Origin of the sequence: Orrella sp. 11846 (genome assembly GCF_048820935.1) — a bacterium.
Lineage (GTDB): Bacteria > Pseudomonadota > Gammaproteobacteria > Burkholderiales > Burkholderiaceae_B > Algicoccus.
Map to the genome: position 1 here is coordinate 1 of NZ_JBMERD010000019.1, position 46,802 is coordinate 46,802.

44 protein-coding genes and 2 pseudogenes are annotated in these 46,802 nt (G+C 47.0%); 28 read left to right on the forward strand and 18 right to left on the reverse strand.

Translation table 11 applies throughout. The features are described from left to right. Positions 1-577 precede the first annotated feature (577 nt). The 3 genes from ACOI06_RS12905 (at position 578) to ACOI06_RS12915 (ending at position 3,559) form a co-directional block, all read left to right on the forward strand. The gene (locus ACOI06_RS12905) at positions 578-1,303 is read left to right on the forward strand and encodes a hypothetical protein (protein ID WP_420663006.1); all 726 of its coding nucleotides are present in this window, start codon (positions 578-580) and stop codon (positions 1,301-1,303) included. Further along, entirely contained in the window at positions 1,300-2,388 is a 1,089-nt protein-coding gene (locus ACOI06_RS12910) for a hypothetical protein (protein WP_420663007.1), read from the forward strand. Before ACOI06_RS12905 ends, ACOI06_RS12910 begins: the two co-directional genes overlap by 4 nt. 91 nt (positions 2,389-2,479) lie before the next feature. Continuing rightward, positions 2,480-3,559 carry a hypothetical protein gene (locus ACOI06_RS12915; RefSeq protein ID WP_420663008.1) on the forward strand — a complete coding sequence of 360 codons (1,080 nt, stop codon included), beginning with the start codon at positions 2,480-2,482 and terminating at the stop codon, positions 3,557-3,559. A 6-nt stretch (positions 3,560-3,565) separates the two neighbouring features. Here ACOI06_RS12915 and ACOI06_RS12920 read toward each other — a convergent pair whose 3' ends face one another. Continuing rightward, positions 3,566-4,171 (reverse strand): hypothetical protein, encoded by a 606-nt coding sequence (locus ACOI06_RS12920; RefSeq protein WP_420663009.1) that lies wholly within the window; start codon positions 4,169-4,171, stop codon positions 3,566-3,568. Between the two features lie 418 nt (positions 4,172-4,589). Between ACOI06_RS12920 and ACOI06_RS12925 the strand changes: the two genes are divergently transcribed. The 3 genes from ACOI06_RS12925 (at position 4,590) to ACOI06_RS12935 (ending at position 5,523) form a co-directional block, all read left to right on the forward strand. Continuing rightward, positions 4,590-4,826 (forward strand): ParD-like family protein, encoded by a 237-nt coding sequence (locus ACOI06_RS12925; protein ID WP_420663010.1) that lies wholly within the window; start codon positions 4,590-4,592, stop codon positions 4,824-4,826. Beyond that, positions 4,823-5,101, forward strand: a complete 279-nt coding sequence (locus tag ACOI06_RS12930) for a type II toxin-antitoxin system RelE/ParE family toxin (RefSeq protein WP_420663011.1) — start codon at positions 4,823-4,825, stop codon at positions 5,099-5,101. Before ACOI06_RS12925 ends, ACOI06_RS12930 begins: the two co-directional genes overlap by 4 nt. A 125-nt stretch (positions 5,102-5,226) precedes the next feature. Next, on the forward strand, positions 5,227-5,523 hold the full coding sequence (locus ACOI06_RS12935) for a hypothetical protein (RefSeq protein WP_420663012.1): 297 nt from the start codon (positions 5,227-5,229) through the stop codon (positions 5,521-5,523). Positions 5,524-5,733: 210 nt separating this feature from the next. Here ACOI06_RS12935 and ACOI06_RS12940 read toward each other — a convergent pair. Then, positions 5,734-6,705, reverse strand: a pseudogene (locus tag ACOI06_RS12940) (IS5 family transposase). An 804-nt stretch (positions 6,706-7,509) separates the two neighbouring features. After that, positions 7,510-7,692: a hypothetical protein gene (locus ACOI06_RS12945; protein WP_420663013.1), complete on the reverse strand. Its 183-nt coding sequence runs from the start codon at positions 7,690-7,692 to the stop codon at positions 7,510-7,512. Between ACOI06_RS12945 and ACOI06_RS12950 the strand changes: the two genes are divergently transcribed. Beyond that, positions 7,691-9,499: an AAA family ATPase gene (locus ACOI06_RS12950; RefSeq protein WP_420663014.1), complete on the forward strand. Its 1,809-nt coding sequence runs from the start codon at positions 7,691-7,693 to the stop codon at positions 9,497-9,499. The two genes, ACOI06_RS12945 and ACOI06_RS12950, sit on opposite strands and share 2 nt — an antisense overlap. A gap of 111 nt (positions 9,500-9,610) precedes the next feature. Next, positions 9,611-10,165 carry a hypothetical protein gene (locus tag ACOI06_RS12955; protein ID WP_420663015.1) on the forward strand — a complete coding sequence of 185 codons (555 nt, stop codon included), beginning with the start codon at positions 9,611-9,613 and terminating at the stop codon, positions 10,163-10,165. 56 nt (positions 10,166-10,221) lie between these two features. Here the strand turns inward: ACOI06_RS12955 and ACOI06_RS12960 are convergent, their stop codons facing one another. Both ACOI06_RS12960 and ACOI06_RS12965 read right to left on the reverse strand, forming a co-directional pair. Next, complete coding sequence (locus ACOI06_RS12960) at positions 10,222-11,469, reverse strand: type II toxin-antitoxin system HipA family toxin (RefSeq protein WP_420663016.1); 1,248 nt, start codon at positions 11,467-11,469, stop codon at positions 10,222-10,224. 44 nt (positions 11,470-11,513) lie between these two features. Next, complete coding sequence (locus tag ACOI06_RS12965; protein WP_420663017.1) at positions 11,514-11,702, reverse strand: hypothetical protein; 189 nt, start codon at positions 11,700-11,702, stop codon at positions 11,514-11,516. Between the two features lie 90 nt (positions 11,703-11,792). Between ACOI06_RS12965 and ACOI06_RS12970 the strand changes: the two genes are divergently transcribed. Next, positions 11,793-11,888 (forward strand): TA system antitoxin ParD family protein, encoded by a 96-nt coding sequence (locus tag ACOI06_RS12970; RefSeq protein WP_420663049.1) that lies wholly within the window; start codon positions 11,793-11,795, stop codon positions 11,886-11,888. A gap of 427 nt (positions 11,889-12,315) precedes the next feature. Here ACOI06_RS12970 and ACOI06_RS12975 read toward each other — a convergent pair whose 3' ends face one another. Beyond that, the gene (locus tag ACOI06_RS12975; RefSeq protein ID WP_420663018.1) at positions 12,316-12,447 is read right to left on the reverse strand and encodes a hypothetical protein; all 132 of its coding nucleotides are present in this window, start codon (positions 12,445-12,447) and stop codon (positions 12,316-12,318) included. Positions 12,448-12,562: 115 nt separating this feature from the next. On the opposite strand from ACOI06_RS12975, the pseudogene ACOI06_RS12980 reads away from it, so the two are divergent. Further along, positions 12,563-13,099, forward strand: a pseudogene (locus tag ACOI06_RS12980) (cytochrome b/b6 domain-containing protein); the annotation flags it as partial. Between the two features lie 266 nt (positions 13,100-13,365). On the opposite strand, the gene ACOI06_RS12985 reads toward ACOI06_RS12980, so the two are convergent. Then, a complete protein-coding gene (locus ACOI06_RS12985) occupies positions 13,366-13,815 on the reverse strand; it encodes a c-type cytochrome (protein WP_420663019.1) in 450 nt (149 codons plus the stop codon). Between the two features lie 150 nt (positions 13,816-13,965). Beyond that, positions 13,966-15,342: an adenylosuccinate lyase gene (purB, locus tag ACOI06_RS12990; RefSeq protein WP_420663020.1), complete on the reverse strand. Its 1,377-nt coding sequence runs from the start codon at positions 15,340-15,342 to the stop codon at positions 13,966-13,968. Positions 15,343-15,576: 234 nt separating this feature from the next. Between purB and ACOI06_RS12995 the strand changes: the two genes are divergently transcribed. Then, on the forward strand, positions 15,577-16,200 hold the full coding sequence (locus ACOI06_RS12995) for a glutathione S-transferase family protein (protein WP_420663021.1): 624 nt from the start codon (positions 15,577-15,579) through the stop codon (positions 16,198-16,200). 109 nt (positions 16,201-16,309) lie between these two features. On the opposite strand, the gene ACOI06_RS13000 is transcribed toward ACOI06_RS12995, so the two are convergent. The 9 genes from ACOI06_RS13000 to ehuB form a co-directional block, all read right to left on the reverse strand. Continuing rightward, entirely contained in the window at positions 16,310-17,311 is a 1,002-nt protein-coding gene (locus ACOI06_RS13000) for a Bug family tripartite tricarboxylate transporter substrate binding protein (protein ID WP_420663022.1), read from the reverse strand. Positions 17,312-17,498: 187 nt separating this feature from the next. Continuing rightward, positions 17,499-18,632 carry a tRNA 2-thiouridine(34) synthase MnmA gene (mnmA, locus tag ACOI06_RS13005; RefSeq protein WP_420663023.1) on the reverse strand — a complete coding sequence of 378 codons (1,134 nt, stop codon included), beginning with the start codon at positions 18,630-18,632 and terminating at the stop codon, positions 17,499-17,501. Between the two features lie 29 nt (positions 18,633-18,661). Then, a complete protein-coding gene (locus ACOI06_RS13010) occupies positions 18,662-20,101 on the reverse strand; it encodes an FAD-binding oxidoreductase (protein ID WP_420663024.1) in 1,440 nt (479 codons plus the stop codon). A gap of 7 nt (positions 20,102-20,108) precedes the next feature. Then, entirely contained in the window at positions 20,109-21,206 is a 1,098-nt protein-coding gene (gene aroG, locus ACOI06_RS13015; RefSeq protein ID WP_420663025.1) for a 3-deoxy-7-phosphoheptulonate synthase AroG, read from the reverse strand. Between the two features lie 291 nt (positions 21,207-21,497). Then, complete coding sequence (tldD, locus tag ACOI06_RS13020; RefSeq protein WP_420663026.1) at positions 21,498-22,949, reverse strand: metalloprotease TldD; 1,452 nt, start codon at positions 22,947-22,949, stop codon at positions 21,498-21,500. A gap of 128 nt (positions 22,950-23,077) precedes the next feature. Next, entirely contained in the window at positions 23,078-23,872 is a 795-nt protein-coding gene (gene ehuA, locus ACOI06_RS13025) for an ectoine/hydroxyectoine ABC transporter ATP-binding protein EhuA (RefSeq protein ID WP_420663027.1), read from the reverse strand. Between the two features lie 39 nt (positions 23,873-23,911). Further along, entirely contained in the window at positions 23,912-24,604 is a 693-nt protein-coding gene (ehuD, locus tag ACOI06_RS13030) for an ectoine/hydroxyectoine ABC transporter permease subunit EhuD (RefSeq protein WP_420663028.1), read from the reverse strand. 2 nt (positions 24,605-24,606) lie between these two features. Next, positions 24,607-25,278, reverse strand: coding sequence for an ectoine/hydroxyectoine ABC transporter permease subunit EhuC (gene ehuC / locus ACOI06_RS13035; protein WP_420663029.1), 672 nt, complete (start codon positions 25,276-25,278; stop codon positions 24,607-24,609). Positions 25,279-25,287: 9 nt separating this feature from the next. Next, positions 25,288-26,142, reverse strand: coding sequence for an ectoine/hydroxyectoine ABC transporter substrate-binding protein EhuB (gene ehuB / locus ACOI06_RS13040; protein ID WP_420663030.1), 855 nt, complete (start codon positions 26,140-26,142; stop codon positions 25,288-25,290). Between the two features lie 1,019 nt (positions 26,143-27,161). Between ehuB and ACOI06_RS13045 the strand changes: the two genes are divergently transcribed. From ACOI06_RS13045 to ACOI06_RS13055, 3 genes are all read left to right on the forward strand, one after another. Then, the gene (locus ACOI06_RS13045) at positions 27,162-27,533 is read left to right on the forward strand and encodes an H-NS family nucleoid-associated regulatory protein (protein WP_420663031.1); all 372 of its coding nucleotides are present in this window, start codon (positions 27,162-27,164) and stop codon (positions 27,531-27,533) included. A 211-nt stretch (positions 27,534-27,744) separates the two neighbouring features. Next, on the forward strand, positions 27,745-30,429 hold the full coding sequence (pepN, locus tag ACOI06_RS13050; protein ID WP_420663032.1) for an aminopeptidase N: 2,685 nt from the start codon (positions 27,745-27,747) through the stop codon (positions 30,427-30,429). A gap of 69 nt (positions 30,430-30,498) precedes the next feature. After that, positions 30,499-31,524 carry a class 1 fructose-bisphosphatase gene (locus ACOI06_RS13055; protein ID WP_420663033.1) on the forward strand — a complete coding sequence of 342 codons (1,026 nt, stop codon included), beginning with the start codon at positions 30,499-30,501 and terminating at the stop codon, positions 31,522-31,524. A gap of 95 nt (positions 31,525-31,619) precedes the next feature. Here the strand turns inward: ACOI06_RS13055 and ACOI06_RS13060 are convergent, their stop codons facing one another. Continuing rightward, a complete protein-coding gene (locus ACOI06_RS13060; protein ID WP_420663034.1) occupies positions 31,620-32,606 on the reverse strand; it encodes a quinone oxidoreductase family protein in 987 nt (328 codons plus the stop codon). A gap of 173 nt (positions 32,607-32,779) precedes the next feature. Between ACOI06_RS13060 and ACOI06_RS13065 the strand changes: the two genes are divergently transcribed. The 14 genes from ACOI06_RS13065 (at position 32,780) to ACOI06_RS13130 (ending at position 46,127) form a co-directional block, all read left to right on the forward strand. Then, a complete protein-coding gene (locus tag ACOI06_RS13065; protein WP_420663035.1) occupies positions 32,780-33,517 on the forward strand; it encodes a YebC/PmpR family DNA-binding transcriptional regulator in 738 nt (245 codons plus the stop codon). Positions 33,518-33,522: 5 nt separating this feature from the next. Beyond that, positions 33,523-34,803: a phosphoribosylamine--glycine ligase gene (gene purD / locus ACOI06_RS13070; RefSeq protein WP_420663036.1), complete on the forward strand. Its 1,281-nt coding sequence runs from the start codon at positions 33,523-33,525 to the stop codon at positions 34,801-34,803. Beyond that, complete coding sequence (hemF, locus tag ACOI06_RS13075; RefSeq protein ID WP_420663037.1) at positions 34,800-35,729, forward strand: oxygen-dependent coproporphyrinogen oxidase; 930 nt, start codon at positions 34,800-34,802, stop codon at positions 35,727-35,729. Before purD ends, hemF begins: the two co-directional genes overlap by 4 nt. Next, positions 35,720-36,313 carry a nicotinate-nucleotide adenylyltransferase gene (gene nadD / locus ACOI06_RS13080; RefSeq protein WP_420663038.1) on the forward strand — a complete coding sequence of 198 codons (594 nt, stop codon included), beginning with the start codon at positions 35,720-35,722 and terminating at the stop codon, positions 36,311-36,313. Before hemF ends, nadD begins: the two co-directional genes overlap by 10 nt. A gap of 14 nt (positions 36,314-36,327) precedes the next feature. Continuing rightward, positions 36,328-36,717, forward strand: a complete 390-nt coding sequence (gene rsfS / locus ACOI06_RS13085) for a ribosome silencing factor (RefSeq protein WP_420663039.1) — start codon at positions 36,328-36,330, stop codon at positions 36,715-36,717. Positions 36,718-36,727: 10 nt separating this feature from the next. Then, the gene (gene rlmH / locus ACOI06_RS13090) at positions 36,728-37,201 is read left to right on the forward strand and encodes a 23S rRNA (pseudouridine(1915)-N(3))-methyltransferase RlmH (protein WP_420663040.1); all 474 of its coding nucleotides are present in this window, start codon (positions 36,728-36,730) and stop codon (positions 37,199-37,201) included. 3 nt (positions 37,202-37,204) lie between these two features. Beyond that, entirely contained in the window at positions 37,205-37,843 is a 639-nt protein-coding gene (locus tag ACOI06_RS13095; protein ID WP_420663041.1) for a Maf family protein, read from the forward strand. After that, complete coding sequence (locus ACOI06_RS13100; RefSeq protein WP_420663042.1) at positions 37,840-38,664, forward strand: FRG domain-containing protein; 825 nt, start codon at positions 37,840-37,842, stop codon at positions 38,662-38,664. Before ACOI06_RS13095 ends, ACOI06_RS13100 begins: the two co-directional genes overlap by 4 nt. Positions 38,665-38,771: 107 nt before the next feature. Continuing rightward, on the forward strand, positions 38,772-39,758 hold the full coding sequence (locus ACOI06_RS13105) for a TAXI family TRAP transporter solute-binding subunit (RefSeq protein WP_420663043.1): 987 nt from the start codon (positions 38,772-38,774) through the stop codon (positions 39,756-39,758). 48 nt (positions 39,759-39,806) lie between these two features. Further along, positions 39,807-41,717, forward strand: coding sequence for a TRAP transporter permease (locus ACOI06_RS13110; protein ID WP_420663044.1), 1,911 nt, complete (start codon positions 39,807-39,809; stop codon positions 41,715-41,717). A gap of 41 nt (positions 41,718-41,758) precedes the next feature. Beyond that, on the forward strand, positions 41,759-42,589 hold the full coding sequence (gene nadC, locus ACOI06_RS13115) for a carboxylating nicotinate-nucleotide diphosphorylase (RefSeq protein WP_420663045.1): 831 nt from the start codon (positions 41,759-41,761) through the stop codon (positions 42,587-42,589). An 11-nt stretch (positions 42,590-42,600) separates the two neighbouring features. Further along, positions 42,601-43,887: a hypothetical protein gene (locus ACOI06_RS13120; RefSeq protein WP_420663046.1), complete on the forward strand. Its 1,287-nt coding sequence runs from the start codon at positions 42,601-42,603 to the stop codon at positions 43,885-43,887. A gap of 196 nt (positions 43,888-44,083) precedes the next feature. Continuing rightward, positions 44,084-44,971 carry an amino acid ABC transporter substrate-binding protein gene (locus tag ACOI06_RS13125; RefSeq protein WP_420663047.1) on the forward strand — a complete coding sequence of 296 codons (888 nt, stop codon included), beginning with the start codon at positions 44,084-44,086 and terminating at the stop codon, positions 44,969-44,971. 13 nt (positions 44,972-44,984) lie between these two features. Continuing rightward, positions 44,985-46,127 (forward strand): diguanylate cyclase domain-containing protein, encoded by a 1,143-nt coding sequence (locus ACOI06_RS13130; protein ID WP_420663048.1) that lies wholly within the window; start codon positions 44,985-44,987, stop codon positions 46,125-46,127. The last annotated feature ends 675 nt before the right edge of the window (positions 46,128-46,802 follow it).

Below are 46,802 nucleotides of genomic sequence, written 5' to 3' on the forward strand. Positions count from 1 at the left end.
GCACGGGAATTGTTGTTCATGATAGCAATGGCATATTTCTGGAAATTGAAGACCCGCCTTTGACAATAAGAACCTAACGCCAAGGTCAATCTTCCGTATTGGTTGTACATGCACAGCAGGTTGGCTTCACAGACTCTTCGTACCGAGTTATCACTATATATTTCGATTTCTTGAATTTTATATAAGAAACCCTTTGTGTCACAGAGTATTTAACGGCACAATGCTGGATTGATATCTCACGACCCTTAATAGACCGAAATCATGTGCGCGCATTTGCTATATGCTATCGGTGGTTACAAGGAATGCTGAGAGAGTTTTGTGATCAACCACAATCATTTCCTATTACGCAGCTGTAGCTCTGGAAAGTTGCTCACTACAAAAGTCAGCTTACTTAAAGTGGCACTAAGAATATGCAGGACATTCTGATCAAAGAATTTGTCCGAAACCAGTGAAACACACAAGGTAGTGGAAGTGTTCTCTTGGCGAATCGTAAATTTTCGAGCTTATTCTAAAATTTTTGAATGAACATTTGATTTTTCGCTAGTTATGTTTTTTGGGCGAACTGAGGAGTGTATTCGTGCGTACAAAAACCTTCAAAGGTTACTCGTTTTTACTGACTGCAATTCTTGCTTTTTTTTCTGTAGCTGCAATGTCACAGGTACTTTCAAAAGGCGAGCTCAAAGGAAGTTTTAATGAACAATACAACCGTGATGTGAAGGTGAGTGGATCTGTCATAGTGGGTGTTTCTTACGACGCCCATTTCGATGGTAAATCTTTAGCATCCTTAATTGTATTCCCCAAGCCAGAACATGAAACAGTTTGTCTATCCGTCGAGTCGAATGATGGGTCTTACACTTCACGCAATGAATTCAAACTCCCTCAAAGTCTGGATTCAGGCTCTCCGGTCTTACTGCCATATGGATACTCACAACATTTAGAGGAGCTTGCGAGGGAGTATACGGACCCAAACCTTGCATTAAAGGCAACCCCCCACTCCTGTGATGAAGCCAGCAATACTGAAGTCGTGTTGCCCTTACATACAGACCATGAACTGAATACAAATATTTTACGTGTGTACGTCAATACCTTAAACGCAACGGATGTTTTTATTAGTACAGGTAACGTGCATGGAAGTTGCCAACCTATCGAAAAACAACGTACTAATTTTGATCATGTTTGCAGCATTGCACTCCCGAGCAATCCTGCGTCTGACAAGACCTCTGTAATTGTGGAGCGTGAGCGTTTTGGACGTGAACTTCCAGTGACTGAGGTTGTTGTTGTGAGGGGAGCAAGCTTTCCATGAACGCACCCCACAAAAACAGAACGACTCGGCGAACGGTTCTGTTATTAGTTGGCCTTCTTTTCTTGGGATGCCTTTTATTTGCATTATGGTTGGTGTTTCGCCCTGTTGCCTGGCAACTCACACTTTTGGCAAAAACAGAAGTAACACACCTGGACTTAAGAGTTTCCCAAAAATGGCTACTGGATGACGCTGTCATATGTATGAGGATGCGCCAGGCGGCCGGAGTTGGTGCCACTGACACAGAAACCAACCTATGGGTTCAGAATGATAAGGCTTGCGAAGGTCGTCATTGGGCAAGGTTAAACACCGGCGTGCCGGAAGACGGACAAGCCACTGCAATTCATTTGTTTGCCACGTCAAACTCGCCACTGACAGTACATCTAGAAACCACCAGAGCAGGTGAGCTGCTTATGACGGTTCGTCATTCTGCTTCCGATCAGATCTTGGGAGAAGTATTCGACAAGGAAACTGGTAAGGTTTTGGCAGTGTTGAATAAAGATGTGAACATTACCTGGCCTGCAATATCAGTTGAGGAATTGAGTTCTCGTGATGAATTGGGTGTGATTGTATTGCCATTTTCTGGGTCTCTTATGGTGGGACAAGATATCTCGTGGGGCACACAACATATGCTGCTTTCTGGAGAAATCGCTGTGTATTCAGCGTCTGAAGACCACCTAACTGGTAGAACAGTCGCTGAGCACTCGGTTCTCATGCTGGGTGATCGCGTCAATTTTGAAGCACCAGACACACATTCTGTAATACCAAAAGGGTTTCTACGGATTGATCGACTGGATAGTCGTTTTCAAGAAAGCTATCTCATGGAAGTTGTTGCACATGCACCTGCTGAACAAGTAGTCATCCAACGTTTTGGTGGTGGTGATTACAAATTTGAGGCTGGTTGGTGGGTACGTTTAAAGCACCAGAGCAGTTTAGTCATAGTTTTACTGATACTGACAGGGTTACTTTCCATTATGAGTTCTTTGGTCAGCGTCATACCAGCTTGCAGACAGTTTTTTTCATGGTGTAGGTTACGATTCAAAAAAACGAATTGTGGCTCAGACACATACACCGAGAAGATTCGTTGATGCGACGCAGCAGTTTATGCGGTCTTGAAAACCGCTTCTACTTTTATTGTTAAACGTAATTTTTGAGTTTTATGCTTTAGGCAGAATGTTCATGCGCTCTATCGTTTTTGTTCTGATGCTAATGATCGGCTATATTTCCAATGGTTTCGCTGCACAAGTGGTTGTTTTATCAAATGACACTCCACCTAGGGAGATTGGCCAAGGTTTTTTGACAGCATACGGGAATCAATGTTTGCTGATTATGCCAACGCACGTTGCTCAAGAAGGTGGCGTCAATTTCAGACGTGAAGGACGTGTGTCCATTTTTGGTTCAGTAAGCAATGGCCATGATCTTGGTGACGATGTTAGCTTGTTCAGCGTGCGTGGTGTAAACATCGGCCAGTGCGGTTCATCAATGTCAATTTTGCCGCGAGCGGTCGATAACAAACTGCGGAATGCTCGTGCTGTCCAAACTCGCTTTATCAACGGTGACGGCACTATTGGTCAAATGGCTGTGGTGGTTGTAGACAATGATCAGGCGGAATATCTACGGATTAAACCACTGATTGAAGGCGAACAAATTTTTAAAGGCCTAAGTGGCAGTTTGCTGACTGTTGAAGGTGATGCAATCGGTATGTTGTTGTCAGTGCACGCACGATCAGGTGTTGGAACCGTCATCCGACAAGATACTTTATTGAAAAAAGCAGAGCAATTTTTGCGGCAAATAGGCAATGTTGTAAAAGAAAATGAGGACGTAGATCAGCAACAGTCTTCCTTGAAACTTATCGCATGGGATTCCCTGCCGATTAAATCGACTACATCTGACAGCGAATCGAAAGATCTTAGTACGTCAACAATGCGTTTTGCATATGCAGGAAAACCGGTCAGTCTGGATTACGAATTGCTCACAAAGGGCAACGCTCTGTCAGGTATTCGAATTGATGCACGTGGTATTCCTGAAGAAGAACGACCCAAAATACTGGAACTGATGGCATCATCAAATGCAACCTCACCATCGTGGAACTCCGTAAAAACACAGAGACTAGAGTTTGTAGATGGCGTTGCAACAATGATGATCGCCCCACGACGTGCGAAGCTTTTGCGTCTTAAATTGAGTCACGCCACGACATCAGGAGCCACCTCTACTCCTGATGTTTATTTAGGGGTCAATGATATTCAGACTCTGCCTTAAAATCTTTTAAAAAAGTTGCACGCTGACCAAGGCGTTTATATCATTACTAGTGTTTAAGAACGTTCCCTGCAAAAGATTATCATCAAGAAGATGGAGATCTATTTTATTTTGTCCATAGCTGCCATAAAGCTGCACTTGAAGATTTCTTATCTGTCCATCGAATTTAAAACCACTAGTCTTAAAGGTTCCTGCACCATTATCCTTATCGTAAAGATACAAAACGAATGAGCCCCCTTCTTTCTCAATAAAAGCTCGAGTCCTCTCCTGTGCCTTACTAGGCGCTTTAGGGTTAACCGAAATTTGAAAGTGCAGTTGCTCCATGCCCATAATCTGCGCTTGCAAAGCCCGCGAACGCAAAATATTATCTGTGCTGTTAATACCGGTTTGTATTGCCATCATGCGCAGAGGTGGGTTTGGGAGCTTGAGCATCTCCTCAAACAAGGCAAGTCTAACGCTTTGATCTGGGTCTTCAAGTGCGACCTTATATTCATTAAATTCACGCGCTTCACTACGTGCACGCTCAATGGTCTCGGCGGCACTTTGTGCCCATGTTTGACTAGTGGCAATCATCAGGCCAAAGATTGCTGTACTCAGCAAATATTTTTTTTGCATTGCTTTTTCCTGTTTTAGAAGATTGAGTTGTGCACACCTCAAGGTTGACACATATGTCTGCTCGGTAAGGTTCCAAAACAACTTTACAATGTAACGAAACGCGTAATGGTATTCATCATTGAAGTCGATTAAGAACCGGATCCAAGATTAACGCATATTTAGGGTAGGATGACAGGTCTGCTGATCTACGAGCATTGTTTGAGAAAATGAAACGTCGTGTTTCGATGTGATTATGAAACAACAAATTTCAAATTAATTCATATCCCAGATCGGCGTTTACACATTATCAAATAGCCATTCTTTCTGATTGGTGCACGCAAGCATCCAAGACTCGCACACCGTCGTAGGCTCACTACAGGCAACTACCACTTTTGTGGTAAATTTAGAATTAAATAGACATGTTTGTATGGAGGTGTGCATGAATACGACAACGTCAATTCGAATCGCTCAAGATTTATATGACCAAGCACGAAGTGAAGCAATTGTGGAACACCGCACGATCGCGGGACAGGTTGAGTATTGGGCGAAAGTTGGTCGAGCTGCACTCGATAATCCAGACCTACCTGTCAGTTTCATTGCGGAGTCTCTGGCATCTCTATCAGAATCTAAAGATGAAACAACGGAATTCGTACCTCGTACGATCCATCGATCATGAGGTATGGCGTAAAGCAGACACGACGTTTTGCACGCGTCCACAAAAAACTTCATAACAATACGGCCATAAACGTAGACATTGCGGTTGAAGCTGTCGCACTCAATCCAATGATTGGAGAACGCAAGAAAGGTGATCTAGCACAGCTTTACGTTTATAAGCTCCGCAGCCAGGGACAACTATACCTATTGGGATACACAATCGATGAAGGCATACGTTTGGTCTACCTCGAAGCGCTGGGTGTTCACGAAAACTTTTACCGCGACCTCAATGATTGAGCATTATTATTTGATCCAACTTGCCAATGGGTGCACCAAACAAATTTTCACAAAATTCAGATTTAAGTGGCAAAATTAGTGGCACTTTTGAAATTGAAGAGAATTGGCGAATTTAAATTGAAAACATGAAAAGCCCAAAGTCGGTTGCGCTTGAGTTTATTGAGGCGCACAAGTCTCAGATTGATGTCATTTCAAGCGGTGTGGTACCTATTGCCGCCCAGCTTAAAGCGCTCGGCGTAGATCCTGTTGATGAGTCTATCCGAAGAATCATTGATCGATACGAAGAGGAAATGCAAGGCGAGTTTGCTTTGCTAGTCTCCGAGAATGACAAGTTCATGCACACAGCAGATCCTTATGGCCAGACGTACATGATGACCATCCGCCCTTTTCTAAAAGCTATGCAATCCAAGGGATTCTGTTGACATCAGAGTAGAAACGTCATTATTTGACAATGTTAAACGCTGGTCAGATGCTTAAGGAACCTCTGATCAATTGAGATTTGGAGGTGCGAACGGTCGATTTTATCTATTTCTCATGATTTCTTGATTTTTACGATGAAATTGACCAGATTTTTGCCAATGTTAGGGTCTTCATCACCCCAATTTGGGGTGATGCGCCCATTTTGGGCGCAATTATCCTGTCAACCTCATTAATTTGTTTCGTACCATCCACAAATTGTTTAGCGCAAACAGTGTGAGTACCTGAGCGGTATTTTTGGCCAGACCTTTGTACCTGACTTTGGTAAATCCAAATTGACGCTTGATCACCCGAAATGGATGCTCAACTTTGGCGCGAACCGACGCCTTCAAAGTTTCGATGCGAGCGACAGTGTTTTGAATTCGTTTGCCCTTGATCGATTTTTGTTGACTGGGTTTCATTGCAATGTGCCAGGTCACATCCACATCTTGAAGCTCTTCACGTTTTTCTACGCCGGTGTAGCCTGCATCACCAAACACAACCGTTTCCTCACCGTGTAATAGCGCACGGGTTTGAGTGATATCGTGTTCATTGGCAGATGTTGTTGTGACCGTGTGTACCAAGCCAGACTCTGCATCAACACCAATATGAGCTTTCATGCCAAAGTGCCAGTTGTTCCCCTTTTTAGTTTGACGCATCTCAGGGTCTCGCTTTCCAGACTTATTTTTGGTCGAGCTCGGTGCAGCAATGATCGTGGCATCCACGATCGTCCCTTCCTTAAGCAACAAACCGTTCTCATCCAGCACTGCATTGATTTCCGCCAAAATACGAACTGCAAGATTGTGACGCTCAAGTAATCTTCGGAAGTTCAAGATTGTGGTTTCATCAGGCATGCGACTTTCTGACAGCGATAGGCCAGAAAATTGACGCATCGAGTGACTGTCATACAGGGCCTCTTCCATGGCAGGATCACTCAACGCAAACCATTGCTGCATGAAATGGACTCGCAGCATGGTTTGCAGAAGATATGGTGGTCTGCCATTCGTTCCTTTTGGATATACAGGCTCAATCAGAGCAAGCAATCAACCCCAGGGAATTACTCGATCCATCTCACTGAGAAACTTTTCACGGCGTGTTTGCTTGCGCTTGACCCCGTACTCCAGATCAGAAAAGGTCATTTGTGTCATGGCAGAAAGTCATAAAAACTGAGTATGAGAGTCAGACAATTGAAAGTGATTTGGGTTCCAAGAATTCTGGGACTTTTTCAGAGTTTCCTTAAATTGCTTTGCACCACAGCTCAAGAAACCTCTGGACACAAACAATCCATGCGAAAACAACCAACTCATTAATAAAAAGAATTAACAAATCAACTATTAAAAAATCAATTCACCCACAGATTGAATTGAATAACGAATGAAACTAGCAACCAAAACTCAAATCAATTTTTTTACATTTGCAGAAAAATTAATTTAAATGTCTCAAAATAACATCAATATGGAAATTTCATCTTGATATTAAAAATGTTATTTGCTATCCTGAACGAACATTCATAAAAAACCAACAAAGGCAGGACATGAAACATCTCCCCCAACAGCGTCTGAGCACAATATCAACGACCATAGCGTCGCGTGATACTGTGCGCCTGTGCGGGAGCTTGCCAGCCTAATCTGTGATAACTGTTGGTCTGCCATGAACCCCGCCAATAAACCGAGCGGGGTTTTTTTATGACTCCGTGCATTGAAAGATTCTAGGAGTCTAATATGTATTACCCCCTCCTCCAATTTACTCACTGATTTCAAAGATCAGTGCGGTTAATTAAATACCGCTTTATTAATTTCATTCTAATGATTTTTAATCGGAGACCATTATGTCCGAGGGATCTGCTCGTCTGAATGTTTTAGGCACACTATTTTTTGATTCATATACACAGGCATTTTCAGGTGCATTTAAACGTGTGAAACATCACCACCTGATAAAGATCCAGATCGCTTTTAAGTCGATACGTTTTCCGAATGAAATACGCCATGCCACTGGATTTTGTTTACGTAAAACATGGCTGTGATGGCTGAAATGAATAAGGCCCACGCGCGCACTACCTGTCGTGTGGAGCCATCAAAGACAAACGCAGGTTCAGCAAGTACCAACTGAACTGCGTCGATAGGAATTGATGACATGTTAAATCATGATGATCTGATGAAAAAGCTGCAAGCTGATGAGCTTGTGAAAGATTCTGTGCCTGCTTGGCAGCGCAATTTTTTTAATGACCCAAGTGATGAAGAACTCAAAAAATTACCGTTAGAAACCTTTTTTGGTGACTTTTTTCTAGCATTGATTTATTCGAGTGAGAGCGTGCTGCCTGAGAGCTGGGCACAAACGAAAGAATGTCTAAAACAAGTGAGCGATCCTGCTCAACCGTTAGATGTGCGCGCAAAGGCAGCTCTTTCAATCGGTGAGTTCGTTCAATCAACGGTCTTTAACAGCAACGTTCGGGGACGAAGCTCACCTCAAATTTGGTTCAAATACGCCCAAGTACTTGGCAACCCATCAGGTGCGATGGCTTTGGCGGATTATGTACTTAAACAGAATGATGTGTTGATTGAGATGAATTTGGAATCCAATCCGATCCCACAGCTTGAAAGTACCCGTGAAGCTCAGAATGATCGATTTTTTCTGCCACAAGAACTTCCGGAGATCTGGCTTAGTGTGATTCGAATGACCTCAACAGCAAAACCAACTGAGTTTAAATACTGGGGAACACTTGATTTCAACAACGTCCTTAAAGCAATCGCCAATTATTTGAGTTTAATCGTCACGCGCCCTTCTAAAGAACCGAATGCAGATATCAATGCATTTGAAGCGAAGCAGTGGTTAAAGCGACAACAAGACCTAAGCTGGATTGAACCCATCTGGAATCAGGTACTAGAGGCTATGGCGAGCTGCAAACCCATGCAATCAGAGGCTCGGCTATATCGAGAGCAGCAGTGCATTGTGATTGCTCGTTTAAAGCACATGGCCACTTATCAAGGACCGTCAAGTACCGACATGAATGCTAGTCGTTTGGAAGCAAAGGAAATTCTGAATGCTTCATCTGCTCAAGCGGATACCTTGATTGTGCTGAAAGGACCGTTGATGAAGAGCAACGACCGAGATGAGAATCGCATTCTTGATCAGTATCAGAAGTTGCGCAAACCTCTACCATTCAAGACTTTGCCAAATTTAGATCAGATCGTAGCGATCAGGACTCAGTTGCAAGCCCAATTTCCATGGGCGACTGAAGCGATCGATACGATTATGAATGAATTTCTAGCCAGAAAGCGCTTTGGTGTGCAACGACTGGGCATGGCTCCGATCTTGTTGGCAGGGCCACCGGGAACGGGTAAGACACGGTTCTCTCAAAAACTGGCTGAATTGTTGGGTACTCCAGGATTGTTACTCAACCTCGCGGGGATGTCTGATGTCAAAACCCTTAAAGGCGTGACACGTGGGTGGTCAAGTGCACGGCCATCGAGAATTGTGGAGTTTATGTTGCAGACACAAACGCCAAACCCAATGGTGTTGTTGGATGAGGTCGACAAAACCAATCAGTACGGCACCAATGGCGGCAATCCTCAGGATGCATTACTTGATCTCTTGGAGCCAGGTAATGCGAAGCAGTATCAGGACATTTACTTGATGGCACCCTGTGACTTGTCACACTGTCTGTATATCCTGACTTGCAACTCGCTTGATCCTATTTCCGAGCCACTTAAAACTCGGTTACGACCGGTGAGTTTTCCGCCACCTAGGCCAGAAGATGCACCCGTCATTATCGAAGGCATTGTGCAAGATCTGGAAATTGCCTGGAACTTGCCACAAGGTGCTATCAGCTTGAGCTATGCCCAAAAACAGAAGCTGGCTGGACTGTCACCTAGAGAGATGCGTTTTGCGATTCTGGACATGTTGGGTAGCGACACAGAATCCATGGCGCAGCGCTTGCATTAATCGGTCTAGACCAACACACAAGGTTCGGATTTTTGGCTGTGATTCCAAAGATCCGAGCCCAACAGATTGAACAAACACTCATTGATTGAATTGATTAAAAAGGGAAAAAATATGAAATCAGTTTTTCTAGTCTCTGACACTCACTTTTCTCACGCAGGTGTCTGCCGTTTCCTGCGTGATGACAATACCAAACTGCGGCCTTGGGATGATCCTGATGAAATGGACGAATACATGATTCAGGCATGGAATGACACAGTGAAGCCTAAAGACAAGGTTTATCACTTAGGCGATGTAGTCGTGAACCGTCGCGGACTGCAAATTATGCCGCGATTAAATGGTGAAAAAATCCTCATCAAAGGTAATCACGATAATTTCCCTCTCAGGGACTACGTCGATCACTTTAAAGACATTCTGGCTTACCACTCCTTACATGGGCTACTGCTGTCCCACATTCCTGTCCATCCAGAAAGTTTGTACAGGTACGGATGTAACGTCCACGGTCACTTACACGAAAGACGGGTAATGAAGGATCTACCCGATGGTCGCCGAGTGATTGATCCACGCTATTACTCGGTTTGTGTGGAACACACAGAATACAAGCCCATCTTGCTTGAAGAAGTGCGCAAAAACATTCGTGAGCAACAAGATGAACAGCTAAACGCCTAAAGACATCGCTCCCTGCTGGTGCAGGGAGCGAATTATTTTGAGAAAATAAATTATTTTTAAGGTATTTCCAGGCGCTCAAAACAACGACGCATGGTTTCTATACCTGTCTGATCAACACCGACAGCTTTTAAAGACTCTCTCCAATTCTCGCGCACCAACGTCGCCACCTCTTTCGCCGAAGACAAACCTTCCAGATCACTCAGACCAAAAGATTCGAGTGCACTGAGCGCATTATCAAACGTCGAAATAGGCCCTTCCTGCCCGACATCCATCGCCTGATAAACACGTTGGGTTGTAGGCACAATAGGCGTCAAATCAAAGTTAGGGCTTAGCCGCAACTGCGTGGATCCCATCACCTCATCTGTATCGATAAACCCATGATTGAGATGATGATCATCGGTATTGCTAATTGCGATATTAAAAACCATACGTTTAAAAAGCTCACGTTGATCTGCTCGATACTTTTCTGACCAAAGCTTCATTTGACGAGCCAGAAGTGGGTAGGAGCCACTGTAGGTACTGACCGTCTCTTCAAGGGCACTTCGACACGAGGCATAGCGCATTTTGTGGATCGAGCGTTGATCGCCATTGTCGATCACTTCTGCATCAAAACGTTCAACCAGCAAAACAGGTTCGCCTTGCACTTCGATCAGCCTAGATGCAGCCGTTTGCAAACCACATAGTTTTGAAAGTGTGAGCATGGCGTGCTCAAGCACAGGCAAAGGTGGTTGCTGTGGTGGATCCTTTTGAGAAACAAATTTAGCAATCCATAATTTGTCATCATGCTCAATAACTACTTTGGGTTTTGCACCACCAACAGATGAGCTGGCTGCCAGCAATGCATACTTCTGGGGATCAATGGGTAAACCTTGCTCAAACCGTTTTATCGCGGTCTGAATGACCTCGAGATCTGACAGTTGGATGGTTTTTGGTGATACGGATAAGGTGTCTTGGCTGTTACTCAAAGAAAGCGCGCCTGTGCGATGTCCTTGCGCCAGTCTCAAGTAATCATATGTCTCCAAACCTGGTTGACTGGCATCCAGCAGCTGTTGTCCCCAAGCGTTCGGGCCAGCATCCAGTAAGAAACCGAAGATCCCGCCATTGGCCGATGTTTCATAAGCTTGGTCACTCAAGCCAATTGAGGGTGACAATGCCAGTGCATCATGTCTTTCCAGATAGGATGGATCGTATGTAAACCGCCCCTTTCCGACAGTTTCTGTATTCTTTACATGCTCAAAGAAACCCGCTAGAACCGGCGTGGCTTCATAACGCAGATGGATCCAAATGGCCAAGCCTTGTTTCATATGAGTCCCATATTTAATAAACTTTAGTTACACTCGGCCAGTAGTCAGTTAGCGTATCGTGAGCTTTCTTGATTTTCACGACGCAGTAACGCACCCAGTTCACCATGCTTGCAAGCATCAGCTTTCTGAAAAATCGATAGTTTGTATTCAGCCGTAAAGACCCGGCGAGTCCGCTTTTCAAGTGCCGGATCGGGTTTGACCATCGGGTCAACAACGGTGATTGGCTTTGGCATTTTTGATCTCCTGAGCGCCCTGATATATACCTTATCTCAAAATCATGTGGCTCAGGTCTATGTTGACACACAGGGTAGACGCCAATTCAAATTACTCAGAATTTGTACAACCAAGCGCATAGTGAAGCAATTATGGAGCACCGCACTATCGCAGGACAGATTGAGTATTGTGCAAAGGTTGGTTGAACCGCACTCGATAATTTGGACCTTCCCGTCAGTTTCATTGCGGAATCTCTAGTATCTCTGTCGGAATCCGAAGATGAAGCAACAAAATTTGTGCCCCGTACGATTCACCAATCATGAATTATGGTGTTCAGGACATGTTTCACAATATTCAGATTTAAGTGGCAAAATTAGTGGCACTTTTAGTGGCAAATCTGTGAACTTTTGGTTAAATTCATGGACCTTTGTGAACTTTAAGTGTTTGAAAACAAAGGAAACCGTGTATAATAATTTAACTAGCTGGCAATCATAATCCGCAGGTCCGGGGTTCGAGTCCCTGATGCGCCACCAAAGAATTCAAGCACTTACGCCACTCTTAACCGAGTGGCGTTTTGCTTTCTGATGTGTCTTGTGCCCAAAACGTGACCGCATTGACGAATTGTGCCAAATGCTACGCTTCCATGTGAGTGTACTTCTTCGCCATTTCCGATGTTTCCGCATTCTTAACATGCTCAAAGAAAGCTGCCAGAATCAGCGTGGCATCATAATGCAACCCGATCCAAGTGGCCAAGCCTTGCCTCATGCATATCCAATACTTATTAAACTTTAATTACACTCGATTTGAACTCATCTCGGTGTACTCTACATCCTTGTAACGTTACAGATTATCCCTATCACAATCGTTAATTTTTGAAACCATGAACTCCTCATCATCGCATTGCGCATTACGTGTCTGGGATTTACCCACCCGTTTATTCCATTGGTTATTCGCTGCCTGTGTCATCGGTGCACTCGTCACGATCAAGCTCGGCGATGGTCTCTGGATGGAATGGCATATGCGCTTTGGCATTTTTACGCTGGCATTGCTAGTATTCCGTCTGATTTGGGGGTTTACTGGCTCTTATTACGCCCGATTCGGCACTTTTATCAAAGGCCCATCAGCACTTCTCGCCTACCTACGTCATCGAACAGCACCTGTCGCAGGACACAACCCACTGGGTGGACTATCCGTAATTGCAATGCTCGTGGTCATTGCGATTCAAGCCGTATCTGGCCTCTTTGTTTCAGATGACATTCTATATGAAGGACCTTTCTATGCAGAGGTTAGTCAACAAACAGCGCAATTTATGCGCAGTGTGCACGCAACCAATGAAAACTTTGTCATCGCATTGATCGCCCTGCATCTCTTAGCCATTCTGATTTATACACTCACAGGCAAAGGTCTCGTGCGCGCCATGATCACAGGCAACGCCAACGCCTCTCGCTATGCCAGCGACTCACCCATGGCACGCGATGATCTGGGTCTGCGTTTATGGGGACTGATCTTGGCGTTTTGCTGTGGTGCGGGTGCCTGGTGGCTGATTGATCTGGCAGAATCAGCTGGCATGTCTTTTTAAACGCAATCCATTCATATCCGACAAACAACAACGGCACCTTCTAGGGTGCCGTTGTTGTTTGTGATGTTTGCGATCAGAACTCTCTTCTGATCAGTCTTGCACGATTACTTTTTCATGAAGCTATCGTGACAGGACTTACAGCTTGCACCAACCTTACCAAAGGCTACGCGCAGATTGTCAAAATCACCCGCTTTGGCGGCTTGCGTCAAAGGTTCCAGCGCTGACAAAAACTTCTGCTGTTCTTGCGCAAATACTTCTGCATTTGTCCAGACATCAGGCTTTGCATTGCCGCCTTCTGTACCTTTCTCAAAACCTGCCCATGGCAGTTTGGCCACGACATCAAAGATCTCAACATCTTTGAGCACAGCCTCTTTGTCATAAGGAACCTGCCCTTTGACAACAGGTGCAAGCACCCCAAAACGGGCCTTCATGACCTGCATCGCACCTTCACGATACTGGACAGCCTCTTCAGGCTTGGCAAAGCTCGGGGCAGTTTGTGCACTGACTGTGCCAGCTACCATCAACGCTGCAATCGAAACCGCTGTTTTCAACATAAAACCTCCGGGGAGATAATTCAAACACACGTTCAAAACTGTTTGTGACGCATGAATTACGCCACAAACAGAACTAACTATATATTAGTGCATACGTGAATCATTTCGAGATTGTGAGGCCGTTCTTTTCACAATCGATCACACGCTTGATTACAACTTTTTGGCCAACTTCACTGACAACCCAAGGTAGGATCGCGGTGTCATGGCTAAAAGACGATCACGTTCGGCTTCAGGCAATCCCAGCCCTTGGACGAATTCCTTGAGCATCTGTTCAGTAATCGCACGACCACGGGTCAAAGCCTTCAGTTGCTCATAAGGCTGTGCATGGCCATAACGTCGCATTACAGTTTGAATAGGCTCAGCCAGAATCTCCCAGCATGCATCCAAATCCGCATCAATAACTTCTGCACTCACTTCCAACTTATCAAGTCCACGTGCACAAGCATCATAAGACACCATGCAGTAACCCAATGCCACACCCAAGTTACGCAGGACAGTCGAATCGGATAGATCACGCTGCCAACGTGAAATTGGAAGCTTCTCAGATAAATGACGTAAGACCGCATTAGCCAAACCTAAGTTACCTTCGGAGTTTTCAAAGTCAATCGGATTGACTTTGTGCGGCATGGTGGAAGAACCCACCTCACCTTCTTTAAGCTTTTGTTTAAAGTAGCCTAAAGAGATATAGGCCCACATGTCCTTGTTTAAATCCAGCAACACCGTGTTGGCACGCGCAATCGCGTCAAACAATCGAGCCATCCAGTCATGGGGCTCAATTTGAATCGTATGGGTGTTTTGTTTTAAACCCAGCTGATTTAAGACACCAGCGCTAAACGCTTCCCAATCCAGCTCAGGATAAGCACTCAAATGCGCACTGTAGTTCCCTGTCGCACCGTTGAGTTTGGCCAGAGGGGTAACGGCTTGAATATCCTTGATGCAATCTGCCAAGCGATACGCAAAGTTTGCAAACTCTTTACCCAGGGTGGTTGGTGAAGCCGGTTGACCGTGCGTTCTGGACAGCATGGGCTGCTCGGCATGCGCCAGCGCGAGTTGACGCAAGCGCTCGAGCAAGCCTTCTAAGACAGGCACCAGCACGTTCGCACGGGCTCGACCAAGCATCAGTGCATGTGAAGTGTTGTTAATATCTTCGGATGTACAGGCAAAGTGGATAAATTCCGCAGCCTTAGACAACTCAGGATCATCTTCAACTTGCTCTTTCAACCAATATTCCACGGCTTTAACGTCATGGTTGGTTGTACGTTCAATCGCTTTAATCCGTGCCGCATCCGCTTCACTGAAGTTGGTCACCAAAGCTTGCAAACGAGCTTGCGCTTCGGGTGAAAAAGCAGCCACTTCAGACAAACCAGCCTGAGACAAAGCCAGTAACCACGCAACTTCTACCTCGACGCGATGGGCCATAAAGGCGGCTTCCGATAAATAAGCCCGTAGATCCTGACAACGGCCTGCATAACGACCGTCCAAAGGAGACAAGGCATTCAACACACTAAGTTCAGATGAAAGTTGCATGAATATTTGTAAAAATACGACAGTTTTAACAAACTAGAGTTTAGCATTATGACAATGAAGGCGTACCATGTTGTCAAAGGACTAAACTGCACCCATTGTGATTGTCGCCTTGATTGCGTATTTTCACAATAATCTGTTAACAGTGACTATCCTATTTGTCCGACCCTTTGCTTGGTTTAAAGGCTGGTCGCTTAAGGCATTTCTCCACACTCAGAGTTTGTATCGCATCGCATCATGAAACTTATTGGTTCTCTTACTAGCCCCTACGTCCGAAAAGTCCGTATTGTGTTTGCCGAGAAAAAACTCGACTACACGCTGATACTTGAAGATGTCTGGGCAGCTGACACAACGATTCAGACCCACAATCCGATCGGAAAGGTCCCCTGTTTACTGATGGAAGAAAGTGCCCTATTAGATGGTGCACTGTTTGACTCACGTGTGATTGTTGAATATCTGGACACACTGTCTCCCGTTGGTCGTTTGATTCCGCAAACTGGCCGTGATCGGGCGATCACTAAGTGTTGGGAAGCCTTGGCAGATGGATTGCTCGATGCCGCAGTGACTATCGTCAAAGAGAAACAACGTCCAGCAGAAAAAATCAGTGCCGAATGGATTGCACGTCAGGAAGGTAAGATTCATGCCATTCTGAGTGACATGAGTGAAGCCTTGGATGAGCAATCCTTTTGTACAGGTGTGAACTTCACACTCGCCGATGTGGCCGTGGGTTGCGCATTAGGCTATCTGGATCTGCGTTTTGCGGAAATTGACTGGCGTAGTCCCTACCCCAACCTGGATCGTCTCTTTCAAAAGCTCATGCAGCGCCCATCATTTGAGCAAACCTTGCCAAAGACATCATAAGAACAATCAAAAAACCATAAGCTTTACATGTTGTTGCAAGCCTCTGTCGGTGATCATATCCTTTAAAAGCACGAGCAGATATCGAATATGACCACCGATCTTAGATCGCTTACTTCAAACTGATATTGGCATCAGAAATAACTTGCTTCCAGACGGCCGTATCTTTGTCTGCTAATTTCTGAAGTTCAGCAGGCGTCGAGACGGTGACATCGATGCCTTGTTTACGTAGGTTTTCTACAAGCTCCTCGTTCTGATCCGCTTTAGACAAAGCCTGACTCATTTTTTCTACAACGTCATCTGGTGTGTCTTTCGGAGCGTAAAACGAATACCAAGTCGTATAAGAAAAGTCAGGTAGGGTCTGCGAGACCAATGGCATTTCTTTCAGAAAACCTGCTGAGCTTGGACCAGTGACGCCTAGTACTTTCAGTTGACCTTGGTCCACCAATGGTTTGAGCGTTCCAACGCTATTGACCATCGCGTGCACTTCGCCGGAAATCATGTCTTGCAATGCAGCAGCCGCGCCTTTGTAATGGATGGTTTCCGCATCAATACCCGCTGCTTTTTTAAACGCCTCCACTCCCAAATGGCCTAAACCACCAACGCCCGGTGTTGCAAAGTTCAACTCCCCTGGATGCGCTTTGGCATACGCAATAAATTCTTCAACCGTATTGACGGGCAGTTTTCCACTTACAAATAATCCATGTGGACTCGAAGTCACTTGTGCAACCGGTCGCAATTTATCATTGACGTCAAGCGGCGGATTCATCAAAAGCGGTTGTACCGTAATGTTCCCCGATGCCGCAAAGTACAGCGTATGGCCATCCGGTGCGGCATTTGCGACTGAATTCAGGGCAACGATGCCACCGCCACCGCCTTTGTTTTCTACAACCGCGTTACCACCCAACTGCTCAGCCATATACTGGCCAAACGCACGGCCTGCTAAATCAGCAGGTCCGCCTGCACCAAAAGGCACCACAATCTTAATCGGTTGCGTCGGAAAGTTTTCTGCGACCGCAGCTCCACTTAATCCAAAAAACACCAAACCCGCACCCATCAATGCCGTTGCTGTCATTGATTTGAATTGTTTTTTCGTACATGTAGGGTGACTCATTCTCGACTCCTTCGTTTGTGACCTAGGAAATTAAATATCAAAATCTTATTTCGATCTTTAAAACTGCAGATTCAGGCTACCATACGGCCGCACTGACCCCATAAATCACAGTTCTCTTAAAAAGGATGAACGGCGAGTCTTAATAACAAATAAAAACAACCTGCTTAACAAACGCAAGTGATCGTCATCAGTGATCAAACGATTCGATAATCCCACCACCCAAACACACATCCCCGTGATACAGCACGCACGACTGACCTGGCGTGACTGCCCACTGAGGACTGTCAAACGCAACCGTCATCTGATTATCTTGCGGTCCAACAATCAACTGCGCGGGTGCATCGGTCTGACGATAACGAGTTTTAGCACCTAGACCCTGTAAGACATCAGGAAATTGTCCCGCAACCCAGCTTAAATCAGTCGCCTGTAAACTTTTAGCCAACAACCACGGATGATCGTGATCGGGCACCACGTACAGCGTATTCGTTGCCATTTCTTTTTTAGCGACATACCACGTCGGGCCACTGCCATCAGGACGCTGATACTGCTTCACACCCCCAATACCCAAGCCCTTACGCTGTCCGATCGTATAAAAGGCCAAGCCATGATGCTCGCCAACTTTTTCACCTCGGTCAGTCAAGATGGGACCCGGATCACTGTGCAAATACTGATTAAGGAAGGCTCGAAACGGACGTTCACCAATAAAACAAATTCCAGTCGAGTCTTTTTTAGCAGCATTGGGTAGACCAATTTCAGTCGCCAAGGCTCTCACTTCGTGCTTTGTGATTTCGCCCAATGGAAACCGCGTACGCGCCAGTTGCTGTTGATTCAATCGGTGCAGAAAATAGCTTTGATCTTTGGTCAGATCCACCGCCTTCAGGAGTTCAAACCGTTGATCATCCGTAGGGGCCCTGCGCACCCTGGCATAGTGCCCAGTGGCAATCAACTCCGCACCCAAAGACATGGCATGATCCAGAAACGCTTTGAATTTAATTTCTGCGTTACAAAGCACATCCGGATTGGGTGTACGCCCTGCGGAATACTCCGTCAGAAACGCGCTAAAAACGCGTTCTTTATATTCCGCTGAAAAGTTGACCGCCTCAATATCGATTCCAATCAAATCAGCCACACTGGCAGCGTCCAACCAATCCTGACGACTTGAGCAATACTCACTATCGTCGTCATCTTCCCAGTTCTTCATGAATAGGCCAATCACATGGTAGCCCTGTTGCTTAAGCAGCCAGGCACTCACCGATGAATCCACGCCACCGGACAGACCAATCACAATGGTCTGTCCTTTTCCGATTTGTTCTATGTTCATGAAACGATTTTACTGTAAGCCGGTATCGCTTAAATGATTGAAGATCCGTGATCGGGTAAGATTTTCCCGGGGTTCATGATGTTGCCTGGATCAAGTGCCTGCTTGAGTGAACGCATCATCGCAACAGCCTCTTGCCCATGCTCACGCATTAAGAACTGACGTTTGTGAAGGCCCACACCATGTTCACCGGTACACGTGCCATCCGCATCCAAGGCGATACCGACAATTTTTGAATTCACTTCTTCAGACAAGGCCCATTCAGCCGGATCATCAGGATCCAGCATCATCAACACATGAAAATTACCATCCCCCACATGCCCCACAATTGTGGTTGGAAACGGCACTGTTTCTAACAATGCGTTGGTTTTAGCCACACATTCCGCTAACCGTGAGATAGGCACACACACGTCAGTTGTGCTCGCGCGACAGCCTGGACGCAATTGGAGTCCCGCAAAGTATGCATGATGTCGAGCAGTCCAGAGACGCGAACGATCTTCAGGCCGATGCGCCCATTCAAAACCCATGCCTTCGTGTGAGCGCGTAATGTCTTGAACAGTCTGTGCCTGTTCTTGAACACCTGCCTCACTCCCATGGAACTCAAACAATAAGAGTGGCGTCTCACGCAAACCTAGCTTGCTATAGAGGTTTGTCGCGCGTACCGCTTGGGTGTCCATCAACTCAACCCGAGCGATGGGTATTCCCATCTGAATAATTTCGATCACACTGGCAACCGCCTGATCGACTGTGGGGAAATGACAAACCGCTGCACTAACGGCTTCCGGTTGCGGATAGAGTCGGACGGTCACTTCGGTGATCACACCTAAAGTACCTTCACTACCGACAAACAAACCAGTTAAGTCGTAGCCTGCAGATGATTTACGGGCACGACTCGATGTGCGCAAAACCTCACCTTGTGAAGTCACCACCTCGAGCGACAACACGTTGTCACGCATCGTTCCATAGCGCACTGCATTCGTGCCAGAAGCCCGCGTACTGGCCATGCCACCAATTGACGCATTGGCCCCTGGATCAATCGGAAAGAACAAACCTGTTTCACGCAAATGTGCATTTAACGCTTCTCGAGTCACACCAGGCTGCACAGTGGCAGTGAGATCTTCGGTATGAACCGCCAAGATCTGATCCATACGACTCACATCGAGTGCAATCCCGCCTTGCACAGCCAGCACGTGACCTTCTAGTGAAGAGCCTACACCGTAAGGAATCACGGGCACCCCAAAATCTGAACAGGTTTTGACGGTCAACACCACATCGTCACGAGATTGCGCCATGACGACTGCTTGCGGTGGCATATCCGGATAGGCAGACTCATCGCGTCCATGATGCGCACGAACCGCCATCGACTCGGTAAACCGATCACCTAGTCCCTGCCGAAGTCGGTCAACAAGCATCGGGGGCAGTGGCTGTCGAATCATTTGTTGAATCGTTGTGGTTCGTTTCGTATCATTCATTGCGATCTCATTTTCCTGAAGTTGCGACGACCCGTCGACGCTCACGCACTGCCTGAGCCAAGTCCTCCAGCACTTTCTCTGAAGTTTCCCAGTCAATGCAACCATCAGTCACGCTTTGTCCGTAAGTCAATGGCTGACCGGGCACCAGATCCTGACGACCACCCACCAGATGGCTTTCAATCATCAGTCCCACAATGCGTGTATCACCGGCTTCCATTTGGGCAGCGACTTCACGACAAACCATCGGTTGATTCTCTGGTTTCTTGCTGCTATTCGCGTGGCTAGTATCAATCATAATACGTTGCGCCAGTCCCGCACTCGCCAACTCCTCACCCGCTTGCTGAACGCTGGCGGCATCGTAGTTCGGTGCTTTACCGCCACGCAGAATAATATGGCAATCTTCGTTACCGTTAGTAGAAACAATGGCTGAATGGCCACCTTTAGTGACCGACAAGAAATGGTGAGGCTGTGAAGCCGCTTTAATGGCATCCACAGCAATCCGCATACTGCCGCCTGTGCCGTTTTTGAATCCCATTGGACACGACATGCCAGACGCCAATTCACGGTGCACTTGGCTTTCTGTCGTCCGAGCACCAATTGCGCCCCAAGAAACCAGATCCGCAATGTACTGGGGTGTGATCATGTCCAGAAACTCACATCCTGCTGGCATACCCTTTTCATTGATGCTGAGCAACAACTCACGGGCAATGCGCAAACCTTTATTAATCTGGAAACTGCCATCCAGATCAGGGTCATTGATCAAACCTTTCCAGCCAACCGTGGTTCGAGGCTTTTCAAAGTACACACGCATCACGATCTCAAGATCCCCTTTCAAACGATCGCGGACCACTTTGAGGCGATCTGCGTACTCTAGCGCCGCTTTTGTATCGTGAATAGAGCAAGGCCCAATCACGACGATCAGGCGGTCATCCATGCCGTGCAAAATTCGGTGAATTGACTCTCGAGTGTCATGAACTAAAGCGCTAACCTCATTTGAAATCTGAAACTCACGCATGGCATGCGAGGGGGGTGAGAGTTCTTTGATCTCTCGGATTCGCGTGTCATCCGTGTTTCTTAAGGCGGTTTGTGCAGTCTGCGTATTCATTGTTTTGATCTCTTGCTTATAAAAGTTAATGATTTGTTGCCATGTCAGGCCAGCAGTGTGTAAAAAAAAACCGCCAGCTTGGGCTGGCGGTTTCTGGATTATCCTGATGATTCATTCGGCACTGCGCATCCGTCCTTCCGCCATTTTGGGTGGAAAGCCATAAAAATAAAAAAAGAATGCGTTTGCGAATGAGTTCATGAGAAACAATCTACCACAAAAAAACAGTGTTGTTGCAAGCTTTTTCTAAAAAACTGTGTTTTGTTTGCAACAAACAGAATTTCAAATACTTCTTCAGGCGGTTCCACCAACGGTCAAACCATCAATACGGATCGTTGGCATACCCACCCCTACAGGCACGCTTTGCCCTTCTTTGCCACATGTACCGACACCGCTATCTAGACTCATGTCATGTCCAATCATGCTGACATTGCGCAATGCTTGAGGACCGTGACCGATCAACGTAGCTCCTTTAACCGGATAGGTCACCTTGCCATCTTCAATCATGTAGGCTTCTGAAGCAGAAAAAACAAACTTTCCGCTGGTTATGTCCACTTGACCACCGCCAAAGTTAACCGCATACAAACCCCGTTTCACGGATGAGAGGATTTCAGCCTTATCGTGCTGACCTGCGAGCATATAAGTATTAGTCATGCGTGGCAGGGGCAAATGTGCATACGACTGGCGTCGACCATTGCCAGTAACTACAGTTTTCATAAGACGCGCATTTAAGCTGTCTTGCATATACCCTTGCAAAATGCCATCTTCAATCAGAACGTTGCACTGTGTTGCATTACCCTCATCATCAACATTTAACGAGCCGCGACGTCCTTCCAAGGTGCCGTCATCAACCACTGTCACACCGGGTGATGCCACACGTTGCCCAATTAAACCTGAGAAAGCACTCGATCCTTTACGGTTAAAGTCACCTTCTAATCCATGACCAACCGCTTCATGCAGCAAAATACCTGGCCAGCCTGAGCCCAGCACGACCGTCATCTCACCCGCAGGTGCGGGTCTAGCCTCAAGATTGGTGGTCGCTTCATGCACGGCACGAGCCACATAGTTCTCGAGGATTTCATCACTGAAATAGGACAAGTCATGACGACCGCCACCACCAGCGTGACCCATTTCACGACGATCACCTTCTTGCGCAATCACGGTCAAAGACAAACGCACTAAAGGCCGCACATCGGCTGCACGACGTCCATCGCTATTGACGACGAGCACAACGTCATACTCCATGCCTAATCCAGCCATGACCTGAACCACCCGACTATCTCGTGCGCGGGCCATCTTCTCCAAGCGTTCTAACAGTTGAACTTTCTGCTCAGGTTTCAGTGTACTAACTGGATCAAAAGCGCCATAGAGTGCTTTAGGCATCACATCTTGCACGGCAATCTGGATTTGCCGTGATTGTCCGGCTCGGCCAATTTCACGAACTGCACGGGCACTTTCTAACAAAGAGGCATTCGACAAAGCATCTGAATAGGCAAATGCAGTTTTCTCACCGGAGATCGCCCGAACACCAACCCCTTGATCAATCGAGAAATTACCCGTTTTGACAATGCCCTCTTCCAAGCTCCAACCTTCATTGCGGGTGTACTGGAAATACAAATCGGCATAATCGACGTGATGGTGCAAGATTTCATCCATCGCGCGTTCTAAATGGTGGAAATTCAGTTCTGCGGGCTGCAGCAGTAACGATTCAGCACACTGTAAGGGATCATTCAATGCAAGACTCATAGGACGATTTTGTTCCTTTATATGTCGTCAAATCGGCACCGACCATTGGCACCAGAAAAGCAATTCAGTCTCACATTGTCCCACATCCTAACCGTCAAACCACCAGTTTCCTACTCGTGCATTACGGATCAACTCACAGAACTTAAAAATTGTTGTGTACGTTCCATCTGCGGATTTCCAAAGATGGCCTCAGGTGTCCCCTGCTCCACGATGACCCCTTTATCAAAGAAACAGATGCGATCAGAAAACTGGCGTGCGAACTCCATTTCATGCGTGACCATGAGCATGGTTAACGAGTGCTCTTGCGATAAGCGCGTAATGATATTGAGCACTTCGCCTACCAACTCAGGATCTAGGGCCGATGTGGGCTCATCAAACAACATAATCTTCGGATGCATGGCCAGTGCACGGGCAATGGCCACCCGCTGCTGTTGACCCCCAGAGAGCTGTCCAGGGAATTTATCCGCATGATCGATCATGCCCACCAAATCAAGATAGGTTTGTGCGCGTTTCAGGGCTTTTGCTTTGCTAAGCCCCAACACATGAATCGGAGCCTCGGTCACATTACGCATGACCGTCATATGTGGAAACAAATTAAATTGCTGAAAAACCATCCCCATTTTTTTACGCATACTTCGCAGATGACCTTCGCTCGCGGGCACAATTTGACCATCCCGCTCTTCGTGCCACAAAGGCTGTCCATCCACCCAGATCAACCCTTCACTAATCGTCTCAAGCGTCATTAAGATGCGTAATACTGTGGACTTACCGGATCCCGAAGAGCCAATAATGGTGACTTTCTCACCTTTCGCCACTTCAAAATCCAGATGATCCAGGACAACTAGATCACCATAACGCTTCACAACTTGCTTCATCTGAATAGCCAAACCAGCTTGGCTATCATCCTCGGAATCAATCAACATCGCTTTATTCATCATTCTTTATATTTGTCTGTTGGCAACCTAACGCAGTGGAATGCCCTGTTTAGGCAAGCGGTTATCGGCATAGCGCACGATCGCCGAAGCAACCAGTGTCATGATGAGATACAAGATTCCCACCATTGTTAAAGGCACCATGTAATTGAATGTCCTGTCTCCAATAATGCGTGCAACGCTCAGCATCTCCAAAACAGAAACGACCGACAAAACCGGTACATCCTTCATAATGGACACCAAGTAGTTACCCAGGGCAGGAATAATGCGTGGGATGGCTTGCGGCATGATGATGACGGCAAACGTGCGCAATGGTGTGATATCCAATGCACGAGCGGCTTCAGTTTGCCCATGACTAATGGAATCAATTCCCGCACGATAAACTTCTGACATATAAGCGCTGTACTGAATTCCCAACGCCAATGCACCTGTCAAAAATGCAGGTAGCACCAAGCCGTAATCTGGCAACACGTAATACAGAAAAAACAGTTGTACCAACAGTGGCGTATCCCGTAAAAACTCAGTCAACACCGTGGCCGGCCACGCAATCAGTTTGAAACGCACGCTTTTAAGTGCGGCAAATAACAAACCCAGTAGCGCCCCAACGACAAAACCCAACAAGGTCGCCTGAATCGTCACCACCATGCCTTTGAGCAAAATCGGCAAAATCGACCAAGCAAAGACCCAGTCATTAGCTGTATCCCATTGAATCCCAAACAGCATCTTCAGCCTCCTCGAAAGCGCCAGCGGCTGACGTACTTCTCGAGCAATCGCATTAGCAGCGTAATCACCAGGGCCATGCCGAAGTACATAAAGAGCAGCAGGGTGTAAATAGACGTGCTGTCTTGCGTTATATTGCGCAATCTTTCTGCCTGAAATGCCATATCACTCAAGCCAATCAGTGAAACGAGCGCTGTGTCTTTCAGATTCTGTATCGCCAGATTCCCAAAGCTGGGCATCATTTCAGGAATTGCCTGCGGAATTGCAATGCGCCAAAGGGTTTGTCGCGGTGTGAAATCCAGTGCCAAAGCGGCTTCATATTGGTTGTGCGATACCGCTTGAATTGCACCTCGCACCACTTCGGCACCATAAGCACCAATATTAAGACTTAAGGCCAACGTACCCGCTACGATCAAAGGCAAGCTCAGATTGACACCAATCATCTGACCCACAATCGGTAATGCAAACACCAGCCAAAAGAGTTGTACAAGCAATGAAGTGCCTCGAAACACTTCAATTATGCTGACAGACAGCCAACGAATCGCTGTTGTATTCGAGAGGCGACCGACCCCAAACAGAAAGGAAAACAGCGCACCCAGTACGGTGGAATACACCGTGAGCTCCACGGTCACCCGAACCCCCTGTAGCAGAGGGTCGAGGTAATTGATCCAGTTCATAATGTTGGCTTACTGCTCACACAGTTGGGCAGTTGTACGCTCAAACGATTCAGAGACGTCCTCATCCGAAAAGCCGTAACCTGTCAAAATCTCTTTCCAGGCAGGTGTTTTCTTAAAGTCGATAAGCACTTCATTGACAGCATCGCGCAGGCTTTCTGAGTTCTTAGAAAACGCAAAGGCACCCCAGCTACGAACAACTTCACCGTCAACGACCGGATCAACAAAATCTTCAGCTGCTTGAACCTTGTCACTTTTTGTGGCTAATCCGCCCACTGTGAGGCTTGTTGCCGCGTACGCATCGGCTCTGCCAGTTGAAACAGTTGAGATTGCATCGGAGTTGCTTGCCAGCGTCACGATCTGTGCTTCAGGCACATTCATTGCCTGCAACATCTCGAGTTGATCGGCACCGGCCATAATGGCGACCTTTAAGCCTGAAGTCGCAAAGCTTTCAAAATCATGGATGTTTTTAGGATTACCTGTGGGCACCAAAAGGCCTTCACCGTATGAACTATTGGGTTCGGAATAAATAATTTGCTGACAACGTTGTGGCAGAACCGCCATTTCGGCCGCCACCATATCGAATCGATCTGCTTGCAAACCTGGAATCAATGAACCAAAGTTGGTTGTCACCCATTCGATTTTTTCAATACCCAGTGCTTTTGCAATTTGTTTGGCAACATCAGGACCCGCACCACGGGCTTGGCCATCAAGATCCATATAACCGTAGGGGATTTCGTTCGCCACGGCGACTCTGAGTACACCGTTCTTCTTAACGGTTTCTAAATCGGCTGCTTGTGTTGTCATTCCAGCAGCAGTAACACACAACGTGCCTGCCAGAATGAAAGATTTGATTGTCAGATTCATGCTTACTCCTTTGCTTCTTATTGAAATAGGTCTGGCAGTCATCAGTGACTCAAGCTTTGTACAGCACACACTCCAGTAATAAAAAACCACTCAGACATTCTCACGAATTGAAAAAAATGGTAACACAACAATTAATCTGAAAATTTACAAATTTAATTAACTCATTTCATTATTAAAAATAACTAATGACATACAAAACAGTATTAAAAAAGATAATAATTAAACTCCGGAAATATTAAGCGCGCTATGCGCGCGCGTTACATATCAAATTTTTATTACAAAATCAAATTGCTCAAAAATAAGGCTTTTCATTAAAAATAAAGGGGTTTTCCCCTAGGCATCACATACAAACAACACTTGACTATCTGATTACGATCAATTAACGAAACTCATCAAATGGCACACACAATCAACAACTAGTCTTTAAAGTTCAATTTTCAAACATTCGAAATTTTAAATAAAAAAAACTAAATTTAAAATAAACAATTTATTATTAATTTGATAAAAAAAATCACATAACATATTAAATATTCATATTCATTTTTTCATTTACTGCCAACTTCAAAAATCTGTTTTTGATTAGCTATGTTCAAAAAAACCATGTGCGCTCATCGTAGACATTCATGAAACATTTCCATAAGGTGTTATCAGTTACCTTCAAATTCCAGTCACTTTCAATTTATTCATAATGTGATTCATCTTAATTGAATTGCAGAAACCCCTTTAAACACCTCACAATCCTTTAGTCATATTCACTAGTTACTTATTTCACTTAATGCCAAGAAGTTTGTTTATTAACAACAGGTTAAATTATTCAATAACAGCTCAATTACCTTTCCAACAAGCTTCTAAATCTGATTCGTATTAATACCGATTCAAATAAATTTCGTTTAAATGTTTCAGAAAATCTATTTTCAAGATACAATTTGTCGAACATTTCTATTAAAGCGTTCGGCAACACAAAGCTGAACAATCTTTTAGAAAACAAATTAAACCGATATCACCTAAAGGCAATATCAATGACTATGACTAACTTTGCAGCAAAAAAAGCAAAGATACAAAGGGAAATGGACAAACTGCAAAAGCAGATTGAGCAGCTGGAACAAAAAAACCGTAAGCCTGCGATCGCTTCAATCTTGCGCACAATGCGTGAGTTTGACATTACCCCCGAGGAAATTGCCCAGGCATTTGCGAAAGGCAAACCTGGTCGCGCTGCTTCCCAAAGAACCGCAACCAAACGCGCACCGGTACCGCCAAAATATCGCCATCCCGATTCTGGTATGACCTGGACAGGGCGTGGACGCACACCCATCTGGCTGGTTAACGAAGAAAAAGCAGGTCGCTCACGCGAGGAGTTTCTGATTGAGAAACCGACCGACGCACCTGCTTAAGACACGTTAGCACCGGCTATCCATAGTGAGCATGATGAGATCAAAAACTTATCATGCTCTTCTTTTTATTGGGTCTTTTCGTTAGTTTTTTCATTAAGTTTTGATCCGCTTGTCTATTCATAATTCACGTGTCTCTTTAAAGGCTCAGACACGGTTTGTGCTCGCCATGCGTACAATACAGTCAAACACTGATTAATCTCATTAAATTTGTATGACCGTTCAACGCACAGACTACCAACCCTACCCTTACTCTTTATCTCAGGTCGATCTCACATTTGATCTTGAACCTTCGCATACAACCGTGGTGTGCCAGTTTCAGGCTGAGTATAAAAACCCTTCTGACACCATTAAACAGTCGCTCACTCTAGATGGCGATGAATTAAATCTAACTGCCCTGCGAGTCGATGGCATTGATTGGTTGGACTATACGTTTAATGATGATCGCAGCTTATTGCAAATTCATAACTTACCGACTCAATGCCAAATAGAAATTCACAACAGCCTAAACCCTTCTGAAAACCATGCACTGATGGGTTTATACGCCTCTGGTCAGAACCTACTGACTCAATGTGAAGCACAAGGTATGCGTCGCATCTGCTGGTTTGCCGATCGCCCTGATGTCATGGCCACTTATCGCGTGACCTTAAAAGCGTGTCAAACACGTTATCCGACCCTTTTATCGAATGGCAATTTGATTAAGGAAGCCTCTCTCGAATCGGGTCGACACCTGTGTGTTTGGGAAGACCCATTCCCAAAGCCTTCTTATCTATTTGCCTTGGTCGCAGGTCGTTTTGATTGTCGCGAGCAATCTCTTAAAATCAAAAGCGGCCGTGACGTCTTATTACAAATCTATAGTGACCCGGGCACACTCGACCGTACGGAGTGGGCCATGGAAAGCCTCATCCGTTCAATTCGATGGGATGAGTCGCGCTTTAACCTTGAACTAGATCTGGATCGCTTCATGATTGTTGCAGTGAGCGACTTTAATATGGGCGCTATGGAAAACAAAGGGCTCAACGTATTTAATGACGCCTACGTTCTAGCCAACCCTCGAACCGCGACAGACACGAATTACCGAAACATCGAAGCCGTCATTGGTCATGAGTATTTCCATAATTGGACCGGCAACCGCGTCACGTGCCGTGACTGGTTCCAGCTCAGTCTCAAAGAAGGTTTGACGGTTTTTAGAGATCAAGAATTTACAGCCGATATGTTGGCACAGGGATTAGATGCACAACGCGCCGCGAGCGCACGCGCCATCAAGCGCATCGATGATGTCACCGTCCTTCGCAACAGCCAGTTTCCCGAAGATTCCGGGCCCATGGCACACCCCGTGCGTCCACAAAGCTACGAAGAAATCAGCAACTTCTATACGGCCACTATTTATGAGAAAGGCGCAGAACTGATTCGGATGTTGCACACTCTGCTAGGCGAAACCACGTTTCAGGTGGGTACCCAACTGTATTTTGAGCGCCACGATGGCCAAGCTGTCACCTGCGAAGACTGGGTCAACGCTTTAGAAGATGCTTGGAAGTTACAAGACTCTTCCAGATCATTGAGACAATTTATGCGTTGGTACGATCAAGCGGGCACCCCAACCGTGCACGTCACAATTGAATCTACGGATCAAACAAATCAAGTTCGTATCACACTGACACAAAGCAATCCACCCGTTGGCATTGAACGCACTGCATCGCTGGAAAAACCTCCCCTACATATCCCATTTGCCATTGGTGCGATCGAACCCGATGGTCAAGCCTTAACCTTACGCTGTGAAGGCCAGACTGACACAACCATTTTGTTGGAACTCACGCAAACAACCCAGTCTTGGCTTATCGATGACTGGACCCAAAATGCATTGCCCTCACTCTTAAGAGATTTCAGTGCACCCGTGCGCATTGAGTACTGCTATGATGACCGCACTTTGCATCATCTCGCTAGGCACGATGCCAACGCGTTTGCACGCTGGCAAGCCATGCAGGATTTGCTGTCGCGCACAATTCTGAATTCGCTCACCAACCCCCAAGCCTCTGAAACAGAACATGCATCACTGGTTGAAACACTGAGTGCTGTATTACAAGACGACCAGATTGACGAAGGCTACCGTGCCCGTTTGCTGCAACTACCCAAAGATGCTTACCTGTTGCAACTCATGGATGAGATAGATCCGGTCGGTGTTGCACAAGCCAAAATCGATCTTATTAAACAGTTGGGGACAGCCTTGGCACCCCAACTTCTCAAACTTATTACTGATCTTCAGCCACAACCTGGGCAACCCTTTGATCCCGGTGCCGTCGCTGCAGGCCGGCGCGACATGTATAACCTAGCACTCAGTTGGTTATGTAGCGCAGCACATCCTGAAGCATTGTCGTTGACACAAACGCAATACACCCAGGCTGACAACATGACCTTGCAATTCGGTGCTTTACAAGCATTGTTTCTACATCCCACCGCCAAAGCGCAGGCCAAGCAACATGCAGATGCGTTTTATGCACAATTCCAAGATGATCCACTCGTCATTGATAAGTGGTTTGCATTACAAGCCACTGCCCCCGGCACGACGGTCAATGACATCCGCACATTGATGCAACATCCTGCCTATAACGCCAGAAACCCAAATAGGATTCGTGCGCTCGTATTTCAGTTTTGTATCAACAATCCGCTGGGCTTTCATAGCCAAGACGGAAGCGGTTACGCATTCTGGACTGAACAGGTCTGCACGCTGGACAAAGACAACCCAGAAATTGCGGCTCGTTTTGCGCGACTCATGGATCACTGGAGAGGCCATACGCCCAAAGTGGCACAAGCCATGCAAGCGGCATTAGAAAAGGTGAACATTCATCCTAAACTATCGCCTAACACACGTGAGATTGTTCAAAAAGCACTAGAACTGTAAACGTCCACAATACATATGCGGGCAGACTCATCACAGTTGCCCTTTGATCAACTTTTAAAAGCATCCACCATGAAACAGAAAAAAACCTCATTAACCCAGTATCTCATTGAAAAACAACGAACCGATCATGCATTACCGGCTGAATTACGCCTACTGATTGAAATTGTCTCGCGTGCCTGTAAAACTATTAGCCATGCCGTCAGTAAAGGTGCGCTGGGTGGTGTTTTAGGCAGCCTCGGCAGTGAAAACGTTCAAGGTGAAGTTCAGAAAAAACTTGACGTGATTTCCAATGAAGTCTTATTGGAAGCCAACGAATGGGGTGGTCATCTGGCTGCCATGGCTTCCGAAGAAATGGAAGCGATTTATGTCATTCCTAACCGCTATCCCAAAGGTGAATACCTACTGCTATTTGATCCACTCGATGGTTCATCCAACGTCGATGTGAACGTTTCGATTGGTACTATTTTCTCAGTTATTAAAGCGCCTTCTGATGTCGCCGGCCGCGAGCATATTTGTGAAGAAGACTTCCTGCAACCAGGTCATACACAAGTTGCGGCAGGTTACGCCATTTACGGTCCACAAACCATGTTAATTCTGACTGTGGGTGAAGGCGTGGTGGGCTTTACGTTAGATCGCGAAATGGGTTCTTGGGTCTTAACCCATGACAACATCACGATCCCTGAGGACACAAGCGAATTTGCAATTAACGCCTCGAACTCACGCCACTGGGAAGCCCCTGTGAGACGCTACATTGATGAATGTCTCGCAGGTACGGAAGGTATTCGTGGCAAAAACTTCAACATGCGTTGGATTGCGTCCATGGTGGCCGATGTCCATCGTTTGCTCATCCGCGGTGGCATTTTTATGTACCCACGTGACGCTAGAGAACCGAATAAACCCGGCAAACTGCGCCTCATGTATGAAGCCAATCCAATGTCATTCTTGGTGGAGCAAGCTGGAGGGATGGCGACCAACGGGCGTGAGCGCATCATGGACATTCAGCCAGAAGGCTTGCATGAACGTGTGGCCGTGGTCATGGGTTCGCGTAATGAAGTTCAACGTGTCACTGACTATCACTTGAGTCCCGAGTCGTAATCATCTGATCAATCAGAAAGCCGCCCAAAGCGATGGAGACTATGCCATGCTTTGGGCGGCTTTAGTTTTAATGCCTGTTTTCAACGAGAAACCGATCAGATCAACGAGAACACACTGGCACCGGTTGTTTGACGACCCGCCAAGGTCTCTTGTGCCAAAGCGGCCTCCTCTAATCGATAGCGTTGATCAATGCGCAAACGAATTTTGCCTGCCAACACCAGTTCAAACAACTCATCTGCAGCGGCTTGCAGTTTCTCAGGGGTATTGGTGTAGGCCCCCAGCACTGGACGAGTCACATAGAGCGACCCTTTTGCTGCCAACGTTCCCAGATTAACGCCTTCAACTGCACCCGATGCATTACCGAAGCTCACCATCAATCCTCTAGGCTGCAAGCAATCGAGCGACATTTCCCAAGTGCTTTTACCGACACTGTCATAAACGACAGGCACTTTCTGACCGTCTGTGAGTTCTAACAAACGAGCCGGTACATCTTCAGTCGTGTAATTGATCATTTCGCTGGCACCATGCTCAAGCGCCAAATCCATTTTCTTCTGCGAGGACGCCGTACCAATCAACCGCACGCCCAAAGCACGAGCCCATTGGCATGCGATCAAACCCACGCCACCTGCGGCGGCATGGAACAGAATCGTCTCACCTTCTTTAAGACGATAGGTCTGACGGAACAAATACTGCACAGTCAGCCCTTTGAGCATCATGGCTGCAGCATCTTCGTAAGAAATACCTTGTGGCAACTTGACCGCTTGAGCAGCTGGCAAATTACGGACATACGCATAGGCTCCGATCGGGCTTTGCCCATAAGCGACACGATCTCCAACTTGGAATCGTGTCACATCCTTACCAACTGCAATGACTTCACCCGCACCTTCAAAACCCAAACCATGCGGCAATGGTGATTTATATAGGCCAGTACGGTAATAAATATCAATAAAATTCAACCCGACAGCATGCTGACGAATGGTAATTTCGTTGGCACTGGGTTCTGGTACAGACACCTCCACCATTTTGAGGACCTCTGGTCCGCCGTGTTGTTCGATCTGAACCGCTTGAGTAAGAATGGACATAGTGACTCCGGATTGAAAAAATAACAACTTACCCCTCAAGATATCCCATGGCGGCAAAAAAAACATCCAGAAAACACCTGATATACACATTGAGACGACAGCAAACGGTCTGACAGGCTAGAATAGGTTGTATTTTCTTATAAATTCTCTAGATAGATAATTGCGAATAAAACATGGCAGGTCATAGTAAATGGGCCAATATTCAGCACCGCAAAGGGCGTCAAGATGCCAAGCGCGGCAAGCTGTGGACAAAAATCATCCGTGAAATTACCGTTGCGGCCAAAGAAGGTGGCGATGACATCGATAGCAATCCACGATTGCGTCTGGCCATCGAGAAAGCCACAGCGGCCAATATGCCCAAAGATAATATTCAGCGCGCCATTCAACGGGGCTCCGGTGGCACGGAAGGCGAAAACTACACTGAAATGCGCTACGAAGGCTATGGCGCTGGTGGTGTGGCCGTTCTGGTTGATACCGTCACCGACAACCATATGCGAACCGTGGCTGAGGTTCGTCACGCGTTTTCTAGAAATGGTGGCAATCTGGGTCAAGATGGCTGCGTTGCTTATCTGTTTCAGCGCTGCGGTCAATTTTACTTTGCACCCGGCACCTCGGAAGATGACATTATGAACATTGCCCTCGAAAACGGGGCGGACGATGTCATTACTGACGAGGAAGAAGGCACCATTGAGGTTTTATGTGAGCCCAACGTCTTTGGTGATTTACAAGCAGCCTTCAAAGAGGCAGCGCTTGAGCCAATTTTAGCGGATGTCGTGATGCGTCCTGAAACCGAAGTCGAAATCGAAGGTGCACAGGCTGAGAGCGTACAAAAACTGATCGATACGCTCGAGTCGCTCGACGATGTACAAGAAGTCTTTACGAACGCCAGTATGCCCAGCGAGGACGAGTAACGCTCATGAAAGTGCTTATCATTGGTTCAGGTGGTCGCGAACACGCCATCGCCTGGCATTTGCTGAAATCACCTAGAGTCTCTCAGGTCTTTGTCGCACCTGGCAATGGCGGAACAGCAACCCACGAAGGTTTATCAAATCTTAATATACAGGCGCCTGAAGAATTAGCAGATTTCGCGAGTCGTGAAGGCATTGGCATGACGGTCGTTGGACCCGAAGCGCCGTTGGCGGCCGGTGTCGTTGATGCATTCAAAGCGCGTGGTCTGGCTATTTTTGGTCCCACCAAAGCCAGTGCGCAGCTCGAGAGCTCCAAAGACTTCGCCAAACAGTTTCTGGTGCGTCATCAAATTCCCACAGCCGCTTATGCGACCTTCGAAGATCCACAAGCAGCGCACGCTTACATCGATCAGCAAGGCGCACCGATTGTGGTGAAAGCCGATGGTTTAGCGGCTGGTAAAGGCGTGGTTGTCGCCATGACCTTAGACGAAGCCCATACAGCTGTTGACGCCATGCTGGGCGACGGGGCTTTGGGCCAAGCCGGCGCTCGCGTTGTGATTGAAGAGTTTCTCACAGGCGAAGAAGCCAGCTTTATTGTGATGGCCGATGGGCAAAATATTCTGCCGTTGGCAAGCAGTCAGGATCACAAACGCTTACTCGATGGAGATCAAGGGCCAAACACAGGTGGCATGGGCGCATACTCCCCTGCTCCCATTGTCAGCCCGGTGATACACGATCGCATCATGCGTGAGGTCATTCAACCTACGATCGAGGGTATGGCCAGTGATGGTCTACCCTACAGCGGCTTTTTGTATGCCGGGGTCATGATTGGCGACGGCGATGACGCCACCAGACCCATTAAAGTGCTCGAATTTAACTGTCGCATGGGTGATCCGGAGACACAGCCGATTTTCTTGCGATTACGCTCTGATTTGCTCGATGCTTTAGAAGCGGCCACACAAGGGCGTTTGAATGAGATCACACTGGATTGGGATCCACGCACTGCTTTAGGTGTTGTGATGGCAAGCGCCAACTACCCGGACACACCACGTACAGGCGACGCAATCACCAATTTGCCACAAAACACCGACACTTGCGTTGTTTTTCATGCGGGCACCACACTGGATGGACAAACTCTACGCACTAGTGGTGGACGTGTCCTGTGCGTCACTGCACTAGCCGATACGGTTGAAGAAGCGAGAGAAGATGCCTACGCAATCGTGGATCAAATTCAGTTTGAGGGGGCACAGTTCCGGCGCGATATCGCCTGGCGTGCACTGAAATCATGAACGCACCACTCAAAGTCGATACGGCCCGCGTCAAAGACTATTTTTTGACACTGCAACAGTCGATCGTGAGCGGTCTTGAGGCACTCGATGGCACGCCCTTTCAGACCGATCGCTGGACGCGTGAGCAAGGTGGTGGCGGTGTTTCTCGCCTCCTTGAAAACGGTCAAGTGTTTGAGCGTGCTGGAGTGCTATTTAGCCATGTGATGGGCGATACATTGCCAGCATCTGCCACGTCACACCGCCCTGCAGTTGCCGGTCGACGTTGGGAAGCCATGGGGGTCTCTCTGGTTTTACATCCAGACAATCCCTTTGTGCCGACCACACACATGAATGTGCGCATGTTCGTCGCCTATGCCCAGCCAGGTAGTGAAGATCACGACATTTTCTGGTTTGGTGGTGGCATGGATTTAACACCCTACTATGTCTTTGAAGAAGATGCCAAACACTTTCATCAAAGCTGCTACGATGCGCTCAATGCACATGACCCAGCACTGTATCCGGCGTACAAAGCTTGGTGTGATGAATATTTCTATTTAAAACACCGACAAGAAACTCGGGGTGTAGGTGGCGTTTTTTTTGATGATCTGAATGAACCAGGCTTTGAAGAGTCGTTTTCGATCACACGCTCAGTCGGTGATGCATTTTTAGGTGCATATCAACCTATCGTCCAAAAGCGACAACAGCTGCCCTTTGAGCCATTGCATAAAGATTTTCAGCACTACCGTCGAGGACGTTACGTTGAGTTCAACCTGGTCTTTGATCGCGGAACTCTCTTTGGACTGCAATCGGGCGGGCGCACAGAATCCATTCTGATGTCCATGCCACCCGTGGTGAACTGGCGCTATGACTGGCACCCGGCACCTGGTTCTGAAGAAGCCAAGCTCTACGAATATCTCACCCCTAAGGACTGGCTTGCATGCGAATAGGGCTTCTCGGTGGCAGCTTTGATCCAATCCACAAGGCGCATGTCGCAGTTGCCTGTGCGGCACTCGACCAACAGCAACTGGATGCGGTTGATCTCATCCCTGCGGGCCAACCTTGGCAAAAACCAACCCTCAAAGCAACCCCTGAACAACGGGCTGAGATGATCGAGTTGGCGATTGCTGGCAAACCTAACTTGCGCTTAAATCAGATTGAATTAGAAAGGTCTGGGGCTACTTACACCATCGACACCCTTGAAATGCTCGATAATGCCCATACGTATTACTGGATACTCGGATCCGATCAGTTAGCGAACTTTTGTAGCTGGCATCGCTGGGAAGACATCGCACAACGTGTCACCTTGCTCGTGGCTGAACGACCCGGCTCTCCACAAACCATTCCTGACGCTTTACAGCAGCGTGTCGCTCAGGGGCTCGCAAAAATACAATCACTACCACTGGAGCCGATGCCAATTTCCGCCAGTGATCTGCGCCAAAAGCTCGCACAAGGTGCGTGTGTCGACGACATGCTTGACCCGCGCGTTGCGCAATACATCAAACAACACAAACTGTATGAAATACAGTCCTAGGAATTAATACACGCATGGATATTCGTAAATTACAAAGAGCCGTCGTTGATGCGCTCGAAGACGTCAAAGCACAAGACATTAAAGTCTTTGACACCACAGGGCAAACCAGCCTCTTTGATCGCGTCATTATTGCCAGTGGCGCAACCAATCGACAAACTCGCGCATTGGCTTCTAGTGTCGAAGACAAAGTACGCCCCATGGGGGCGCAAGTCCTCGCACGTGAAGGCGATGAGGTGGGTGAATGGGTGCTGATCGACTTGGGCGATATCGTCGTTCACATTATGCAACCTGAAATTCGCCGCTACTACAACCTTGAAGAGATTTGGGGTTCCAAACCCGTCCGAATGAAGCTGCTGCCTGAATCAACAGCAGATCAGATGCCTCAACCCGCTCAGGACAACTGAGAGACCCGTTGTGAAAGTACAAGTACTAGCCGTCAGTCAAAAAACACCGGACTGGGTAAAAACCGCCTGTGATTTATATCTGAAACGACTCCCCTCAGACTGGCAGCTTGAGCTCAAAGAGGTTCGGCCTGCGCCTAGGCAACAGGGCAAAACGGCCGACCAAATGAAAGCGCAAGAAGGCGAACGACTATTAGCCGCTTTAAAAGAGCGCACGGGTTATAAAATCGCACTGGATGAGCGTGGCAAAACACGCACTACCATGCAATTGCATCAACTCCTGGAGACACAAAAAATGCTCACTCCCGAAGTGACATTTGTGATCGGTGGACCCGACGGACTCGCCCCGGAAGTACGCCAAGCCTGCGACATGCAATTGCAACTCTCTGCCATGACGTTGCCTCACAGCATGGTTAAAGTCTTTCTATACGAACAAATTTATCGAGTCGCGGCCATCGCCAACAACCACCCTTACCATCGGGAGTAAATCATGTGGCACCTGCATACAAGCAAGTTACTCTTGGCTTCAGAAAGTCCGCGACGACTCAGTTTGCTTAAACAGTTAGGACTCAATGTACAGGTGCTTCGATTGCCGCCGCAAGAAGACGATGAACCGGTATTCGACAACGAGTGCCCAGAAAATTACGTGAGTCGAACTTGTTTAGACAAGAACTTTCGAGCTCGCGCATACGTACAACAACACCAGCATGGTCTGGAAAACCTTCCTATTCTGACGGGCGATACCACCGTTGCTTTACAGGGTGAAATCCTCGGTAAACCAGAAAGTCCGCAACAAGCCTTACAATTTCTGCGTTTGCTCAATGGCCAAACACATGATGTATTCAGTGCAGTGGCTGTGTGTTGGGAAGATGACATTGACTATATCCGGACTCATACTAAAGTCACGTTTTCTAAGCAGCCAGACGATGTGCTCAAGCAGTACGTCAAATCAGGTGAGCCCATGGGCAAAGCGGGCGCCTATGCGATTCAAGGGCTCGCAGCCGCTTTTATTGCACATATCGAAGGTAGTTACACTGGAGTTGTCGGCCTACCCGTCTATGAAACAGTCACTTTGCTGCAAACTATGGATCTAATTAGCTGCACCGATTCCAACGGAGTCCTCACATGAAAACTCTGGACATCACCAATTGGCAACAGTTTCTGGATACGATCAGTACATTAGATCAATGGGCATTTCGAGGTCAGGTCGTCTCAGGCGTGCCACTCTATAGCTCTTTGTCACGCAGACTGATGATGCTAGATGCCCCCGCAGAAGAATGGGCATTGCGCGAACAAAGAACCGTGCGTGTGTTTCGACGTAAAGCCCATGTGCATATCGACAGTCACAGCGCCTTAGACAACACTCTGCGCTGTCTGGCTATGATGCAACATCATGGGGCTCCCACCCGTTTGCTAGATTTCACTAAATCGCCATTTGTAGCTGCTTTTTTTGCGCTTCAAGCAGCACGCTCAGACTGTACGGTCTATGCACTAAATACCCCAGCCTTGTGGTCTCTCGCCCCTAAAAACTTTCCAGATTTAACCAGAAATACGATTAATCCTCGACACAACACTCAGCTTGAGACCTATTTCTTGAGCAACCAATTTCCAGTGATTTGGTTTGGTGAACCTGATGAAATGGACAGTCGCTTGGTCGCTCAATCAGGCTTATTCGTCATTCCAGGGGTGCTAAACATGTCGATTGGCGAACTTCTGCAAGGCTATGAAACGCCCGAGAGTGGCGATTTGCTCGTGCGCTTGAACTTACGAACAGAAATGCGTCAGGAAGCCATGCGTGAGCTCTACCGCATGAACATTACCCACGCAACACTCTGGCCAGGGTTGGATGGACTAGCGGCTTCCATGCATCAGGAGCTAGAAATTGTCTGGCAACCACTGTTAGACGAGGCCAGTAAATTCATACACACGCCACCGTCAAAAACCTCATAACTTAAAATACGGTGCCTGTCAGTTAGAATAAGCACTTGTACATTTTATGTGCTTCGTTTACAAAACCATTGGTCGCTTGTCGTCCGACAAGCACTCAGGAGTTGGTCGTGATTATTCGGCGTTGTCTTGGCAGTCTTCTCGCAACTGCAACCTTAGCGTTTGCATCTATCGGATCCGTACAGGCAGGCGGTCCTTACAAAGTGACCCTCGCAGGTGGATCCGTGGGTGGCGCTTGGAGCGCAATTGGTACAGCGATCGGTGAGGTGATTAAAACCTCATACCCTGGTTCTTCATTTACCTATGAGCCAGGTCGTGAGGCCGGCAATCTCGCCCTTGTTTCTAGCGGCAAAGTGCAGCTAGGGATTGCACACGCACAAATGGCGTTGCGTGCAGAACAAGGTTTAACGCCTTTTACCAAACCATTGACTAACATCCGCGCCATTGCACTGATTGACCCGCAAGCAGCGGTTCAGATTTTGGCAACCCAATCATCAAACATCAAAAGCCTAGAAAAGGCTGCCGAAGAGAAACGCCCATTACGTGTTTCCTTAAATCAAAAAGGCACGTTAATGGCCATCACGGGTGAAGCGGTCTTGGCTGCTTATGGACTTTCTGTTGAGGACATCGAACGCTGGGGTGGTCGTGTGACCTATGGTCCTTACAACGCCGGCCTCGATCAAATGAAAAACAACCATTCTGATCTCATCATCAACATGCTCTCTTTCCCATCAAGTCAGATTGTGAATGCCTCACGTGATGTGGACTTACAGTTACTAGGGTTATCTAATGACAAAGTCGAGGCACTTGATGCAGAGCTTGGCACAAAACCCATTAAGATGCCCGCTAAAACCTACGATTTTCAAACCAAAGCCATTCAAACAATTACAGGTAATGTGATTGTCTTTGCGTCGACAGACATGAGTGATGATGAGGCAGCTGATCTTGTGCGCGCTCTGCTGAACAATTTTAAATTTCTGCAATCTGCGCATGCGACGCTAGCCCGACTGAGTCCCAAAGCGTTGACAGACACTGCACCCATCCCATTGCATCCAGGTGCCATCAAAGCCTATCAAGAAGCTGGCCTGTTGCCGTAAACCAACGTTACATCTGTAAAGACACCCGAACTGACAAGCCACCAACCCGTGAATCAACCGTCCACACCTGCTTCTTGGCGAATGTGGCTTGCCTCAGGGCAGCCACGCACTTTAGGCATCATTGCTCAAACCATCAGCACGGTCATCAGTCTGATGTGTGCATTGCTGTTCCTGGCAATCGCCTTTGGCTGGTATATGGATCCACTACTGGCGCTGCACCTTTTTTTGGGTGCTATTTTGTGCTTGGCTTTTATTCATAGAACAGGCAATCCACTCGGCACAAAAAACATGACATTTGCTGGCGCGCTCTTGGCCCTTCTGTCGATTGCCTGCTGTGGATATCTAGTATTTGAACAAGGTCGTCTAAGCGAACGTTTACCAGTTTTAGATCCTTTAACCGATCTCGATCTCGTCGTCTCGGTTGTTCTATTGATATTGGTTCTAGAAGCCACCCGACGCTGCATTGGCATGACACTCGTTGTCTTAGTCAGTGTATTTCTAATGTACGGGATTTGGGGAGATCAGATTGACGGGCCTTTCTATCACCGTGCCCTGTCTCTGGAAGAAATGGCCGATCATTTGGTCTTTACAACAGAAGGTTTATTTGGACCCGCCTTAGATGTTGCTGCACTTCTAGTTTTTGTGTTTGTGATTTTTGGGGCTTTGTTTGATCGCTTTGGCGGTGGCAATTTCTTTCATGACATTGCCCAGAGCCTCGTAGGCAATCAACACGGTGCACCCGCCAAAGTCTCTGTCATTTCATCCGCACTCTACGGTTCGGTCTCTGGTTCACCCACGGCAGACGTCGTCACCACAGGTTCCTTTACGATTCCCCTGATGGTTCGGGATGGTTTTTCTAAAGTCCGTGCCAGCGCCATTGAAGCTGCCGCTTCCACTGGCGGTTCTTTACTGCCACCTGTGATGGGTTCAGCAGCTTTCTTGATGAGTGATTTCACAGGCATTGCTTATAGTGAGATCATCATTGCAGCGGTTTTTCCAGCAGTTTTTTATTTTTTCTGCGTGTATATGAGCGTCAATAATCACGCAATGCGACACAATCTGGGTGCAAGTAATAAAAACCAACTGCCACGTTTCTGGCATGTTTTACGCAAAGACTGGGCTTATCTCGTCCCACTCATCACGATTATCTGGGCCGTACTGGCGCTCAATCGCCCAGCTTTTGCCGCAGCACTAGCCTGTCTGGGCATGCTGCCCGTGTTTTTAACGAAATCACAGTACCGTCAAGGGTTCTTCAAAAACCTAATCAAAGGTTTAGCCAAAGGCGTGGAACGCGTTATTTTGGTGGGCGTTGCCTGTGCAGCAGCCGGCCTTGTCGTGGGCACATTGTCGATGACGGATCTTACCGGCAAAATCAGCTCAGCCATGTTTGCCTTGGCGAGCGGAAGTTATGTGTTAACGATTATCACGGCCGTGGCGGTCATCGTGATTTTAGGAATGGGCATGCCGGTGCCCGCAGTCTATGCTTTATCCGCTGTCTTAGCTGCTCCTGCTCTGATCGCACTTGGAACGGATGTCTTATCGGCGCATCTGTTTATTGTGTACTTCTGCGCACTATCTGCGATCACACCACCTGTGGCCGTGGCTGCTTTTGCGGCGGCATCCATTTCAGGCAGTAATCCAATGGTGATTGCGGTGACCGCCTGCCGGATTGGTTTGATTGCGTTTATTATTCCGCTCATTTTTCTGATTCGCCCTGAACTTCTGCTTCAGGGATCGCCTACAGATATCATCGCTACAATAACAAGCACGCTAATCGGGTGTTGGGCCCTTTCAGGTGTAACTGAAGGTTATTTACTGGGCCATCTCAGTAAAGCGTCCAGATGGTTACTGGCCATTTTGACTGCTTTAATTTTTATCGCGAACAGCTGGATCAGTTTGGCGATCGGTTTATGCACCTTAATTTTTATATATGCCCGCCGCCATCAAGCGCAACGCTAAATGACACATAAGCTGATCAGGCATGAAGAAGGAAAAACACTATGTATGATGTCTTTCAGACTCAACGACTTATTGATCTTTGGTTGCAGGAAGACATCGGCGCTGGCGATCTAACTGCGCAATTGATGCTCGATGCAGACACTAACGGCACGTTTTACATGCGGGCTCGTGAAACCATCGTCATTGCCGGCATTCACGTCGCCAAACAAGTATTTCAACGCTATGACTCCAGTTTAAACGTCGATATCACTGTCAAAGATGGTCAAACTGTGCATGCTGGCGACCAGTTACTCACCGTCACCGGCAACTCAAGAAGCATCGTCACAGCCGAAAGAACAGCGTTAAACATCCTGCAGAGACTGTGCGCAGTTGCGACCGAAACCCGTCATTACTGCGATGCTATCGCAGGCACAAAAGCCCGTTTAATTGATACCCGTAAAACAACACCCGGTCTTAGAATGCTCGAAAAACATGCCGTCACTTGTGGTGGTGGTTTGAACCATCGTCTGGGCTTAGACAATGGCGTTATGATCAAAGACAACCACATTGCGATTTGTGGCAGCCTCACCAAAGCTGTACTACGTGCAAAAAAAGGCTTGCCTGTACTGACCAAGCTCGAAGTCGAATGTGATCATTTGGATCAAGTTCGTGAGGCACTCAGTGCCGGTGTCGATGTGATTATGCTAGACAACATGTCCTTGTCCGATATGCGCACAGCCGTCCAATGGATTGACGGGCAAACTAAAGTTGAAGCTTCGGGTGGTATTACACTAGAGACAATTAGAGACATTGCGATGACGGGCGTCGATTACATTTCAACCAGCAAAATTACACAAGCTGCCAGACCTGTTGATATAGGATTGGATGAATAGAGGATAAGCCCATGGAACCTGGTCAATTCATCTGTATTGTTGGACCCAGCGGCTCTGGTAAAGACACTTTAATTGACGGGATTCGTGATCAGGTTCCAGCCGATGCATTTGTCTTTGCACAACGCACCATCACACGCGCACCAGGAAAACCCGGGGAAATCTATGAAAGTGTGACAGAGGCAGAGTTTGCTGAGCGTGAGGCACAAGATGCCTTTTTAATCACCTGGCAAGCGCATGGTTTGCACTACGCACTCCCCAAAAAACTACTCGATGCGCAAAGACAAGGCAAACACATTATTGCCAATGGCTCACGCGCCATCGCTGAAACACTCCAAACTATCGTTCCTAATCTGACCTTTATAGAGATCACTGCCCCGCTTGAGATTCTCGCACAACGTATTCTGCTGCGTGGACGCGAAACATTACCCGAGATTGAGCGTCGCTTAAAACGGGCTGAAGCAGGATTACCCGCATCCATTTCAAAAATCACGGTCCACAACGATCTCACCAAAGAAATTGGCGTGACTCGTTTTATGTGCGCTGTGAGAAATCTTTGTCAATTGGAGCCGCTTACGCTAGCGCCCATCGATCGGTACATTCTCGCACTTAAACTCAATGCAAATGAATTACAAACAGCGTTAGAGAAAGCCTTCAATAAAACCCTACCTGACGAGCTCATAGAAGCCATCAACGTTCAGCAACTACAAACTGAACAAACTGATGACTTCAAATCAATGACAACGGCTTATTTCAAATTGATTTCTGACAGAATCCCCTGTAAATCGACATCACCGGACATAGTCCTAGGCTTTGAAAGTATGGGTCAAAGCAATGCAGAGCAACTAAAACGCGATGTGTACCAGCAACTCCAAGCTCGTACCGAATCTTGGACGAATCCCCAAGTCCATGTAGCAACCTTCGATGCCAAAGATAGGACAGCATCTCATGAGCTTTGGAGTGAGTTTGTCAAAAATCTCCTCAAAACTGCCAAGTCACACAATCTGTCAGCCACTAACTGGTTACTCATGCATACGCTTTGTGTTAATCGACTCAATGGCGTCACCCATCTAGGCCTTGAAATTCAAAGCACAGAAGGGACTGATCCCCAGGTTGAGCAAGTTACTGAAGGGACAAACAATTTAGCCCACATAGCCGCTCAATCAATTGGACTGAAGTTAATGGCCTGGACTAGCTCGCCACGACCCATTAAAGCACCGAACGGATCATCTGTCGCGGCAGAATATGCTCAATCGATGCTCAATACTTTCTTTTCTGACAAAACAAGCGACCAAGCGTAAGCACAAACCTTAACCACAAAATGCAAACGGCAAACAGAAAACTGCAAACCACGGTGTAACTGAAAGCCATTCATGATCAACAAAAATGACTTCATCGGTCTAAATACAAACAGATGTCGGTGTTTTAAGTACACTTCATTCTGAATGACGAACAACAAATTCATCACGTTAAGGCAACATTAAACTCAGAATAGATATGGCAGCTTTACTCTCTCGACAGCGTCGCCGTTTTTTGGTGGGATTATTGGCCAGTGTGGGGGCGCCTGTCATACACGCAGCACACCCACCCGTCTACAAGCTTCAAACGGAAGCATCTCTAAGCTATGCAAACTACTTACTAGAAGCTGCGATGCAGGCTGCGGGATTTCGTGCGGTACTAGAAAAAGCGCCTCAAGCCTCAGAGTTGCGTAGTCTTCATGAAGCACAAAGTGGACGCATCCATGTTGCGTTACTGCCACCGACTCCGGAACGGCTTGCACTTTACGCTGCCGGAAAAATCCGCATGATCCCAATCCCGATTGAGCGCGGCTTACTGGGATGGCGCATCGGTTTCATCCACAAAGATCATCAACACAAGACGGAAGGGATCAAGTCGCTTGAAGATCTCCAAGCCTTAACGTTCGGTCAAGGTGTTGATTGGTTAGACACAAAAATTTACCGTCAATCAAACATCACCACAAGAGAAATCCAAGCCTGGCGAAATGGCGAATTCATCAATCAAATTCGCACAGGCATCATCGATGTTTTTCCAATGGGAATTGATGAATCCATCAACTACTATCTGCCACGGTTTCAGCAGGCACATCCCGAAATCACACTGGATCAACATTTGTTAATCCGATACCCCTGGTTCCGCTTTGTTTGGGTGACTGCGGATTCCAGCGGTGATGAACTGTATGAGGCATTACAGACCGGTTTTGACGTTATTGCACAAAACGGTGAGTTCGAGTCACTTTGGCTCAAAGATCGCCAACCTTCAAAAACTAGCCATTGGCAAGATCGGGTCGAAATTGAACTGAACAATCCATTTTACGATCAATTATTAGTGCCTCAGCGTTATCAGCATTTGCTGCTCAAGCCATAAGAGGTTCACCAAATTGTCGCGTCACAAACTATACACACAGTTCTTACGTTTTTTACTGCCGCTGCTGCTGTTGACGTATTGTGTGGCAGCCATTCTGACAGCGATGCTTTATTCTCAAGATCAACGCATACAAGCTCAGAACCACCGCATGCAGACCATTGAAACCTTTGGGCGTGCATTGGCCAAACCACTCTGGGATTGCAATAGTCTGACTGCGCAAGGCATTATTGATTCAGTGACTCTGCAGCCAGATGTCCTTTGGGCCAGTGTGCCTGATCAGTGTGGTCAAAAAACGATCGAAGCCGGAATCAACCCTCAATCAAAAGACATCGATACAGTCACTATCCCTTTGCATTATCTTGATGAGTTTCACAAAAACCATTACCTAGGTGATTTCAAAATTGGATTTCATGCAATCTCATTACTGAAAACTGCTTCAAACGGACTGCTCACGCAACTCATTATCTTTTTATCTTTATTGGTGACCGTATTGTTCGGTGCTATGTGGAGTTTCGAACGCACCATTGGCAAACCACTGCAAAGATTGCGCCAAGCCATGCATCAGCATAAAACGCTCGACCCGATTCCTGGGAGCTGGACCAGTGAACTGACAGAAGTCACACAGACTTATAACCAACAAGTCGACCAGTTAAACCGTCAAGCACGTCATGATTCGTTGACAGGATTGGCGAATCGATTGAAGCTCGAAGAAGATCTGGTTCACGCAATTCGTCAGGCTAAAGAAACTCAGCAAGCGGCTTACCTACTATTACTGGATCTCGATAAATTCAAAATCATCAATGATCAGTACGGACATGCTGCAGGAGACAAAGTTTTACAAATTATTGCAGCGCGTTTGCGCAAATGCGTATACCGGACAGATACGGTTGCGAGAATGGGTGGCGATGAGTTTGTCATCATCGTGAACCAAACGCTCATTCACGTTGGTTTTGCTGACACAGTTGAAGAACTCATCGAACGCATTAAAGACAACATTACGCGACCAATCGCCTGGGAAGGCACCCACCTTGAGGTTGGAACCAGTATCGGGGTCGCACAATTAATCCTTCACGGCGAGACAAGTGACACTTTACTTGCCTATGCAGATGCGAATATGTATCAGCAAAAGTCACAACAACCGAATCTGCCAAGATAGTGTTTAGAGCGAATCTGACTAACAGAGCTTTCTGATCGTTAGCTTTCATTCAGTTTTTCAGACTGCGAGGATTGTTGCGTAGGAAACGGGCGTACCCTGATTTCGACAGACACTGAAAGTATTTCAGCCTCATACGAGCGCAGCATCTGTTTATCAATACATGCATTTCTCAAAGCCTCAAAACCGTGAACTACTCGCCGCTAAAGCAACGAGCTTCCAAAACAACAGCTAGGCTGCTATTTTTTCTTTTTTGACGCTTCTCTGGATGCTGCTAACATTGCTTTGCGCTTTATTAGTCTGACGCTTTCCTCCACGTCCAGTTTCAGTGTACTTAAATAACCTGATTGCTCTTTTCTTAATGACCATAGGTCCGTTGTTATCTGCACTGTCAGCGTATTCAGAGTGATCTGGGTGAGTGTAGCCGCACTGGGCGCACTCCTGACTGGTTTAGTTGAGAGCAATCTTAATTTACTAAGCATAATTTTATCAGAATAAAACCCATCAGTTGAAAACAAACTCGCTTGCTTGACGCGCACATGAGTGAACTAAGTTGCGCAAGCGGTTTGCTCAAATTAATGTTCACGTATCCACTTGAGAACTGATGGAGACTAGGCACTATAACTAGGACTGATCGGACAGATCACAAATACCGGGCTCGCTTTGGCGGGCCTTTTG

Bases quoted from the DNA above. Each gene is read 5' to 3' on its own strand.
- ACOI06_RS12995 (WP_420663021.1), top strand. From the start codon at position 15,577: ATGAAACTTATTGGTTCTCTTACTAGCCCCTACGTCCGAAAAGTCCGT.
- ACOI06_RS12975 (WP_420663018.1), bottom strand. From the start codon at position 12,447: ATGAGGCAAGGCTTGGCCACTTGGATCGGGTTGCATTATGATGCCACG.
- ACOI06_RS12920 (WP_420663009.1), bottom strand. From the start codon at position 4,171: ATGCAAAAAAAATATTTGCTGAGTACAGCAATCTTTGGCCTGATGATT.
- ACOI06_RS12915 (WP_420663008.1), top strand. From the start codon at position 2,480: ATGCGCTCTATCGTTTTTGTTCTGATGCTAATGATCGGCTATATTTCC.
- ACOI06_RS13055 (WP_420663033.1), top strand. From the start codon at position 30,499: ATGAAACAGAAAAAAACCTCATTAACCCAGTATCTCATTGAAAAACAA.
- ACOI06_RS12925 (WP_420663010.1), top strand. From the start codon at position 4,590: ATGAATACGACAACGTCAATTCGAATCGCTCAAGATTTATATGACCAA.
- nadD (WP_420663038.1), top strand. From the start codon at position 35,720: ATGCGAATAGGGCTTCTCGGTGGCAGCTTTGATCCAATCCACAAGGCG.
- ehuC (WP_420663029.1), bottom strand. From the start codon at position 25,278: ATGAACTGGATCAATTACCTCGACCCTCTGCTACAGGGGGTTCGGGTG.
- mnmA (WP_420663023.1), bottom strand. From the start codon at position 18,632: ATGAACATAGAACAAATCGGAAAAGGACAGACCATTGTGATTGGTCTG.
- ACOI06_RS13095 (WP_420663041.1), top strand. From the start codon at position 37,205: ATGTGGCACCTGCATACAAGCAAGTTACTCTTGGCTTCAGAAAGTCCG.
- ACOI06_RS12960 (WP_420663016.1), bottom strand. From the start codon at position 11,469: ATGAAACAAGGCTTGGCCATTTGGATCCATCTGCGTTATGAAGCCACG.
- ACOI06_RS12950 (WP_420663014.1), top strand. From the start codon at position 7,691: ATGTTAAATCATGATGATCTGATGAAAAAGCTGCAAGCTGATGAGCTT.
- aroG (WP_420663025.1), bottom strand. From the start codon at position 21,206: ATGAATACGCAGACTGCACAAACCGCCTTAAGAAACACGGATGACACG.
- ehuB (WP_420663030.1), bottom strand. From the start codon at position 26,142: ATGAATCTGACAATCAAATCTTTCATTCTGGCAGGCACGTTGTGTGTT.
- ACOI06_RS13125 (WP_420663047.1), top strand. From the start codon at position 44,084: ATGGCAGCTTTACTCTCTCGACAGCGTCGCCGTTTTTTGGTGGGATTA.
- hemF (WP_420663037.1), top strand. From the start codon at position 34,800: ATGAACGCACCACTCAAAGTCGATACGGCCCGCGTCAAAGACTATTTT.
- ACOI06_RS12945 (WP_420663013.1), bottom strand. From the start codon at position 7,692: ATGTCATCAATTCCTATCGACGCAGTTCAGTTGGTACTTGCTGAACCT.
- ACOI06_RS12965 (WP_420663017.1), bottom strand. From the start codon at position 11,702: ATGCCAAAGCCAATCACCGTTGTTGACCCGATGGTCAAACCCGATCCG.
- purB (WP_420663020.1), bottom strand. From the start codon at position 15,342: ATGCAACTTTCATCTGAACTTAGTGTGTTGAATGCCTTGTCTCCTTTG.
- ACOI06_RS13120 (WP_420663046.1), top strand. From the start codon at position 42,601: ATGGAACCTGGTCAATTCATCTGTATTGTTGGACCCAGCGGCTCTGGT.
- ehuD (WP_420663028.1), bottom strand. From the start codon at position 24,604: ATGCTGTTTGGGATTCAATGGGATACAGCTAATGACTGGGTCTTTGCT.
- purD (WP_420663036.1), top strand. From the start codon at position 33,523: ATGAAAGTGCTTATCATTGGTTCAGGTGGTCGCGAACACGCCATCGCC.
- ACOI06_RS12985 (WP_420663019.1), bottom strand. From the start codon at position 13,815: ATGTTGAAAACAGCGGTTTCGATTGCAGCGTTGATGGTAGCTGGCACA.
- ACOI06_RS13000 (WP_420663022.1), bottom strand. From the start codon at position 17,311: ATGAGTCACCCTACATGTACGAAAAAACAATTCAAATCAATGACAGCA.
- ACOI06_RS12935 (WP_420663012.1), top strand. From the start codon at position 5,227: ATGAAAAGCCCAAAGTCGGTTGCGCTTGAGTTTATTGAGGCGCACAAG.
- ACOI06_RS13010 (WP_420663024.1), bottom strand. From the start codon at position 20,101: ATGAATGATACGAAACGAACCACAACGATTCAACAAATGATTCGACAG.
- ACOI06_RS13100 (WP_420663042.1), top strand. From the start codon at position 37,840: ATGAAAACTCTGGACATCACCAATTGGCAACAGTTTCTGGATACGATC.
- tldD (WP_420663026.1), bottom strand. From the start codon at position 22,949: ATGAGTCTTGCATTGAATGATCCCTTACAGTGTGCTGAATCGTTACTG.
- ACOI06_RS13065 (WP_420663035.1), top strand. From the start codon at position 32,780: ATGGCAGGTCATAGTAAATGGGCCAATATTCAGCACCGCAAAGGGCGT.
- ACOI06_RS12910 (WP_420663007.1), top strand. From the start codon at position 1,300: ATGAACGCACCCCACAAAAACAGAACGACTCGGCGAACGGTTCTGTTA.
- ehuA (WP_420663027.1), bottom strand. From the start codon at position 23,872: ATGTTGATTGATTCCGAGGATGATAGCCAAGCTGGTTTGGCTATTCAG.
- ACOI06_RS12955 (WP_420663015.1), top strand. From the start codon at position 9,611: ATGAAATCAGTTTTTCTAGTCTCTGACACTCACTTTTCTCACGCAGGT.
- ACOI06_RS12930 (WP_420663011.1), top strand. From the start codon at position 4,823: ATGAGGTATGGCGTAAAGCAGACACGACGTTTTGCACGCGTCCACAAA.
- rsfS (WP_420663039.1), top strand. From the start codon at position 36,328: ATGGATATTCGTAAATTACAAAGAGCCGTCGTTGATGCGCTCGAAGAC.
- nadC (WP_420663045.1), top strand. From the start codon at position 41,759: ATGTATGATGTCTTTCAGACTCAACGACTTATTGATCTTTGGTTGCAG.
- pepN (WP_420663032.1), top strand. From the start codon at position 27,745: ATGACCGTTCAACGCACAGACTACCAACCCTACCCTTACTCTTTATCT.
- ACOI06_RS13045 (WP_420663031.1), top strand. From the start codon at position 27,162: ATGACTATGACTAACTTTGCAGCAAAAAAAGCAAAGATACAAAGGGAA.
- ACOI06_RS13060 (WP_420663034.1), bottom strand. From the start codon at position 32,606: ATGTCCATTCTTACTCAAGCGGTTCAGATCGAACAACACGGCGGACCA.